Consider the following 56751-nt stretch of genomic DNA (forward strand, 5'->3'; position numbering starts at 1 on the left):
GGTTTCTGACCTGCGAAGATGCGGGAGACCCTTGTTCAGAACAAGGGTCTCCCGCGATTACAGCCCGATACCCCGGAGCACCTCGGTGACCTCCGGCGGCCGTCCGTAGAGCTGGACCCGGTCGATCACACAGAGCACTGCGCCCTCCGGCGGCATCATCGGTGTGCGAGCCGGATGCGCCTTCGGTCGCGTCGGCTGCTCGGCGACTTCGCGCCGCATGCGGATCAGGTCCACCAGCTTCAGTTTCGGGCAGCCGGGGACGATCCGGCTGGCCCGGATGCCGACCCGTTCCTCGCCCGGGCAGGCGAAGTACGCACCGAACGGTGGTCCGCTGTCTTCCTCCCTGGTCGGCAGGTGGAGGACCATTTCGCCGTGCTGGCAGTGGACCGTCCCGTCCGAGTGGACGGTCAGGCCGGGCCAGTCCTCGTGGTCGATCTCGGCGACGATCCGTACCTGTTGCCCGATCGCCTCGGCCAGGGTCTCCGCCATCCGCTGCTGCTGGGTGGGAATGTCGGTGTCCCCACGGCGGACGGAGGGGAGAAGGTCGCGGGTGACCCAGTCCCTGAACGGCTTGGATGCCCGATTGTTGGACCTCATCAGCAGGCTGTACAAGCCGGCCTCGTTGACCAGGTTCAGGAAGGGATTTCCGCCCTTGTACAGCTTCCCACCTGGGGAAACGCCGTATGCCTGACTTTTAGTCAGGCATACGGATCGCATATCGACAGTGCGAGTGTCCTTGGGATCCACCGTCTTGCTCGCGCGGCTTGCGCTGCCTCGATCGAGAATCGTGCACACGTCTGCCGTGACGAACCACGGTTGTCCGTCGATCATCACGACTCGGATCGGTTGGCCCGTGACCGGGAAGCTCGACTGGACCAGGACCATCTGCTGCTGTTCGTCGTCCACGGGGGACGCCCCTTCTTCTTCCGGGTGGTGGCTGGAGTGCCCGGAACAACGAGGTCGAACGGGTGAGGTGATGGTGCTGGATTGACGGATGGATGCACGAGTGGTGCCGACTCGGCGCGCACTCGTGCGTGTACGCCGGGCGGCGTGCGCCGTGGGGCGGATGGGGTCAGAGGGTGACCGCGAAGGCGGGAGGGGCGCGGTCGGCGAGCTCCTGCGTTTGAGTCGGAAGGTGCGGCGGCGGGCCGTAGGGTTTCTGACCTGCGAAAACGTTGTAACCCTAGCTTTCAGCGAGGGTCTCGAAGGTCATGCTGTGGCGCTGCCCCGTAGATGCGGCCTCGGGTGACCCAGTGCCTGAACGGCTGGGCGTCGGGCTTGCTCGACCTCAAGGCATACAAGCCCGCCTCGCTGATCACTCCGAGCAGTGGGTTTCCGCGCGTATGGTTTCCCACCTGCGGAAACGTCCTAACCATCGCTTTGGGTGATGGTTACCGGCCACATGCCGACAGCGCGGTGCCGGTGGGTTTCCGACCTCTTGACGGCGTTGGGCGGATTGCGCCGGTCCAGGATTCGGCACCCGGCGCGCACTTGTGCGTGTGCGTCGGGTGGTGTGCGCGGCGGGGTGGCTGGGGTCAGATGGTGACGGCGAAGGCGGACAGGACGCGGTCGGCGAGTTCCTTGTCGCCGTCGATGGTGACCGGGCCGGGGCGGCCGCGGCCGCAGGCGAGCCGGAGGTAGGTCTCCCAGTCCATGGTGAGCTGGACGTCGGGGGCCAGGCTGATCGACTCGTCGACGGTGCCGCGGCCGGTCGAGTCGACGCGGACGGTGCGCAGGAACTCCACGCGGCCGGTGACGTCCAGGACCATGGCCGTTCCGGCCGGGGCGCCGGCCTGGTGGGCGACGGCCTTGGGCAGCAGTCCCAGCAGGACGTCCCGGGCGATCAGGGCGGCCGGGGAGTCGAGGTTGCCGGGGGTGTCCAGGGCCCGGCGCAGGTCCTGCTCGTGCACCCAGACGTCGAAGGCCCGCAGGCGCAGCAGCTCGTGGTAGTGCACGTCGCGGCTGTTCGGGCCGGCCGGCCAGCGCACCGGCTCCAGGGGCATCTGCTTGGCGTTCCGCAGTGCCCGGGAGCGGCGGATGATGGTGTACTCCAGCTCGCTGGTCATCTCCAGAGCGGTGTGGCAGCGGCGCTTGTCGACCGGCAGTTCGATGTAGCGGGCGAAGTCGGTGGTGACGTGGCGAAGGTCACGCGGCAGGGAGTGGATCGGGCGGGGGTCGCCGAGGAGTTCGGACTCGACCGCGATGATGTGCGAGACGACGTCCCGGACCGACCAGCCGGGGCATTCGGTGGCCCGGTTCCAGGAGCCCTCGGGGAGGGGGGCGACCAGCTCCGATATGGACTCGATGCTCTGGGCCCACGCCTCCGTGTAAGCCTGCACGGTCTGGTTGTCCGTCACGGGAATCTCCGGCCCTCCGTCAGCTTCCTTGCCCTCTGCGCCCGGCCTCCCCGGTCGGCCGGGATGGTCCGGCTTCCAGGCGCACACGCTAACCGCACGTTACGCTGCCGGGAGACAGCTGGGCAGCGCTTTCGGGTGACGATCGTAGGTCTCTTGCCGTGGACGGTGGTACTGTGCGCGCTTCATTGATCCAACTCGGGGTCTCCGACGCCGAGCCGCCCGCCGAACGGCGGGCCCGGGCCGCCGCGCTGGTCCGGGCGCAGCAGGGCGCGGACCTGGTGGTCCTGCCGGAGCTGTGGCCGCTCGGCGGCTTCGCCTACGACCTGTGGTCGGACGGCGCCGAGACGCTGGACGGGCCCACGTCGGACGCGATGGCGGCGGCCGCGCGGGCGGCCGGGGTCTGGCTGCACGCCGGTTCGATCGTCGAGCGCGACCCGGACGGGCCGATCTACAACACCTCGCTGCTGTTCGCCCCGGACGGCGAGCTGGTGCACACCTACCGCAAGATCCACCGCTTCGGTTTCGACAGCGGCGAGGCGGTGGTGATGGGCGCCGGTCAGGAGATCGTCACCGCGGCCACCGACTTCGCCACCCTGGGCCTGGCCACCTGCTACGACCTGCGCTTCCCGGAGCTGTTCCGGGCGCTGCTGGACGCCGGCGCGCAGCTGCTGGTGGTTCCGGCGGCCTGGCCGGCCCGGCGGCGCGAGCACTGGACGCTGCTGGCGCGGGCGCGGGCGGTGGAGGAGCAGGCGTTCGTGCTGGCCTGCAACACGGCCGGGACGCACGCCGGGGTCGAGCAGGCCGGGCACAGCATCGTGGTGGACCCGTGGGGCCGGGTGCTGGCCGAGGCCGGCACGGAGGAGCAGGTGCTGACCGTCGAGTTCGATCCGGCCGAGGTGGGCAAGGCCCGCGAGGAGTTCCCGGTGCTGCGGGACCGCCTGCTGGGGATCCCCGCGCCGGTCCAGCGCTGACCCGGGCCGGCGTTGACCCGGGCCCGCCTCGCCCCGCCCAGGCCCGGCCCGGGCGGGGGAGTCCGGGGGTGTCGGGGCCTCCGGGGGGTTGGTTTGTACCTTCTCGGGGCGGGTTTGAGAAGATGAGCACTCGTCGTGTTCCCCGCCGCTCGTTGGCCGGTCCGCCGAGGGGCGGCCTGATCGGCCCGCCCCAGGAGGTTGCGCGCATGCCCGGCAACGGCGCAGGCGACACCCGTTCCGTCATCCAGCGCAACAGCCTGCGCGAGCAGATCGCCGGTGCGCTGCGCGAGGAGATGATGGCCGGCCGGTTGGCGGCCGGCCGCAACTTCACCGTCAAGGAGATCGCCGAGCTGTACGGCGTCTCGGCGACCCCGGCCCGCGAGGCGCTGGTCGACCTCGGTGCTCAGGGGCTGCTGCGGGCCGAGCACCACCGCGGGTTCACCGTGCCCGAGCTGGGCTGGGACGACTTCCTGGAGATCTTCGAGTCCCGGGTGCTGGTCACCGACAGCTACTACCGCCAGTTCTCCGCTCGCAGGGCGCTGCCGGACCTCGCCAGGCTGCCCTCGCTGCGCCGCCGGGCCGACGCGGCGGTCCGGGCCGCCCGGGCCGGGAACCTGGACGTGATGGTGGGCTGCGACCGCCGGTTCTGGCAGGAGGTCGCCGCGCTGATCGGCAACCGCCGGATCGGCGACTACCTGGACTGGCTGCGGGTGCAGTCGTGGATGTTCGCCGCGCCCTACCTGCGGGACCTGCCCGTCCTGGCCGAGGTCTGCTGGGACCGCCACCTCGACCTGGTCGACGCCATCGGCGCGCGGGACCTGGTCGGCGCGCACCGGATCATCTGCGAGTACAACCTGTACACCGCCCGGCTGTTGGCCGGGTTGGCCGGGCGGCCGCTGGAGTCGGTGACGGTGCTGGGGCTGCTCACCGAACCCCGGGACGGCGGACCCCGGGACGGCGAGTCCGATGGTGGCGGGCCCGACGGCGGTGGCCCCGTTCCGCCGGCCCCGTCCGCCGACGCCCCGTCCGCCGACGCCCCGTCGGTGGCGGCCGAACCGGCCTCCGGCCAGGCGTTCGACCAGGTCGGGAGGGGCCGGCGCCGGCCGGGCGAGGAGGTCGGCCGGGAGCTCGGCCGCGAACTCGGGCTGGGCCTCGGCCTGGTGCCGCAACCTCGCTCGGTGTCGTACGGCCGGTTCGGCCGGCGGCTGCCCGAACCGCCCCCGGACGCACCGCAGGGACGGCCCGACCCGCGCCCGGCCCCGGGCCGGTAGGGTGGGCGGTCGTCGAACCGGGCGTCCCGCACAACGGCCGTCCGGGTACCGACCCCGCCCCCGTCGTCGTCCCGCTCTGCGGGCGACCCCGTCGCCCGGAGAGGAACTGCCGGCCATGGCCTGCGACCTCTGGCTCGTCCCGCTCGTGGACGTGCTGAGCCACAGCCCCGACAATCCCTTCAGGGACGATCTCGCCCTCTACAACGCGGTGTTGGCCTCCCGCGGGCTGCCCGAGGTGCCGGTCTACCAGTACGTACCGGGGCTGAGCGGGGCGGTCGAGCCGATAGCCGCCTTCGACTACGACTCGCTGCACTTCCTGCGCCGTGCCTACCTGCTGGGCCTCACCGGGCTGGACATCACGCCGGTGGACTCGCTCGGCGGCGACTACGAGCAGCTGCTGGAGATGTTCGAGAGCAGCGCCGAACAGTCGCACCTGGTCTGGCACTTCGACCACGCGGGCGCCTACGTGCCGATAGAGTTCCCGGCTCCGCTGGTGGACGACGCACTGCTCGCCTCCGGCGGTCCGCTCGGCTCCAGCCACGGGCTGCTGCGCGAACTGCAGGCCGTCGCCCCGGCGCTGGGCCTCGACCCGCTCAACCCGCCGGACCCGACCCGGCCGCTCGGCCCGACCGGCCTGGAGCAGCCGTTCGGGCCGCCGCTGGACGACCTGCACCCCTTCGCCCGTGAGCGGCACGCCTGGGCGGGCCTGTACGCGGCGGCGACCCGCAGCCTCGCCCAGGGCTCGATGGTGGTCTTCGCCTGAGGCGCCGGGCGGCCTTCCGCCCGAGGCACCGCCCGCTGCGCCCGCCCGGCCGCCGCACCCTCCCGCCGTACCGGCCCGCCCGTCACGGCAGGCGGCCCGCCTTCGCGCCCGCTACCGCAGCGGCCCCTCCGGCGGCCGCTGGCGCGGCATGGTGGGCCGGGTGCCCGGCGGCGGCAGCACCCGCACCTGGGCGCCCACCCCGCTCTCGCTGCGCCCGCCCCAGGTGCCCGGGGCCTGGGTGGGCAGCTGCGTCATGGACGCGCGGAACTCCAGCATCCACTCCGAGGTCTCGGTGCGGACCATGTCCGAGACGTCCTCGCAGAACCGGCGCAGCACGCCGAGGCAGCGCTCGGCGGCTTCGCCCGCGGTGCCCTCGGTCGGGCCGAGCACCTCGCGCACGCACTCCGACGCCCAGTCGAACTGGAAGGCCTCCAGCCGGCGTTGCAGCGCCTGCGCGGTGCTGACGTCACGCATCCAGCCGGAGGTGAGGCCGAACACCCGGTCGGTGCCGTAGCAGGCGGCGGCGAGCGCCAGGCCGACGTAGCCCCAGCTGGTGCCGTGCGAGACCACGCCGGTCAGGTCGACCAGCGGCGCGGTCACCCCGCCCACCGCGAAGCCGGCCGTGCCGAACCGCAGCAGGCGCGCCCAGCGGCGCTTCCAGATCCGGTCCTTGCGGTACCACTCGATCGCCTCGACCGCCCGCTCCTCGGACCAGCGGTACAGCTCCTCCAGGCGCTCGGCCGGCTCGCCCCAGTCCCCGAGGGGGAACTGTCGAGTGCTCAGATCGGTCCGTCGGCGGGTGGACTCCTGGCGGGCGATGGTCGCGGCGGGCGGGTCCTCCTCGCCGATCTCCTTGCCCCAGGCACTCTCCTCGGGCTGCATTTCCGGCTGGCTCACCTGTGGGGCTCCCTGTGGCGGGCGGACTGCTGGGTCTGGCGGTCCATCGACTGACTCAACGTCTGCCGTTGGTTGTCCAACAGCACTTCTTACCGCCAAATGGCTGACCATGGGGTCGCTTCCCCGGTGATCGTTACCGGATTCGGCCACCGGAACCCGAGGTGGAAGGGATGCGGGGGTCGGCGAGATTTCACCCGTCCGAGGGAGGGTCCGGTGACCCGCCGTCCTGACTCGGGCACCCGGTGCGCACCGAGCCGGTCCGAGTTGGAGGTTTCTCTGACATCCTCGGCGTACGGACCGCCCCGACTGGAGGATCGGACGGGACCGGAGAGCGGCCGGAACTGGCCACCGACTACCCTTGCCAAGCGTGAAGGTCCTCGTCATCGGCGGCGGCGCCCGCGAACACGCCCTGTGCCGCTCTCTGTCCCAAGATCCCGCCGTCTCCGAGCTCCACTGTGCCCCGGGCAACGCCGGGATCGCACAGGTGGCGACGGTCCACCCGGTCGACCAGCTGAACGGCGCGCAGGTCGCCGACCTGGCCGTGCGGCTCGGCGCCGCCCTGGTCGTGGTCGGCCCGGAGGCCCCGCTGGTCGCGGGCGTCTCCGACGCCGTGCGCGCGGCCGGCATCCCGGTGTTCGGCCCGTCCGCCGAAGCCGCCCGCCTGGAAGGCTCCAAGGCCTTCGCCAAGGACGTGATGGCCGGGGCCGGCGTGCCCACCGCCCGCTCCTACGTCTGCACCACCCCGGCCGAGGCCGCCGAGGCGCTGGACGCCTTCGGCGCGCCGTACGTGGTCAAGGACGACGGCCTGGCCGCCGGCAAGGGCGTGGTGGTCACCTCCGACCGCGCGGCCGCGCTGGCGCACGCCGCCTCGTGCGAGCGCGTGGTCATCGAGGAGTACCTGGACGGCCCCGAGGTGTCGCTGTTCGCGATCACCGACGGCACCACCGTCGTCCCGCTCCAGCCCGCGCAGGACTTCAAGCGCGCGCTGGACGGCGACGAGGGCCCCAACACCGGTGGCATGGGCGCCTACTCGCCGCTGCCGTGGGCGCCCGCCGGGCTGGTCGAGGAGGTCCAGCAGAGCGTCCTGCAGCCGACCGTCGACGAGCTGCGCCGCCGGGGCACCGAGTTCTCCGGCCTGCTGTACGCGGGCCTCGCGCTCACCTCGCGCGGTACCCGGGTGATCGAGTTCAACGCCCGCTTCGGCGACCCGGAGACCCAGGTCGTGCTGGCCCGGCTGCGCACCCCGCTGGCCGCCGTCCTGCTGGCCGCCGCCACCGGCACCCTGGACCAGCTGGAGCCGCTGCGCTGGGACGAGGGCGCGGCCGTCACGGTGGTCGTCGCCTCCGAGGGCTACCCGGCCGCGCCGCGCACCGGTGACCCGATCGAGGGCCTGGCCGAGGCCGAGGCCGACGGCACCGCGTTCGTCCTGCACGCCGGTACCAGGGCCGACGAGGACGGCCGGGTGCTGAGCGCCGGCGGCCGCGTCCTGTCGGTCACCGCGACCGGCGCCGACCTGGCGGAGGCGCGCGACCGCGCGTACGCCGCCGTGGACCGGATCGCGCTCAAGGGCGGCCAGCACCGCACCGACATCGCCCTGAAGGCGGCCACCGCGTAGGGCCTGCCCCGCCTCCGCCCGCAGGGCGCCGCGCACCGTGGGATTTCCCCCCATGGACGCAGCGCCCTGCGGCGTTTCCGGGGCGGGAGTGGCTCCGGGGGCCGGCGCACCGTTCGGCGGCCGGATTCCAGCCCATCGGGTGATAGCACCCGCATCCGGCTGACGTAGCCGGGCGCCCGGCCTTATGGTGCGCTGGATCGCAGTGCGACGTGGCCGTGCGCCGGGGTCGCCGCCGGGTAGCGGTGTTCCCACGGGGGGATGCTGGACGGCGTCCGGCCGGGCGGGTGCCCGGGTGCTTCGCACCGGACCGGTCGTGACCGTCCGGAATCCGGGCGGTGTCACCGGGACGAGTGGAAACCGGGGCGATCCGGAACACCCACCCGGGCCGGTGCGTCGAACATGGCAGAAGCGCCACACAGCATGCACTACCGGGGATCGGACGCCTCCGCTTCCCGGTCGGAACTGATCGTTTCGAGTCGGCTCAGGGCCCGTCGCCGGGCGCCCGAGGGCTCCGAAGGGGGTGCCGCACCGTATGGCCGCAGTCGACACCGCGCGCGCTCATGCCCAGGCGGTCCTGCGGGTCCGTGGTCTCGCCCTGGCCGCCGCCGCCATGCCCGCCGCCGTCGCGGTGGTCCTGCTCGCGGGCCGGTTCACCGGGCGGATCGGCGCACCCGGCTCCTCCGACGCCGCCGGGTGGGACGCCGCCCGCTGGGTGGTCTGCGCGGTGGCCGCGCTGACCCTCCTGGTGGCCGGGCTGACCGCCCGCGCCTACCACCGGGCCGTCCCGCCCCGGACCCCGGCCGTCCCGCTGAAACGCGCCGAGGCGCCCGAGCTGTACCGGCTGATCGACGAACTCGCCGACCGGCTGGACGTGCCCGCGCCCTCCACCGTGGCCCTCACCCCGGACTGCGACAGCTGGCTGGAGGACGTGCCGCCGGTGCGGCGGGCCCGCCCGTTCCGGACGCACCCCGAGCCGCCGGGCCCGGTCCTGGTGATCGGCTCGCCGTTCCTGTGGTGGATGCGGGCCGGCGAACTGCGCGCCCTGCTCGCCCCCGTGGTGGCCGGCACCGCCGCCTCCGCCGACCCGGAGATCGCCGCCGCCCGCCGCTTCCTGCGCAGCCTGGACGCCGGCCTGGACTCCGGCCAGGGTGCCGCCCCCGGCCTCGGCGGCGCCACCCTGGCGGGCCCGCCCCGGCCGCCCCGCCGCGGGCCGGCCGCGCTCGCCGAGCGGATCACCCGCGGGATCATCCGACGGCTGCTCGGCGCCTGCCGGGGCCACGCCGCCGAATTGGAGCGCTCCGTCGCGAGCTGGGCCTCCGAGCAGGCCAGGACGGTCGACTACGGCCTGCGGATCGCCGCCCAGGAGCAGGTCGGCCTGGCCTACGCGGGCTGGGACCGGCTGCTCACCCGGGTCGCGCTGCCCGCCTGGCGGCTCGGCCGCCACCCCGCCCACCTCAACGCCGGCGTCGTCTCCGCCCTCACCGAGCTGTCCCGGCGCGACCGCCTGGCCGACGGCTACGGCACCCGGCTCGGCGACCGCCCCGCCTGCGACCTGCTGGAGGAGCCCGGCACCGTCGACCGGGCGGTCTCCCGGCTCGCCGCCGAGCTGTTCTTCGGCAGCCCGGCCGCCGGAGGCTGGCACGAACTGGAGTGGACGGACTACCCGGCCGACGTGGTGGACGCCGGCTGGCGGGCCCGCGCCGCCGCCCTGCAGACCGCCCTGGACCGGCTCGCCCCCCAGGCCCGCCCCGGCTCCCCGACGCTCACCCGGCTGCTGGTCCGGCTCGCCGAGGGCGAGGGGGAGCAGCTGGCCGCCGCGCTGGCCGCCCAGCTGGCCCGCACCACCGCCCCGGCCCCGCTGCTCGAAACCGCCCGCAGCGGCCGTGACCTGCTGGTCGACCACGTCACCGCGATGGTCTGCTGCGCCGCCGTCGACACCGCGGGCGGCGCGCCCGGCCTGGACTGGCTGGACGGTCCGGTGCTGCTGCTGGGCGGGATCCGCCGCACCGACCTGGCCGGGCCGGTCGCCCAGGCCGTCGAGCAGGGCCAGGACGGCCCGCTGCGGGCCTGGCTGGACGCCGCCGACGTCCGGCTGGAGAAACCCGTCCGGTTGTGAGCCGGACAGGCGGCGCTCGGTGCTCCGGCGCGCGCCCCCAAACCGACCGGCGGGCGGCCGTCTCCGCAGGCCGGAGGCCCGGCCGGGGGAGGGCGTGAGATTCCCGGCACCAATTGCGACCGCAGGGTGACGGAGCGCCAGCACTCTGTGGTGTATTAGACCGCACGCACATCCGGGGGGCACGTGCCAACCGGGCGGAAGTGCACCTGGGAGGGGCGCGTGGGCACGGAACTCAACCGCCGCTGGGAGTCCGGAACGCACGCTTACAGCGTCTCCGACCCCTTCGGTCAGGGCCCGCTGCCCTGGCTGCGCAGCCCGGACCAGTACCTGGCCGGTGCCGAGGGCGCCGTCCCCTGGTACGTCTCGGTGGACGCGCCCGGCCAGCGGCCGCTGGCGGCCGGCGCCCGGCCCAAGCCGCCGGTCGGCACCCCGCAGAGCGCCAACGACGTGGACCAGCAGATCAAGGGCTTCGCCTCGGCCGGGGTGATCCGCCCCGGCGGTTCGGTGGACTTCCGGGTCACCGTCAACCCGCCCCGCGAGTTCACCGTGGACGTCTGGCGGATCGGCCACTACGGCGGCGACGGCGCCCGCCACATGACGTCCAGCCCGCTGATCGCCGGGCTGGCCCAGCCCGCCCCGCTGGTGGTCGAGCGGACGGTCTCCTGCCACCACTGGTGGCACTCCTGGCGGTTGCAGATCCCGGTGCACTGGAAGCCCGGCGCGTACGTCGCCGTGCTGACCACCGCGGACATGCTGCACCGCAGCCACATCCCGTTCACCGTCCGGGACTTCGAGGACCGGGAGCACGCCGCCGAACTGCTCCTGGTGGTCCCGGACGTGACCTGGCAGGCCTACAACCTGTTCCCCGAGGACGGCCGCAGCGGCGCCAGCCTCTACCACGCCTGGGACGGCCGGGGCGGCCTGGTCGGCGAGCCGGAGGCGGCCGTCACGGTCTCCTTCGACCGCCCGCACGCCACCGCCGGGCTGCCGCTGCACGTCGGCCACGCGTACGACTTCATCCGCTGGGCCGAGCGCTACGGCTACGACCTCTCCTACGCCACCGCCACCGACCTGCACGCGGGCCTGGTCGACCCGGGGCGGCACCGGGCGCTGATCTTCCCGGGCCACGACGAGTACTGGTCCGAGCCGATGCGCCGGGCCGTCGAGCAGGCCAGGGACGACGGCACCTCGCTGGTGTTCCTGTCCGCCAACACCATGTACTGGCGGGTCGAGCTGACCGCCGCCGCCTCCGGCGAACCCAACCGGCTGCTCAACTGCCGCAAGCGGCAGAAGGTCCAGCCGGGCAACCCGGCCGCCGGGGTGCCCGGTTCGGCCAGCGCGCTGTGGCGGGACGCCGGCGAGCCCGAGCAGCAGGTGCTCGGCCTGCAGTACTCGGGCCGGGTCGCCGCGCCCGTCCCGCTGATCGCCCGGCACACCGCGCACTGGCTCTGGGACGGCACCGGCCTGCAGGAGGGCGACGAACTGCCCGGCCTGGTCGCCGGCGAGGCCGACCGCTACTACCCCAAGGTGGCGCTGCCCGAGCACACCGAGCGGGTGCTGCTCGCGCACTCGCCGTACCAGGACCTCGCCGGCCGCACCCGCTACCAGGAGACCTCGCTGTACCGGGCGCCCAGCGGCGCGTACGTGTTCGCGGCCGGCACCTTCGCCTGGTCGCCCGCGCTGGGCCGCCCCGGCCTCACCGACGAGCGGATCCAGCGGGCCACCGCCAACCTGCTCGACCGCCTCGGCAAGAACGAGGCCTCCTTCGGCCGGGCCCCGCTCGCCCGGAACGGGGCCGCCCTCGGCCAGAAACGGGGCCTCGGGGGTTCGTGAAAGACTGCGGGGGCAGTGACCTCCCCTTTCGCGCGCCCCACGCCCGCGAACGACCCCTGAGGACTGAGACACCTTGAGCGGATTTGTCACCAAGCCCGAGCCGGTCCAGGTGCCCGGCCTGGTCCACCTGCACACCGGCAAGGTGCGCGACCTCTACCGGACCGAGTCGGGCGAGCTGGTCATGGTCGCCAGCGACCGGATGTCCGCCCACGACTGGGTGCTGCCGAACGAGATCCCCGACAAGGGTCGCGTCCTCACCCAGCTGTCCCTGTGGTGGTTCGAGCGGATCGCCGACATCGTCCCCAACCACGTGATCTCCACCGAGGTCCCGTCCGGCGCCCCCGCCGACTGGAAGGGCCGCACGCTGATCTGCCGCAGCCTGGACATGGTCCCGGTCGAGGCGGTCGCCCGCGGCTACCTGGCCGGCTCCGGCCTGGCCGAGTACCAGGAGAACCGCACGGTCTGCGGCATCGCCCTGCCGGAGGGCCTGGAGAACAGCTCCGAGCTGCCCGCCCCGATCTACACCCCGGCGCTCAAGGCCGAGGTCGGCGAGCACGACGAGAACGTCTCCTACGAGGAGACCGCCCGCCGGATCGGCGCCGACCTGGCCGCCCAGCTGCGCCGCACCACCCTGGACGTCTACGGCCGGGCCCGGGACATCGCCCGCGACCGCGGCATCATCCTGGCCGACACCAAGTTCGAGTTCGGCCTGCTGGACGGCGAGCTGCTGATCGGCGACGAGGTGCTCACCCCGGACTCCTCCCGGTACTGGCCGGCCGACGAGTGGCAGCCCGGCCGCTCGCAGCCGTCCTTCGACAAGCAGCTGATCCGCGACTGGCTGGTCTCCCCGGCCTCCGGCTGGGACCGCTACAGCGAGCAGCCGCCGCCGGAGCTGCCGGCCGAGGTGGTCGAGCAGACCCGCGCCAAGTACATCGAGGTGTACGAGCGGCTGACCGGCACCGCCTGGGCCTGACGCCCGACCGCCCGCGAGCCGTGCCCGTGTTCGGACCTAGATCCAGCCGTGCTCGCGGGCGATCCGCACCGCCGCGTGCCGGTTCTCGGCGCCCAGCTTCCCGGCCGCCGAGGACAGGTAGTTGCGGACGGTGCCGGGGGACAGCGCCGCCCGTTCGGCGATCTCGGTGATCGAGGTGCCGTCGGCGGCCAGTTCCAGGACGTCCGTCTCGCGCGGGGTGAGCGGGGTCTCGCCCGCGCTGATCGCGTCCGCGGCCAGCTCCGGGTCCACGTACCGGCCGCCGGCCCGGACGGTCCGGATGATGCCGGCCAGGTCGGCCGCCGAGACGGTCTTCGGCAGGAAGCCGCGCACCCCGACCTCCAGCGCCCGCTTGAGGTAGCCGGGGCGGCCGTGGCCGGTGACGATCATGCAGCGGCAGTCCGGCAGCAGCCGGCGCAGTTCGGTGGCCACCTCGATGCCGTCCTTGCCGGGCATCTGGAGGTCCAGCACCGCGACGTCCGGGCGGTGGGCCTGCGCCATCGCCAGCGCCTCCGGGCCGGAGCCGGCCTCGGCGACCACGGTGATGTCCTCCTCCAGGGAGAGCAGCGCGGCCAGCGCGCCCCGGATCAGGTGCTCGTCGTCGGCGAGCAGGACGCGCACGGGTGCGGGGTCGGTCATCGGGCGGTCCTCCGTCGGTGGGTGCGGGTCAGAGCGGGACGGCGGCGAGCATCCGGAAGGTGCCCCGGGCGGTCTCGGGGATGGTCAGCTCGCCGTCGTGGGCGGCCAGCCGTTCGCGCAGGCCGCGCAGTCCGGTGCCGCCGCCCAGCGAGGGGAGCGGGACGGCGGGCACCCCGTCATTCTCCAGCTCCAGGACGGCGCGGCCGTCCTGGAGGTTCAGCCGGATCAGGCAGTGGGCGGCCTCGCTGTGCCGCAGCACGTTGGTGGTGGCCTCGCGGATCACCCAGCCGAGCACCGACTGGACCGGCGGCGGCAGCTGGTCGGCGTTCTCGCCGAGGTCGATCTCGCAGACGACGTCGGCGCTGCGCAGCACCGCGCGGGCGCCGATCGCCTCGGCGTGCAGGTCGGCGGTGCGGTAGCCGCGGATGACGTCCCGGACCTCGCGCTGCGACTCCTGGGCGATCCGCTGCACCTCGGCCATCTGGTCGGCGGCCTCCGGGCGCCCGCGGCGGGCGAACTGGACGGCGAGTTCGCTCTTGAGCGCGATGGTGGTGAGGTTGCGGCCCATCACGTCGTGCAGGTCGCGGGAGAACCGCAGCCGCTCCTCGGCGACGGCCAGCCGGGACTGGGCCTCGCGGGCGGTCTCCAGTTCCCAGATGATCGCGGTCACCCAGGCGAAGCTGCGGCAGGTGCCGACGAGGAAGGTCAGGCTGATCGACGCCCCGACCGCGAGTCCGGCCGTGGTGGCGGGGCTCATCCCGGCCAGCAGCATCGCCGGGGAGACCAGCAGGATCAGTCCGAGTCCGGCGGCGAAGGCCCGGCGCAGGGGCAGCCCCACGCTGATCGGGCCGATGGCGGCGCACAGCAGGGCGATGGCGACCGACGCGGTGAACGGTGGCCCTCCGGGCCGCCCGGGTTCGGCGGAGGACGGGCCCAGCAGCAGGACGGCCCAGGAACCGGCGACCGAGAGCGCGCTGTTGACGATCAGCCAGCGCAGGTGCTCGGTGGGGCGGTGCAGGTAGTGGTCGAGCGAGGTGCGGAACGCCCGGAGGCAGAGCAGGGTGGAGGCGAGCGAGACGACCAGGGTGACCCGGACGGCGCCGATCGACCGGTCGAGGTTCTCGACGGAGGAGGCGCTGAACACCAGGTTCACCGGAACGATGCACCAGGCCACCATGTAGAGCGACCAGCGGAAGTACAGCTCGGCGCGTTGGGGCTTGCCGAAGCCCTTCCATCTGCGGACCGGCCCCTGGACGGCCATCGAATCGCTCCCCGTTTCGATCAAGATCGTGTCGCTACCTTCATATCAGAGGCGGAACGGGGGCCTGACCTTCGCACTTCCGGAGCGGGTGCCCGCCGGGGCGTCAGCGGCGCGACTCCCAGCGGAAGTAGCGCACCGCGCCCCAGACCGCCAGGCCGAGCCAGACGGCGCCGGTCACCAGGTGCGGGGCGGCGGTGGACCAGGTGCCGGCGAAGCCGGTGGCGGCGGCCGAGCCGTCGGTGCCGGTCCAGCCGATCCGGATCAGCTGGAACGCCGGGGTGGTGGGCAGCAGGCGGCAGAAGTCGGCCAGCCCGGGGGGCATGATCTCCAGCGGGATGAGCAGGCCGGAGCCGAACTGGGAGACCAGCAGCACCGGGAGGGTGGTGATGCCGGCGGTCTCGACGGTCTTGGTGAAGGCGCTGGAGACGGCGGCCAGTGCGATGAAGACGGCGATGCTCAGGACCAGCCCGACGGCCAGCAGCAGCGGGTTCACCGGCGTGCTGAGTTTGAGGAGGGCGGCCGCGCCGACGCCGACCACGGCGCACATCATCAGGGCGAGGCTCACCGAGGGCACCGCCGTGCCGGCCAGGATCTCGATGTCCCGGGCCTCGCCGGTGCGCAGCCGCTTGAGCACCAGCTCGTTGCGGCGGGCGACGTACGCGGCGGTCAGGTTGTAGTAGACGACGAAGGCGAGGACGCCGCCGATGGTGCCGGTGATCAGCAGCGTGTCGACGTCCAGTCCGGGGTGGGACTCGGCCTGCTGCTTGAGCATGTTGTGCCGGCCGGCGATCAGCAGCAGCGGCAGCAGCAGCGCGGTGAACAGGGCGGCCCGGTTGCGCAGCAGCAGGGTGGCCTCGGCGCGGCCGAGGGCGAGCAGCCGGCGGGCGGTGGTGCTCTGCGGGCCGGCGGCGGTCTTGGCGGCGGTGGCAGTGGTCATCGGGCGGATCCGATCAGGCGGCGGCGGGCGGGGCGGGCGGTGGGGGCGGCGGGCGACTGGGGCGGGGCCTGGTGGGCGGCCTCGGAGGCGATGGCGAGGAAGGCCTCCTCCAGCGAGGCGCTGCGGGCGTCCAGGGAGCCGAGCGTGATCCCGTGCTGCTGGGCCCAGCCGAGCAGTTCGAAGAGGGTGTGCTGGAGGCCGCCGGTCTGCACGGTGACCTTGCGGCCGTCGACGGCGATCTCGGCCCCGGCGAGGACCGGCAGCGCCGTCCCGGTGAACTCGGGGAGTTCGAAGCTGATCCGGGAGGGCCGGCCGGCGATCACCTCGGCGACGGTGCCGGTGGTGACGATCCGGCCGCCGTGCATGATGGCCAGCCGGTCGGCGAGCTCCTCGGCCTCCTCCAGGTAGTGCGTGGTGAGCAGCACGGTGGTGCCCTGGGCGCGCAGTTCGCGGACCAGCCGCCAGACGGCGGCGCGCGCCTCGGGGTCGAGGCCGGTGCTGGGCTCGTCCAGGAAGAGCACCTCGGGGCGGCCGAGCAGGGCCATCGCGAGGTCGAGCCGGCGCCGCTCGCCGCCGGACAGCTGCTTGACCCGGACGTCGCGGCGGTGGCCGAGGCCGACCAGCTCCAGGGCCTCGTCGACCGGGCGGGCGCCGCTGGTCATGCCGGCCCAGCTGCGGCCGGTCTCGGCGATGGTGAGGTCGCCGGGGAAGCCGCCCTCCTGGAGCATGATGCCGATCCGCGGGCGGAGGGCGGCGCGCTCCCGGTGGGGGTCGTGGCCGAGCACCCGGACGGTGCCGCCGGTGGGGGCGGCCAGGCCCTCGATGAGCTCCATGGTGGAGGTCTTGCCCGCCCCGTTGGTGCCGAGCAGGGCGAACAGCTCACCGCGGCCCACGGTCAGGTCGACGCCGCGGACGGCGTGGTAGCCGGTGGTGCCGGTGCCGTAGTGGCGGTGCAGGTCGGTGACCTCGATCACGCTGTCGCCGGGGCGGAGGGGCTGGCTCGTTTCCATGGCTCAAGCCTTCCGCCTCCCCGGCCGGGCGGGCAGTGCGCGCCGTCATGAGACGGCGGTGGAGATCCACGGGTCGGCGATGACAAATGTCATGGGCCGGGATCGGCGTGGCGCGGGAATGCCGAAAGGCCCCCTCGATCGAGGGGGCCTTTCGTTCTGGAGCGGACGACGAGATTCGAACTCGCGACCCTCACCTTGGCAAGGTGATGCTCTACCAACTGAGCCACGTCCGCAGGTCTAACTATGGAGTTGTGCTGTGCTCGCGCACTGCGAGCGGACGACGAGATTCGAACTCGCGACCCTCACCTTGGCAAGGTGATGCTCTACCAACTGAGCCACGTCCGCACGGTGCCTGGTGGGGCACCCGCCGCCTCTTCGGATCTCTCCGTTGCGGCGACGAGGATTACTCTACAGCATCGTTCGGGGTGGTCGCCCCACCCTTTCGGTCCAGGCGGGCGGGGCGACCGGGGTGCCCGGGGCGGTCAGTTCGCCTCGGCGAACTGCTCGTACACGTGCTTGGGGATGCGTCCGCGGGCCGGCAGCTCCATGCCGCGCGACAGGGCCCAGGCGCGCACCGCGGCCGGGTCCGGGGTGAGCGCGGTGCGGCGGAAGGACTTTCCGGTGCGGCTCTGGCGGCGGCCGGCCGCGACGAACGGAGCGAGGGCCTCCCGCAGCTTTTCCGCGTTGTCCACGGACAGGTCGATCTCGTACGACTTCCCGTCGACGCCGAAGTGGACGGTTTCCGCCGCGGCGCCGCCGTCCAGGTCGTCGGAGAGCGTGACAACTACACGCTGAGCCATGGGTGTCAATCCTCTCGGGCAATTCGGCCGCCGGTCCGCGGGGTGCGTCCGGGGGCCTGATGTGCACCCACTCGCGCAAGCGCATACGGGCAGGCCTGGTGGCCCGCCGGATACGCAGCACTTGCCGCGACAGGTGGCCCTATTCTGCACCCGAAGGGGGTCGAAATCGAAGAGTCCGGCATTCTTTTCCGGATATTCACGTGTCTTCGCCGGAGTGCCGGATACCGGAGTGCGGGACGGGTCGATCTGTCCCGGAGTGCCGTATTCGGGTGTTCTTCGGGTGTTCTCGTTCCGGGGGCCGAATCCGTGGAAACCGCGCGGCCCGGCCGGGGGTTCACGGGCTTGGATCCCTTGTCGCGTAAGGGTCTCGGGTCTACGCGCGTCGCCTGCCCCGGCCAGCAATCCCGCCCGAAACCCCCGGTAGTCTGGAGTTCCCCCGCCTCACCGAAGACACCACCGGGAGTGCCAGTGGCACGCGTCGTAGTCGACGTCATGCTCAAGCCGGAGATCCTCGACCCCCAGGGCCAGGCGGTGCAGCGTGCACTGCCCCGTCTCGGATTCACCGGGATCGCCGACGTCCGCCAGGGCAAGCGTTTCGAGCTGGAAGTGGAGGGCCCGGTCGACGACGCCGCGCTCGCCCGTATCCGCGAAGCCGCCGAGACCTTTCTCGCCAACACCGTGATCGAGGACTTCACCGTCCGCGTCGAGGAGGCGGCGAAGTGACCACCCGCGTCGGCGTCGTCACTTTCCCCGGCTCCCTCGACGACCGTGACGCCCAGCGTGCGGTCCGCCTGGCCGGCGCCGAGCCGGTCGCGCTCTGGCACCGTGACAAGGATCTCCACCAGGTCGACGCCGTCGTCCTGCCGGGCGGATTCAGTTACGGCGACTATCTGCGCTGCGGCGCGATCTCCCGCTTCTCGCCCGTGATGGACACCGTCATCGAGCAGGCGAAGCTGGGAATGCCGGTCCTCGGTATCTGCAACGGCTTCCAGGTGCTCTGCGAATCGCACCTGCTGCCCGGCGCGCTCACCCGCAACGACTCGCTGCACTTCGTCTGCCGCGACCAGAAGCTGCGCATCGAGAACACCGGTACCGCCTGGACCCGGGATTACTCGGCGGGCCAGGAAATCGTCGTTCCGCTGAAGAACGGCGAGGGCCGGTTCGTCGCCGAGGAGCGCGTCCTGGACCAACTGGAGGCGGAGGGCCGGGTGGTGGCCCGTTACGTGGACGTCAACCCGAACGGTTCGTACCGCGACATCGCCGGCATCACCAACGCCGCCGGCAATGTCGTCGGCCTGATGCCGCACCCGGAGCACGCCGTGGAGCCGCTCACCGGTCCGACCGTCGAGGGCCTGGGCTTCTTCACTTCCGTCCTGAAGCAGCTGGTGAACGCCTGATGAGCCTCGACACCGTCAAGAACGCCGAGCAGACCCCGGACGTCGCCCAGCCCTGGGCCGAACTCGGGCTCAAGGAGGACGAGTACGCGCGCATCCGCGAGATTCTCGGCCGCCGCCCGACCGGCGCCGAACTCGCGATGTACTCGGTCATGTGGTCGGAGCACTGTTCGTACAAGAGCAGCAAGGTCCACCTGAAGCAGTTCGGCGACAAGAAGCCCGACTCGGACGCGATGCTCGTCGGCATCGGCGAGAACGCCGGTGTGGTCGACGTCGGCCAGGGCTACGCCGTGACCTTCAAGGTCGAGTCGCACAACCACCCGTCGTACATCGAGCCCTACCAGGGCGCGGCCACCGGCATCGGCGGCATCGTGCGCGACATCCTGGCGATGGGCGCCCGCCCGGTCGCCGTGATGGACCCGCTGCGGTTCGGCGCGGCCGACCACCCGGACACCCGGCGCGTGCTGCCCGGGATCGTCGCGGGCATCGGCGGCTACGGCAACTGCCTGGGCCTGCCGAACATCGGCGGCGAGGTCGTCTTCGACTCCTGCTACCAGGGCAACCCGCTGGTCAACGCGCTGTGCGTGGGCGTCATGAAGCACGAGGACATCCACCTCGCGCAGGCCTCCGGCGCCGGCAACAAGGTCATCCTGTACGGAGCCCGCACCGGCGGCGACGGCATCGGCGGCGTCTCCGTGCTCGCCTCCGAGACCTTCGACGACACCAAGCCGACCAAGCGTCCGGCCGTCCAGGTCGGCGACCCGTTCCAGGAGAAGCTCCTGATCGAGTGCACCCTGGAGATCTTCCGGGAGAAGCTCGTCAAGGGCATCCAGGACCTGGGCGGCGCGGGCCTGTCCTGCGCGACCTCGGAGCTGGCGAGCGCCGGCTCCGGCGGCATGCGGGTCGAGCTGGACACCGTGCCGCTGCGCGACAACACGCTCTCGCCCGAGGAGATCCTCATGAGCGAGTCGCAGGAGCGCATGTGCGCCATCGTCGAGCCCGGCAAGGTCGACCGCTTCCTGGAGATCTGCGAGAAGTGGGACGTCATCGCCACCGTCATCGGTGAGGTGACCGACGGCGAGCGCCTGGAGATCTTCTGGCACGGCGAACTCGTCGTCGACGTGCCGCCGCGCACCGTCGCCCACGAGGGCCCGACCTACCAGCGCCCGTACGCCCGCCCGAGCTGGCAGGACGCGCTGCAGGCCGACGCCCCCACCGGCGAGCGGCTGGCCCGCCCGACCACCGGCGAGGGCCTCAAGGCCGACCTGCTGAAGGTCGCCGGCTCCCCGAACCAGGCCTCCAAGTCCTGGATCACCGACCAGTACGACCGCTACGTGCTCGGCAACACCGTGCTCTCGGTCGGCGAGGACTCGGGCATGATCCGGATCGACGAGGAGACCAACCTCGGCGTCTCGGTCGCCACCGACGGCAACGGCCGCTACACCAAGCTGGACCCGTACACCGGCGCCCAGCTGGCCCTCGCCGAGGCCTACCGCAACGTCGCGGCCGGCGGCGCCAAGCCGCTCGCGATCTCCGACTGCCTCAACTTCGGCTCCCCCGAGGACCCGGACGTGATGTGGCAGTTCGCCGAGGCCACCCGCGGCCTGGCCGACGCCTGCCTGGTGCTCGGCACCCCGGTCACCGGCGGCAACGTCTCGCTGTACAACCAGACCGGCGAGGTCGCCATCCACCCGACCCCGGTGGTCGCGGTGCTCGGCGTCATCGACGACGTCACCCGGCGCACCCCGGTCGCCTTCGCCGAGGAGGGGCAGCTGCTCTACCTGCTCGGCGACACCGCGGACGAGCTCGGCGGCTCGGCCTGGTCGCAGGTGGTCCACGACCACCTCGGCGGTCTGCCGCCCAAGGTCGACCTGGAGCGCGAGCGGCTGCTCGGCGACATCCTGATCGCCGCCTCGCGCGACGGCATGATCGACGCCGCGCACGACCTCTCCGACGGCGGCCTCGGCCAGGCGCTCGTGGAGAGCTGCCTCAAGGGCGGCCACGGCGCGCGGATCATCGTGCCCGAGGGCGCGGACCCGTTCGTGTTCCTGTTCTCCGAGTCGGCCGGCCGCGCCGTCGTGGCGGTGCCGCGCAGCGAGGAGCTCCGGTTCAACGACATGTGCACCGCGCGCGGCCTGCCGGCCACCCGCATCGGTGTCGTGGACGGCGAATCCCTGGACGTCCAGGGCCAGTTCAGCGTCTCGCTGGCCGAGCTGAAGGACGCCCACACCGGCGTCATCGAGGCTCTGCTCGCCTGACCCGCGTGGTTCGAGGGGCGGACGGTCCGACGGGGCCGTCCGCCCCTCGGCGTATGTTGGGGCCATGCCCCCCAAGCCCCGTACCTACCAGCCGCAGAAGGTGCGCGCCGCGCTCGCGGCGCAGACCGGCGCGCTGCGCGACGCCGTCCGGCAGCTGTGCGAACGTCCGGACGCCGAGCAGTGGTTGGCCCGGCCGACCAGGCTGGGGGAGTGGACGGTCCGCGAGCTGATCGCGCACCTCGCCGTCCAGCTCGACTTCGTCCCCGAGCACCTCGACGATCCGCTGGAAGGGCGGGCGCCGTTGGACCTGCCGGGGTGGGTGGCCGCGGTCGGCACGGTCGCGCCGCTGCTCGACGAGCAGGCCCGGGCGAGGGCCGCGGGCGACTTCGGCGGGGACGCGGCCTCGGTGGCGCGGGCCTTCGCCCGGGCGGCCGCCGCGCTGACCGGTCTGCTGGACCGGCCCGAAGCCGCCGACCCGGTACGGCGGTTCGAGATCCGGCTGGGCTCGATGACACTCGCCGACATGCTGGTGACCAGGCTGGTGGAGACCGTCGTGCACGCCGACGACCTGGCCGCCGCGCTCGGCCTCGACGGCTTCCCGCACGACCGCCAGGCCGTCGCCGCCGTCACCCGGCTGCTGGCCGACGCCTTCGCCGACCGCGCGCCGGGCGGCGCGGTCGAGCTGCGGATCCCGCCGTACGCCGTCGTGCAGGCCGTCGAGGGCCCCCGGCACACCCGGGGCACCCCGCCGAACGTGGTCGAGACCGACCCGCTGACCTGGATCCGGCTGGCCGCCGGCCGGGCCGACTGGGCGGCCGCGGTGGACGCGGCGGCGGTCTCCGCCTCCGGCGAGCGCAGCGACCTGCGGGAGTACCTGCCGGTGCTCGGGTAACCGCGCTTCGGGGCGTCCTACGGCACCGACGGCCCGCTGAGGTAGGTGCCGTTCTCCGAGTACGGCCAGGCGTTGGGCTCGCAGCCCTTGAGTCCGTAGATCTGCTGCATCATCGCGGGCGCCGGCTTGCCGGGGCCGGGGCAGGTCTCGTGCCCGTGGCCTATCCGGTGGCCGACCTCGTGGTTGATGATCAGCGCCCGGTACTCGTCGAGCGGGCCGCTGAACTGCGGTGAACCGGTGTTCCAGCGCTTGGAGTTGACGAGCACCTGGTTGCCGACGTTGCAGTTCACCTCGCCGTGGGTGTCCAGGCCGGAGGCGCCGCAGATCCGGTCCACGGTGGCCGGCGAGGCGATCTTCACGGTGAAGTCGTACCCGCCGCCGGCGACCAGCTGGAAGCCGTTCTTGCGGTCGTTGGTCCAGCCGCGCTTGTCGCCGAGGAAGCCGTGGATCTGGGTGGCTGCGGCGCCGGCGTCGATGCCTATGCCGTCCTCGACCTCCACCCGGTAGCGGCGCACGGTGCCGCGTCCGACCGGCTGGGCGGTGGCGGCGGCGATGCTGAAGGTGCCCGCGCCCTTGGCCGGGCCGGGATCGGGCGTGGCGGGCGTGGTGGGGGTGGGCGTCGAGGGCGGAGCGGGGGGCTCGCTCGGGGTGTCGGTCGGCGTCGGGGTCGGCGTCGGGCCGGCGGGCGAGGGAGCCTGGTCGGTCGGCGGGGCGATCCGCGCCTGGGCGGTCGGCCCGCCGTCGGGCGCGTCCAAGGAGCGGGTCAGCACGACCGCCGTACCGCCCAGCACCGCCACCGCCGTGACCAGCGCCGCGAGCATGCCGGGCCCGAGCCTGCGCGGCGGCCGGCGGCGTCGGCGGCCGCGGGCGCTGCCGCTCCTGGCGGCGGATCTGGCTGCGGGCATGATCGACACCCTGGCATGGCGAACGGGTGAATGTCCACATACCGGGTATGCAGGCGCCCGGCGGCGGCCGCCGATCCCGGGACGGCGGTTGACCCTGGCGCCCCGGATGGCAGACTGCCTGCATGGCGATTCACCGGAATCTTCTCGACGGCCCCGACCCGACCCTTCTCCCGGAGGACGAGCAGCCCTACCGCATGCTGGCGGAGGAATCGGCCTCACCCACCCAGGTGGCCGCCGACTTCCCGACCTTCTGCCTCGCCTGGGCGATGCTCGCCGACGACGCCTACGCGGCCGGCCGCTACGTCGAGTCCTACGCCTACGCCCGCACCGGCTACCACCGCGGCCTGGACGCGCTGCGCCGCAACGGCTGGAAGGGCCACGGTCCCGTGCCGTGGGAGCACCGCGGCAACCGCGGCTTCCTGCGCTGCCTGGCCGGGCTCGCCCGGGCGGCCGGCGCGATCAAGGAGACCGAGGAGGAGGCCCGCTGCTGGCAGTTCCTGAAGGACAGCAGCGCGGAGGCGTACGCGGAGCTGAAGCAGTAGACCCGCACGGCTGCTGAGGCAGCAGACCCACCCACAGGTGCGCCCCCCGGTGAAGTCCACCGGGGGGCGCATCCGCGTTCACACCGTGGCCGGGCTCGGCCCGGCCGCCGGGCTCACTTCAGGCGGTTGCCGGCCGAGCGCAGCTGCTGCGCGGCCTCCAGCACACGGGCGGCCATGCCCGCCTCGGCGAGCTTGCCCCAGGTGCGCGGGTCGTAGGTGTTCTTCTTGCCGACCTCGCCGTCGACCTTCAGCACACCGTCGTAGTTGCGGAACATGTGGTCCACGACGGGGCGGGTGAAGGCGTACTGGGTGTCGGTGTCCAGGTTCATCTTCACGACGCCGTTCTCCAGCGCGGTGGCGATCTCCGCCGCGGTCGAGCCGGAACCGCCGTGGAAGACGAAGTCGAACGGGTCGGTCTTGCCGTACTGCTTGCCGATCGCGTCCTGCAGCTCGCGCAGCAGCTCCGGCTTCAGCACGACGTTGCCCGGCTTGTAGACGCCGTGCACGTTGCCGAACGAGGCGGCCAGCAGGTAGCGGCCCTTCTCGCCCAGGCCCAGCGCCTCGGCGGTGCGCACGGCGTCGTTGACGGTGGTGTACAGCTCGTCGTTGATCTCGTGGGTGACGCCGTCCTCCTCGCCGCCGGTCGGGGTGATCTCGACCTCAAGGATGATCTTGGCGGCGGCGGCCTGGGCCAGCAGCTCCTGGGCGATCGCCAGGTTGTCGGCGAGGGTCTCGGCCGAGCCGTCCCACATGTGCGACTGGAACAGCGGGTTCTGGCCCTTGGCCACGCGCTCGGCGGAGACCGCCAGCAGCGGGCGGACGTAGCCGTCCAGCTTGTCCTTCGGGCAGTGGTCGGTGTGCAGCGCGACGGTGATGTCGTACTTGGCGGCGACGATGTGCGCGAACTCGGCCAGCGCCACGGCGCCGGTCACCATGTCCTTGTTGTGCTGGCCGCCCAGGAACTCCGCGCCACCGGTCGAGATCTGGATGATGCCGTCGCTCTCGGCCTCGGCGAAACCACGCAGTGCGGCGTGCAGGGTCTGCGACGAGGTGACGTTGATGGCCGGGTAGGCGAACTTGCCCGCCTTGGCCCGGTCCAGCATCTCGTTGTAGACCTCGGGAGTTGCGATGGGCATGCGATCCGCTCCTGTCGGGTTGCGGCGTACGGACGGTGCTGTCCGACGCTGTGTACGCCTTCGGTACGACTCCGTGCCGGCCGCCGACGCGCGGCGCTGCGGTGTGGCTCTCCGGCACCAAGGTTCGAGCGACCTCCGCGGTACGGCAATGAGGGTGGTGTGCCGCCGCGGACCGGACGCCCGTGCCATCCTCCCAGACTCGTGCCCGCAGGTCAGCAGGAGCCCGCCAGTCGGACCGTCCGCCGCCGGCGTCAGCGGACGCCCCGCTGCTGCGACCTTCGGCGGACACCGGATACACCTGCTGGGCGAAGCCTTCGTACAGAACGGCCCGCTATCCTGCGGCCGTGGACTACAACCAGCTGGCCGTCAACATCCTCGACGCCAAATCCCTGATCTCGTCCCTCGGCGCCATCGGGCTGATCGCGATCATCTTCGCGGAGACCGGCCTGCTGGTCGGCTTCTTCTTCCCGGGTGACTCACTGCTGATCATCGCCGGCGTCGCGGCGTCGAACGCCGCCTCGTCGGTGCTCGGCGACGGCGCCAAGCTGCCGATCGCCGTCCTGCTCGTCGGCGCCCCGGTGGCCGCGGTCGCGGGGGCCCAGCTCGGGCACCTGATCGGGGTCAAGGTCGGGCCGAAGATGTTCGACAAGCCCGATTCGAAGATCTTCCGCCGCGAGTACGTGGTGAAGGCGGAGGAGTACTTCAACAAGTTCGGGCCCGGCAAGGCCGTGGTGCTGGCCCGCTTCATGCCGATCGTCCGGACCTTCCTCAACCCGGTCGCGGGCACCCTGGAGATGCCCGCCCGGACGTTCTTCCTGTGGAACGTCATCGGCGGCGTGCTCTGGACCGAGTCCATGCTGCTGATCGGCTACTTCTTCGGCGACGCGCTCGCCCCGGTGATCGACAAGTACCTGATCCCGGCGGTGCTGCTGATCGTCCTGCTCTCGATCTCGCCGATCCTGATCGAGGTCCTGCGCGAGCGCAAGAAGCGGAAGGCCGGCGGCGCCGTGGAGAGCGCCGAGGCCGACCCCGTGCAGACCGGCGGCCGCCACCGGCGCGGCTGAGCACCGGGGCCTCGCGCACGACACGCGAAGGGGCCGGGTCCCGTCTCACGTTTCACGTGAAACAGGACCCGGCCCCTCGTGCTGTCAGGTCCGGCCGGGCTCAGAGGCCCAGGTCGTCCAGGTCGTAGGCGGTCACGTACGGCAGGCCCTGCGCCTCGACCGCGGCCGCGCCGCCGCGCTCCACGATCACCGCGACGCCGACCACCTCGGCGCCCGCCTCGCGCAGCGCCTCGACGGCGGTCAGCACCGAGCCACCGGTGGTGGAGGTGTCCTCGACCGCCAGCACCCGGCGGCCCTTGACCTCCGGGCCCTCGATCCGGCGCTGCAGGCCGTGCGCCTTGCCCGCCTTGCGGACCACGAAGGCGTCCAGCTCACGCCCGCGCGCGGCGGCGGCGTGCAGCATCGCGGCGGCCACCGGGTCGGCGCCCAGGGTCAGACCGCCGACGGCGTCGTACTCCAGGTGCGAGGTCGCGTCCAGCATCACCCGGCCGACCAGCGGGGCGGCCTGGCCGTCCAGCGTGATCCGGCGCAGGTCGACGTAGTAGTCGGCCTCCTTGCCGGAGGAGAGGGTGACCTTGCCGTGTACGACGGCCTTGTCCTTGATCTGTGCCAGCAGGGCGTCGCGGTCGTTGCTCATGAGCGTCCAGTCTAGGCCCTCTCCCGCCGGTCAGCGCCGACGCAAGGCCCTGACCAGCACCACGGCGCCACCCAGCAGCGCGACCCCGCCGCCGATCATCCACGGCACCGCGCTGCGGCCGCCCGAACCCGGCACCACGATCCCGCCGGCCTCGCCGCCCCAGCGGGACGCCGCCCGGGCCCGGGCGCTGCGGGCCGGCAGCGCCGGGGCGTAGCGCCCGCGCGGCGGCGCGTGGTCCACCTCCTCGGCCGAGCGGCCGACGATGCTGCGGCGCACCGGGCCGCCGCCCGCCGGCTCCTCGTCGTACTCGAAGAGCGGCTCGGCGGGGAGCTCCTCGGCGACGCCCTCCTCGGGCCCGTCCTCGTCGCCGCCGCCGGTGGGCAGGCCGAAGCGCTCGGCGTCGGCGTCGGAGAAGGCGATCAGGTCGGACAGGTCGTCGTCGAGGTCGTCACCGGGCTGGTCCTGGTGCTCCTCGATGAACACCACGCTGGCGTCGGTCCCGGTGCCGTCCTCGGTCCCGTCCTCGGCCTCGCCGCAGGTCTCCGTGTCGCTCTCGCCGTCGTTCTCGCCGTCGCTCTCGCTCTCCGGCTCGGGCTCGGCGTCCGGGGAGGCGAGCGCGGTGGCGAACCGGTCCAGCAGGCGGCGGCCGGCGGCGTCGAGGGTCTCCCCGTCGAACTCGGTGAGCCGGCCGGTGGCGCTCAGGTCGCCGGTGAAGCGGACCACGGCGGTACCGTCCTCGGCGCCGTCCGCGACGCTGACCCGGACGGTGGCGGTCGCCTCGCCGCTGCCGCGGGCCTCCTGGCCCTCGGCGAACACGGTCAGCACGCCCTCGCGCCCCTCGATCAGGGACAGCACGCCCTTGTACGTGATGGTGGAGCCGCCGATCCGCAGCTTCAGCCGGCCGCCGATCTCCTCCGCCGGTCCTCCGCCGACCGCGGCCGGCTCGGTGCTCAGCCCCGGCACGCTACGGGCCAGCAGAGCCGGATCCTGCAAGGCCTGCCGCACCAACTCGGCGGGCATCGGGACGACAACCTCATGCTCCATGTCAGGGAGCCTACCGACCCGACCCCGTCCGGTCCCCACCCACCGCCACCCGACTTCCCCGGACCACCGGTGTCCGGCCCCGCGCCCCCGGCTCAGCGGGGGCCGAGCAGGGTGAGGGCGGCCGGGGGGTGGGCGGGGCGGAGGGCGGCGAGGCGGGTGGCGGAGCCGCGGAGGCCGTCGGGGGTGAGGGCGCGGGGCGGTGGGGCGTCGGGGGCGAGGGTGAGCGGGGGCCGGGCGGCGGCCGCGAGGAGGAAGATCTGGGCGGCGCCCGGCTGGTCGGGGCGGCAGCTCGCGGTGGCGCTGCCCTGGACGGCGTACGGGACGGTCTGCAGCCCTGCCGTCCGCAGGCCGGACTCGATCGGCCAGAGGCCGTCCGGGTCGCCGCCGGCCCGGACGGCGACGCGGCCGCCGGGGGAGAGCAGCCGGGTGGCGAGGCCGTAGAACTCCTGGGAGTGGAAGGTGACCGGTCCGCCGTCGGCGGGCGCGGGCAGGTCGGCGAGCACCACGTCGTACGGTCCGCCGGCCGTGGCGGCGCCGCGCAGCCAGGCCATCGGGTCGGCGGCGGTGGCGTGGACGCGGGGGTCGTCGAGGGAGTGGTCGGTGAGGGCGGCGAGCCCGGGGTCGGTGCGGGCGAGCCGGGGGAGCGCGGGGTCGGCGTCGACGAGCCGGACGGAGCGGACGCCGCGGTGCCGGAGCACCTCGCGCAGGGCGAGGCCGTCGCCGCCGCCGAGGAGCAGGACCCGGGCGTCCGGGCCGGCGGCCATCGCCGGGTGGACCAAGGCCTCGTTGCCGCGGTACTCGTCCGGTCCGCAGACGGTGAGGCGGCCGTTCAGGTAGAGCCGGAGCGGTCCTTCGGTGGGGCCGGTGAGCACGATCTCCTGGGAGCGGCTGCGGGCGGCGAAGCGGACCTGCGCACCGTAGAGGGCGTGCCGGGCGGCGCGTTCGATGGCACCGGAGCCGGCGGCGGCCGCGGCGAGCAGGGCGAGGACGAGCGCGCAGCCGCCCCAGAGCAGGAGCCGTATCCGGGGGGCGGGTTCCTCGCGGAAGAGCCAGAGCACGACGGCGGCTCCGGCGACGGCGTTGACGGCGCCGGTGACGAGGGCGCCGTCGCCGGGCCCGAGGCCGGGGAGGATGAGGAAGGGGAAGGCGAGGCCGCCGATCAGCGCGCCCACGTAGTCGGCGGCGAAGAGGTCGGCGGCGGCGCGGCCGGCGTCCTCGCGCCGGATCCGCTGGATGAGGGTCATCAGGAGTGGGATCTCGGCGCCGATGAGGATGCCGATGAGGCAGGTGAGTCCGACCATGGCGGCCTGGTAGCGGCCGATCCAGGCCCAGCAGGAGTAGAGCGCGAGGACGGAGAGGCCGCCGGTGAGCGCGAGGGCGCATTCGACCAGGGCGAAGGCGGTGGCGGGCTGCCGGGTGAGGCGTTTGGCGAGGAGCGAGCCGAGGCCCATCGCGAACACCATGACGGAGAGCACGACGGAGGTTTGGGTGACCGAGTCCCCGAGCAGGTAGTCGCCGAGCGCCACGAGTTCGAGTTCGTACACGAGTCCGCAGGCCGCACAGACGAACGCGGCCAGCAGGACGGTGAGGCGGGCCAGTCGGGGGCGGGAGCGCAGCCGGGACCGACGGCGGGCGGGCAGGGGGGCGAGGCTCCGCCCGGGCCGGGGTGGGGCGCCGTCGTCGAGGTCCACTCGCGAGCGGGCGGGTGGACCGGCCGGATGGTTGATCACGAACAAACGCTAGGGGACGTTCGGGACGGATAGCTGCGCCCATTCGACGGACAGTGCGGGACGCCGGATTGACGAATCGTTCCTGCGTACGATTCATGGGCCATGGCGGGATCGGCGACCCTGTTCGGACGGTTGGCGGTCATGCCCCGGACACCACCAGCGAGGAGCGGGTGCAGACCAGTCGGCCCTCCTGCGGGTAGGCGTGCCAGGTTCGCCAGAGCAGCCGGTCGGCGCCGCCCTGGGTGACCAGCGCGGTGAAGGCGCTCGGGTCGCCCGGGAACACTCCGGCCAGGCCGCGCGGGTGACCCTCGACCAGGGCCAGCAGCTCCTGCGCGCGGGCCGCGAAGTCGTGCGGGGGCAGCGCCTCGATCCGGGCCGCGAACTCGTACTCCCAGCCGCCGACCTGCTTGGCCACCCGGGCCGGCAGCGGGGTGCGGCGGCCGGGCAGGCAGGCGACGGTCTCCAGGCACTCGCCGGGGCCGGCGGCGATCACCACCTGGTGCGAAGCGCCGAGCAGCCGCAGCTGGAGGGTGCCGGACGCGGCGGGGTGGCCGCCTCCGTCGAGTCTCAGGTCGCGGACCGCGAGAGCGGGCAGCGGGTCGCCGCCCAGGCACCAGGCCAGGTCACCGGCGCGGGTGTCCGTGTAGGAGGTCTGCAGTGTGGTGAGCATGCTCGGCTCCGCGTTTCAGCTCCGTGCGCGCCCGCCGAGCAGCACCGAGTAGGCCTAGGCGATGGCGAGGCTGTTCGTGGCTGTGCGGCCCTGGGCGCGGCCGACCGTGGAAGGAGGGATTCCGGCTGGAGATTCAGCAGCAGAGAAGCATGAATACGCCGGGTCCGCCGGTGATTTACCCAACTTTGTCAAGCATTCACCGTTTCGAGCACACCTGCTCCCCGGCTCTGATCGACCCGGTGTGCGACTCTGCACAGCGCGCGCCCCTACGGCCGGGTCGTGCGCCGTGCACGCTGGTAGTGCGCCGGGTGCACGCCTCGTGCGCCACCGCCCTGCACGCACCGGGCGGGCAGGGCGGTCGGAGCGTTCCGTCGAGGCCGGGGGAATTGCCTCACAGGCATCATTCAATCGTCAACCAGACGTCAACCAACCATGACTGTCAGGCGAGTTGAGAAGAACTGGGCCCACTCGCCGGGCCATCATTGCTCCGCTCACGGCCGGGGGTCGATCGGCGCGAGCACCCCGAGCCGGTCCTCGACCGCCTGGGCCGCCTCCAGGCAGAGGTCCTCCCGGAACGCCCGCCCGACGAGCTGCACCCCGGTCGGCAGTCCGTCGGCCAGGCCGGTGGGCACCGCCACCGCGGGCAGCCCCGCGAAGCTGGTCGCCTTGCACAGCCGCATCGCCGTGCGGACCAGCTCCCACCCGGCCGCGTCCCGGGACTCGATGCCCGGTTCGACCGGCGGTTCGGTGAACACCGGTCCGAGCAGCAGCGGGTACTCGTCCAGGAACTCGGCCCAGGAGCGGCGGATGCCCAGCCAGCTCCCCATCAGCTCCATGAGCTCGGCAGCCGTCGTGGGCGGGGTCCGGGCCATCGTCAGCTCGATGTAGCGGTCGCCGCCCGGGCCGAGCAGGCGGCGTACGGCGGGCCACTTGGGCGCGAACTCGGTCATGGTGATCCGGTCGCACACCTCCAGGGCCTCGTCGAGTCGCGGGACGTCCGCCACCTCGCGCACGTCGTACCCGGCGTCCCGCAGCGCCGCCGCCGCGCGTCCGACCGCGGCCCGGACCGTCGGGTGGACGCCGTGGCCGCCCGGATCGGCCACCACCGCGACCTTCACCGGCCCGGGCAGCGGCTCGCCGTAGCGCGGCACGGGCAGCGCCCGCGGGTCGCGCGGATCGGGGCCGGCCAACACCTCGTAGGCCAGCCGGAGGTCGGCGACGCTCCGGGCGAGCGGGCCGTCGGAGACCAGCCACTGGGAGGCCGGCCCCGGGTCCTGCGGCCCGAACGCGCGGTGGTCGGCGGGGAACCGGCCGCTGGACGGGACCAGCCCGGCGACCCCGCAGAACGCGGCCGGGACGCGGACGGACGCGCCGGAGTCGTTGCCGAGCCCGAGCGCGGCCAGGCCGGTCGCGACGGCCGCGCCGTCGCCGCCGCTGCTCCCGCCCGGGGTGCGGCCGCGGTCCCACGGGTTGGCGGTGTCGCCGTAGAGCTCGCTGCGGGTGTGCATCCCGGCCAGGATCATGGTGGGCATGTTGCTGTGCCCGATCGGTACGGCCCCGGCCGCGCGCAGCCGGGCGACCGGGGGAGCGTCGGCCCGCGCCACCAGGTCGCGGAAGCGCGGCACCCCGAAGGTGGTGGCCACGCCCTCGATGGCGGTGGTCTCCTTCACGGTGAACGGCACGCCCGCCAGCGGGCCGGGGTCCTCGCCCGCGGCCAGACGCCGGTCGAGTTCCAGGGCCTGCACCCGGGCGCGCTCCGCCAGGACCTGGGTGACGGCGTTGACCTGCGGGTTCACCGCGCCGATCCGCTCCAGGTGGCTGTCGAGCAGTTCGACGGCCGAGACCTCCTTGCCGCGTACCGCCGCCGCCTGCGCGGTGGCCGTCAGTCGCCACAGGGCGTCCTGCATGACGTACTCCCCTCCTCGTTCCGATGCGCTCGTATCGGTACCGTAGCCTGGGAACCGATACGAGTGCATCGAATAAACCGGAGGGGGAGCCCGTGCCCAGACAGGTGGACCACGACGGCCGGCGCCGGCGGATCGCCGAGGCCGTCTGCCGGCTCGCCGACGAACGCGGCCTGGAAGGGGTGACCCTGCGCGACGTGGCCGACCGCGCGCAGGTGTCGACCGGCGCCGTCCAGCGCTGCTTCCGCACCAAGGACGAGATGCTCCGCTTCGCCCTCGGCTACGTCGGCGAGCGGATCACCGCCCGGGTCCGGGCGTACCCCGCCGACGACCCGGCGCCCTCGCCCGCCGCGCTCCTGGCACACGCGGCCGGCGAGGTGGCGCTGCTCGGCGACGGACAGCGCTCCCAGGCGCGGGTCTGGCTGGCCTTCGTCGCGCAGGCCGCCGTCGACGAGCGGCTGGCGGGCCCGCTGAACGCCGACTACGCCGCCCTGGAGGGCCTGTTCGCCCGGCTGATCGCCGAGGCGTCGCCGGCGGCCGGGCCGGACGCCGCCCGGGAGGCGAAGACGCTGCTGGCCCTTGCCGACGGGCTCACCACGCACGTCCTCGTCGGCCGCCTCACCGCCCCCGAGGCCCGGGCGATCCTGAACGCCCACCTGTCCGGCCTCGGGCGGCGGCCGGGCGACGGCTCAGAGGCGCTGGAGCCGTGACACCGCTTCCTCCAGCACGGAGTCCTGCTTGCAGAAGGTGAAGCGGACCAGGCTGCGGCCGGCCTCGGTGTTGTCGTAGAAGACGGCGTTCGGGATGGCGACGACGCCGCAGCGCTCCGGCAGGGCGCGGCAGAACTCGATGCCGTCCTTCTCGCCGAGCGGGGTGATGTCGGTCGTGATGAAGTACGTGCCCTCGGGGGTGAACACCCGGAAGCCGGCCGCGGTGAGCCCGTCGACCAGCAGGTCGCGCTTGCGGAGCAGGTCGGCGCGGAAGCCGTCGAAGTAGCTGTCGGGCAGCCGCAGCGCCTCGGCGACGGCGTACTGGAAGGGGCCGGCGCTGACGTAGGTGAGGTACTGCTTGGCCGTGCGGACGGCCGTGACCAGGGCCGGGTCCGCGGTGACCCAGCCGACCTTCCAGCCGGTGAAGGAGAAGGTCTTGCCGGCGGAGGAGATGGAGACGGTGCGCTCGCGCATGCCGGGCAGGGCGGCGATCGGGTGGTGGGTGGCGCCGAAGACGAGGTGCTCGTAGACCTCGTCGGTGACGACCAGCAGGTCGTGCTCGACGGCGAGGGCGGCGATGGCGGCCAGCTCGTCGGCGGTGAGCACGGTGCCGGTCGGGTTGTGCGGGGTGTTGATCAGCAGCAGGCGGGTGCGCGGGGTGATCAGGGCGCGCAGTTCGTCCAGGTCGGGGCGGAAGTCCGGGGCGCGCAGGGTGAGCGGGCGGCGGGTGGCGCCGGCCATCGCGATGCAGGCGGCGTAGGAGTCGTAGAAGGGTTCGAGGGCGATCACCTCGTCACCGGGCTCCAGCAGTGCGAGCAGGGTGGCGGCGATGGCCTCGGTGGCGCCGGCGGTGACCAGCACCTCGGTGTCCGGGTCGTAGCCGAGGCCGTGGAAGCGCTGCTGGTGCTCGGCGATGGCCTGCCGCAGCTCGGGGATGCCGGGGCCGGGCGGGTACTGGTTGCCGCGCCCGCTCAGCACGGCGTCGGCAGCGGCCCGGGCCACCGAAGCCGGGCCGTCGGTGTCGGGGAAGCCCTGGCCGAGGTTGATCGAGCCGGTGGCCGTGGCCAGGGTCGACATCTCGGCGAAGATGGTCGTCCCCATGCCGGCCAGTCGGCGGTTCAGCAGCGGCCTGTTGCCCATCGGTGGCTCCTCACGCGTCGTCGTCGGCCCCATCCTGGGTCAGCCGGGGGCCGGGGACAAGGACGGCCCGACCACCTGGGGCCAAGTGGTCGGGCCGTGCGCTCGCGGGGCGGGCAGGGTCACGCCTCGTTGGTGCCCTCGGGGGTCTCGCCGTCCTCGCCCTCGATCTCGTTCTGCAGGCCGAGGCGCTCGACGATCCACTGCTCGAAGCCGACGGCGGCCTGGGTCCAGTTGGCGGTGGTGGTGACGAAGTAGTCCAGGTTGACGCCGGTGCCGACGATCATCTGGGCCTCGCCGATCAGGCGGACCACGCCGTCCTCGTGGGTGTGGGTGTAGACCTTGGGCCAGAGGGTCTCGCGGTTCCACTCGTCGATGAGGTCGAGGATCTCGCCCTTCTTCTCCAGCGGGTACGCGCGGTCGTAGAAGGCGCGCACCGCGAAGAGCTCCTTCTGCTCGCCGCGGAACATGTAGTAGACGCGGAAGCCCTCCCAGGGAGCGGTGAGGTCGCCCTCCTCGTCCACGACGTGCTTGAGCTGCATCTGGTCCAGCAGCTGGGTCACCAGGCCCTGGTCCGGGACGATGATCGGCGGCGGGCCGGCCGGCCGCCCCTGGTCGCCGGGCTGGCCGCCGCCCTGGGGCGCGCCGAACGACGGGATGGACGACGGGTCGATGCTCATGGGGTCCTCTTCCTCAGTGCACGTGGTGGCCGGCAATGAGAGGCCGCCCTTTCCACTTCCCATCCTGCCTCATCCGGGGCCTGCCTCACAGGGGCACCCGGCCACGCGTCGATCTTCGTCCGGGGCGCTCCGACGCCCGCCGTGAGCGGTGATGGTGACGGAGCGTGTCCGGTTGGAGGGTCGTCACGGCCGGGGCTCCGGCGGGGTGCGGCGGGGTGCGACCGTAGTCGAGTGTGCCGTCAACTGTGCTGTTCGGAAAGGGAGTTGCCCGGGCCGCCCGCGCTGTCGTGCGGGCGGCCCGGGCCGGTGCCGCTACTTCTCCAGCAGTCCGCGGCTGCGGACGGTGAGGCGGTCGCCCTCCTCGTCCCGCTCGACCAGGACGGTGTCCCCGTCGTGCACCTGGCCGGACAGGATGGCCCGGGCCAACTGGTCGCCGATCGCGGACTGGACCAGCCGGCGCAGCGGGCGGGCGCCGTACGCCGGGTCGTAACCGGTGAGGGCCAGCCAGTCGCGGGCGGCCTCGGAGACGTCCAGGGTGAGCCGCCGCTCGCGCAGCCGGTCGCCGAGGCGGGCCACCTGGAGGTCGACGATCCGGCTCAGCTCGGCGGTGCCCAGCGGGTCGAAGACCACGATGTCGTCCAGCCGGTTGAGGAACTCGGGCTTGAACGCGGCCCGGACGGAGTCCAGCACCAGGGCCTTCTTCCGGTCCTCCGGGATGGCCGGGTCGACCAGGAACTGACTGCCCAGGTTGGAGGTGAGGATCAGGATCGCGTTGCGGAAGTCCACCGTGCGGCCCTGGCCGTCGGTGAGCCGGCCGTCGTCCAGCACCTGGAGCAGGACGTCGAAGACCTCCGGGTGGGCCTTCTCCACCTCGTCCAGCAGCACCACGCTGTACGGGCGGCGGCGGACCGCCTCGGTGAGCTGGCCGCCCTCCTCGTAGCCGATGTACCCGGGCGGGGCGCCGACCAGGCGGGAGACGGAGTGCTTCTCGCCGTACTCGCTCATGTCGATCCGGACCATGGCCCGCTCGTCGTCGAAGAGGAAGTCGGCCAGGGCTTTGGCGAGTTCGGTCTTGCCGACGCCCGTCGGGCCGAGGAAGAGGAACGAGCCGGTCGGGCGGTCCGGGTCGGCGATGCCGGAGCGGGTGCGGCGCACCGCGTCCGAGACCGCCCGCACGGCCTCCGCCTGGCCGATCAGGCGCCGGCCCAACTCCTCCTCCATGCGGAGGAGTTTGGCGCTCTCGCCCTCCAGCAGTCGGCCGGCCGGGATGCCCGTCCAGGAGGCGACCACGTCGGCCACGTCGTCCGGGCCGACCTCCTCCTTCACCATCGAGGCGGAGGCGTCCTGGTCGGCCGCCCGCTCCTGGGCCTCGGTGAGCTCGGCCTCGGCGGCCGGGATCTCCGCGTACATCAGCTTCGACGCCCGCTCGAAGTCCCCGTCGCGCTGGGCCCGTTCGAGCGCGCCGTGCAGGTCGTCCAGCCGCTCCTTGAGCTCGCCGACCCGGTTGAGGCTCTTCTTCTCCTGCTCCCAGCGCGCGGTCAGGGCGCTCAACTGCTCGTTCTTGTCGGCGAGATCGCGCCGCAGCCGGGCCAGCCGGTCGATCGAGGCGGCGTCCGACTCCTTCTCCAGGGCCAGCTCCTCCATCCTCAACCGGTCGACGGAGCGCTGGAGTTCGTCGATCTCGACCGGGGAGGAGTCGATCTCCATCCGCAGCCGGGAGGCCGCCTCGTCGACCAGGTCGATCGCCTTGTCGGGCAGGAAGCGGGAGGTGATGTAGCGGTTGGACAGGGTGGCCGCGGCGACCAGCGCGGCGTCCGCGATCTGCACCTTGTGGTGCGCCTCGTAGCGGCCCTTGAGGCCGCGCAGGATGGCGATCGAGTCCTCCACGCTGGGCTCGCCGACCAGCACCTGCTGGAAGCGGCGCTCCAGGGCCGGGTCCTTCTCGATCCGCTCGCGGTACTCGTCCAGCGTGGTGGCGCCGACCATCCGCAGCTCGCCGCGGGCCAGCATCGGCTTGAGCATGTTGCCGGCGTCCATCGCGGAGTCGCCGCCGGCGCCCGCGCCGACCATGGTGTGCAGCTCGTCGATGAAGGTGACGACCTGGCCGTCGCTCTGCTTGATGTCGTTCAGGACGGCCTTCAGCCGCTCCTCGAACTCGCCGCGGTACTTGGCGCCCGCGACCATCGCGCTGAGGTCCAGCGAGACCAGCCGCTTGCCGCGCAGCGACTCCGGCACGTCGCCGGCGACGATGCGCTGGGCCAGGCCCTCGACCACCGCGGTCTTGCCCACGCCCGGCTCGCCGATCAGCACCGGGTTGTTCTTGGTCCGGCGGGAGAGCACCTGGACGACCCGGCGGATCTCCTGGTCCCGGCCGATCACCGGGTCGAGCTTGCCGTCCCGGGCGGCCTGGGTCAGGTCGGTGCCGTACTTCTCCAGCGCCTTGTAGGTGCCCTCCGGATCCGGAGACGTCACCCGGCCGCTGCCGCGCACGTCCTTGAACGCGGCGAGCAGGCCCTTCGCCGTCGCGCCCTGCTGCGTCAGCAGTTCGGCGACCGGCCCGCCCTCGGCGGCCAGGCCGACCATCAGGTGCTCGGTGGAGACGTACTGGTCGTCCAGGTCGTCGGCGCGCTTGCCGGCCTCGGTGAGCACCGCGAGGGTGTCCCGGGCGAGCTGCGGCGCGGCGACCGTCGAGCCCATCGCGCTGGGCAGGGCGGCCAGCTGGCGGCGGGCCTCGGCGTCGATCCGGGTGACGTCCGCCCCGACCGCCTCCAGCAGCGGCCGGGCGATGCCCTCGGGCTGCTCCAGCAGGGCGATCAGGATGTGCACCGGCTTGACGTCCGGGTTCCCGGCCGCGCCCGCCTGCCGGATCGCGGCGGACAGGGCGTCCTGCGTCTTGGTGGTGAACTTGCTGGCGTCCACTGCTGGGGGGTCCTCCCTCGTCGTCCTTCAATGCTGCTACGTAAAGCATGCACTAAGTTGAGTCTATTCCGCTCAAGTTTTTACGCCCGTTCTGCGCGTTCCGTGCGCTCCACCCGTTCCGCGCGGGGCGGCCGCTGGGCCCGGGGCACCTGGCGGGTCAGCCCCAGCAGCTCCCGGGCCGGCCCGCTCGGCCGCTGCCCGGCGGGCCACACCGCGCGCAGCGGCCGCCGCAGGTCCAGCCCCTCGGCCAGCGGCACGGCCACCAGCCGCCGGACGGCCAGCTCCTCCATCACCGCCAGCTCGCTCAGGCAGACCGGCCCGGCCCCGGTCATCGCCGCCGCCTTCAGCGCGGTGGACGAGGCCAGCTCCAGCCGGGGCCGCACCGCGCCCCCGTACGGCGCCAGCGCCATCTCCAGCACCTCCCGGGTGCCCGAGCCCGACTCGCGCAGCACCAGCGGGGTGGCGGCCAGCTCCGGCCCGGTCAGCGGCGCCCGGCGGCGCGCCCACGGGTGGCCGGGCGCCACCACGACCACCAGCCGGTCCGCCGCCACCACCGCGCCGGCCAGCCCGGGCGGGGTGGACGGGCCCTCGACGAAGCCGAGGTCGGCGTCCCCGGCCAGCACGTGCCCGGCGACCTCCGCCGAGTTCGCCGTCCGCAGCGTCACCGCCGTGCCCGGACTGGCCTCGGCCAGGGCCAGCAGCCAGCCCGGCATCAGGTACTCGGCGACGGTCAGGCTGGCCACCACCCGCAGCTTGGCGTCCCGCCGCTCGCGCAGTGCGTCGATCCCGGCGTCCAGCGCCTGCGCCGCCTCCACCACGTGCCCGGCCCACTCGACCACCAGCCGACCCGCCTCGGTCGGCCGGCTGCCCCGGGGCGAGCGCTCCAGCAGCGGGACGCCGATCTGCCGCTCCATGCCCTTGATCCGCGCGCTGGCGGTCGGCTGGCTCACGCCCAGTTCGGCCGCGGCCCGCCCGACGCTGCCCAGCCGGGCCACCGCGAGCAGCAGTTCCAGGGCGCCGAGCTCGGGGACGCGGGGGGAGAGGGCCATAGGTCCAGGCTATGTCCTCATAGAGCCCGCGGCGCTACCGGAGCCCGGCCCGGGGCGGCACGGTGGAACCATGTCCACCTTGGCCGATGCCCGCCCGCTCACCCGCCCCTCCCGTACCTCGCTGCGTGCCCGCCTCGACCTCGCCCAGCTCGGCCCCAACTGGTACGCCGCCGTCATGGGCACCGCCATCCTGGGCAACGGCGCGGCCGTCCTGCCGCTCCGGCTGCCCGGGCTGATCGGCTTCGGCGAGGTGATGTGGGCGCTCGGACTCGCCGCCCTGCTGGTGCTGGTCGCGGCCCGGCTGGTCCACCTCACCCGGCACCGCGAGGCCGCCCGCACCCAGCTGCTGGACAACCCGGCCACCGCCGTCTTCTACGGCTGCCCGCCGATGGCGCTGCTCTCGGTCGGCCTCGGCACCCTGCTGCTCGGCTCCCGGGTGATCGGCACCGGCCCCGCGGTCGCCGTCGACGCCGTGCTGTGGGGCGTCGGCACCCTGTACGCGCTGGCCGTCGCCGGCGGCATCCCATACCTGATGATCACCCGGCACCCGGTCTCCGCCCTGGAGGCCAACCCGACCTGGCTGCTGCCGGTGGTCGCCCCGCTGGTCGCCTCCGCCACCGGCCCGGCCCTCATCCCGCACCTGCCGGCCGGGCTGCCGCAGCAGGCCATGCTGTACGCCTGCTGGGCCCTCTTCGGTATCGGCCTGCTGGCCACCCTGGTGCTGCTGCCGGTGGTCTTCACCGGGCTGTTCCACAGCAAGCTGCCCACCCTGGTGCTCACCCCCTCGCTGTTCCTGGTGCTCGGCCCGCTCGGCCAGTCCGTCACCGCCGTCCACCAACTCGCCGACGCCGCCCGCCCGGTGCTGCCCGCGCTGGCCCCCGCCATGCTCCCCTTCGCCGAGCTGTACGGCGTCGCGGTGCTCGGCGTCGCGATGCTCTGGCTGGCCGTCGCGCTCACCGCCAACCTGCGCGCCCGCCGGGCCGGCATGCCGTTCGCGATGACCTGGTGGGCGTACACCTTCCCGATCGGCACCTGCGTCACCGGCGCCTCCGCGCTCGCCCGGCACACCGGGTTCGGCGGCTTCACCGCGATCGCCACCGGGCTCTACCTGCTGCTGGCCACCGCCTGGGTGCTCGCCGCCGGCGGGACCGCCGCCGGGCTCGCCCGGGGACGCCTGCTGGGGCGTGCCTGACCCCTCCCGCGGCCCGCCGCCGTTGCAGGAACCCGCACCCGCGGCCCGACCGCGCACGGCCGACCGACCGTACGGGCGGTCACCGCCCGGTCACCGCGCTGGCCTCGGCCTTTACCGGAACCCGGCCCGCCGCTCGACCCCTCCCGCCGCACTTCTCGTGCAGATAGCTGCAATTGCGCGAACCTGCACTCGGGCGACACTTGTTCACCGGCCGTCACGCTGTGAGGGTGGAGTCACGCCAGGCCGTCCGGGCACCGCAGCCCGATGGTGGCGACTTGCTCTTCGGAACTGACCACGGGTGCAACGTCCCGCACGCGTGAAACGGGGGGAGAGCGCCGGTCGGGGCGCCATGTGTGGTGATGGCCCCCCGGAACCGGAGCCGACGAGGCGTTGCTGCTCCGCCTCGACGGAAGCGCCTAGGCACGGGCGTGGCGACGGCGGCCCCCAGGACACCCCGGAGTGCGACGGCACCCGGGCCCCGGGGGCCGACGTCGAGCCCGGTACCGTGACCGCCGAGCCCCGCGCCCGACGGCGCGGGCGCGGCGACGAGGGAGAAGCATCCGGCAGGGAGTGTGCGACGTGACGGCGGAACCGGCGGTCGCGCCGCAGCACGGACAGCCACCGGGCGAGGAACCCGACGAGGCCGCCCGGCAGCTGTACCTGGCGATCCTCGCCCGGGGCGGCCGCATCCCGTTCACCGACACCCAGGACACCGGCCAGGCCGCGCTCCAGCAGCTCGTCGACCTCGGCCTGCTCATCGCCAACCCGATGGACCACTGCTACACCGCCGTCAGCCCACGCTCCGTCACCGACCGCCTGGGCGCCGAACTCCGCAGCGAGGCGACCAGGCTGCTGGTCCGCGCGGAGAACCTCCCGGGCGCCCTCGACGGCCTGACCCGCGCCTACGACGCGATGCCCCGGCCCTCCGGCCGGGCCGGCGGCGCCGTCCACGTCGAGGGCCACGTCCACATCCGCCAGCGGATCTCCCAGCTCGCCTCCGACTGCCGCTCCGAAGTCCTCGCCGCCCAACCCGGCCACCGCCCCGCCAGCAGCCTGCAAGTCGCCCTCCTCCAGGACGTCCACCTGCTCCAGCGCGGCTGCTCCCTGCGCACCATCTACCAGCCCGTCGCCCTCGCCGACCCGCCCGCCCTCGCCTACGTCGAAGAGGTCACCCAGCGCGGCTCCCTCATCCGTGTCCTCGACGAACCGTTCCAGCGGCTGCTCGTCTTCGACCGCACCGTCGCCGTGATCTCCGCCAACGACGACAACAGCACCGCCGCCTTCATCACCGACCCGGCCGCCATCACCTTCCTGGTCGGCGCCTTCGAACGCGACTGGGCCCGCGCCGAAACCGCCGAAACCTCCGCCGCCCTCGGCCCCACCCGCACCATCCCCGACCGGGTCGGCCGGCTCCTCGCCCGAGGCCTCACCCAGCGCGCCGTCGCCACCCGCCTCGGCCTCAGCGAACGCACCGTCGCCGCCCACATCTCCCGCCTCCGCGACCGCCACGGCGCCCAGACCCTCTTCCAACTCGGCTGGCTGATGAGAGGCGCCCGCGATGACCGCTGAACCCGGCCCCGCCGGGCGGGCCCCGGCCGACCGGCCCGTCCCGCGCCCGCTTCCACCTCGGCGGGCAGCTCCGGGGGGATCCCCGTGACCGACCCGTCGACCTCCCCCCTGCCCGACGCCGCCGCCCGGGCGCTGTACCTCGCGGTCGTCGGCAACGGCGGCATCCTCCGGGCGGCCGACCTGGCTCCGGGTGACGAACCGGTCCTGGGGCGGTTGCTCGACCTCGGACTGGTCGTCCCGCGGATCGAGGACGCGGCCTACGCCGCGGTGAACCCGCGTGTCGTCATCGGCCGGATCGGCTCCGAACTGCGGTCCGTGGGCGGCGAACTGCTGGCCAGGGCGGACGAAGTGCCCGAGCAGTTCGCCGAGTTGGCGCAGGCCTTCGACGTCACGCCGCGCCACCCCGAGTGCTCCGTCGACGTCACGTACGTGCACGGCTTCGAACAGATCCGCCTGCGCCTGGCCCAACTCGACGCCGAGTGCTCGCAGGAGATGCTGTCCGCCCAGCCCGGCGGTGCCCGGCCCGTCGAGGGGCTCCCGGACGCCCTCGACCGGATGCGGCGACTGGCCGAGCGCGGCGGCACCGTCCGGGGCATCTACGAGCCGGCGGCGGCCGCGGACCCGGCGACCGCCGCCTTCGCCGCCGCGTCCGCCGAGATCGGCTGCCGCTACCGGGTGCTGGGCGAGCCGTTCCGGCGGGTCCTGATCTACGACCGGAAGGTGGCCGTCATCCCCGCCGCGTCCGACCACAGCCGCGCGGCCTTCGTCGAGGACCCGGTGGTGGTCGACTTCATGGCCGACGCCTTCGAACGCGACTGGCAGCGCGCCACCCGGGTCCGCTGGTCCCGTGGCCCGGAAGCCCCCGAACCGGCCGACTCCCTGCCCGACCAGGTCGGCCGTTTCCTCGCCCAGGGCCTCACCCAGCGCGCCATCGCCACCCGCCTCGGCCTGAGCGAACGCACGGTGGCCGGCCACATCGCCCGGCTGCGCGAACTGCACGACGCCGAGACGCTCTTCCAACTCGGCTGGCAGCTCCGGTCGGCGGCCGACGCCGCCCGTCGGCGGGTGCCGTGATGCACGGGCGCGGCGCCGAGCGGCCCGACCAGGCCGCACACGACCTGTACCTGCGCATCCTCCGGCGCGGCGGCTGGATCGACCGGGCCGAGGCGGCCGACGCCGACCGGCCCGCCCTGGACCACCTGCTCGCGCTCGGGCTGCTGCTCGCCGGGCCCGAATCCGACGTCTGCACCGCCGTCGACCCGCGGACGGTCGGCGACCGGATCAGTGCCGAGCTCCGGGCCGAAGGCACCCGGCTGCTCGTCCAGGCGGCCCAACTCCCGCAGGCCCTCGACGACCTGACCAAGGCCTACGACACGGCCCCGCGCCCGACCGACCGCGCCGGTACGGTGCATCACGTCCAGGGCCTCGGCGCGGTCATCCGGCGGTTCACCGAGGTGGAGGCGGACTGCCGCCAGGAGATCCTCGTCGCCCAGCCCGGCCGGCCCCGCCACGCCCACCAGCTGGAGGAGGCCCTGGAACGGATCGGCCGGTTCTGCGGCCGGGGCGGCCGGATCCGGGTGATCTACGCCCCCGGCGCCGTCCGGGACCAGGCGACCGCCGATCACACCGCCCGCGGCACCGAACTGGGCGCCCGCTTCCGGGTCCTGGCCGAGCCGTTCCGCCACCTGCACATCTTCGACCGCCGGATCGCCGTGCTCCAGTCCGCCGACGACCTCCGGAGCGCGACCTTCATCGAGGACCCGGCGACCGTCGACCACTTCCTGGCCGTGTTCGAACGGGACTGGGCCCGCTCGGGCCGCCTCCTCTGGAGCGCCGACGAGTCGTCCGCTCCCGAGTCGACGGCCCACGAGCAGGTCGGTCGGCTCCTCGCCCAGGGCCTCACCCAGCGCGCCATCGCTGGCCGCCTCGGCCTCAGCGAGCGGACGGTGGCCGGCCACATCGCCCGGCTGCGCGAACTGCACGACGCGGAGACGCTGTTCCAGCTGGGCTGGCAGCTGCGGGGCGCCCGGACGGGGGAGCCCGATGGGTGAGCGCTGTTCAGCCGGTGGCGGCGCTGGTCGGCCAGTAGCCGGCCCGGCCGACGACGGGGGGCTGCTGCCGGGGGACGTTGAACTGCTCACCGGGGGCGGTCCAGAAGCCCTCGCGCAGGGACAGCGCCATGCCGGCCCAGTCGAGCGCGGTCTCCACGGTGTGGTTGAGGGCCTCCTGCGACCAGGTGTCGTCGAAGACCAGCGGCAGGACGGGGGCGACCTGCTCGATGGTGGCGATCAGCGGGTTGTGCGTGATGGCCTCGTCGACGAGGAGGACGATCGGCTTCCGCAGCGCCGACGCCCACCCCAGCTCCAGGCTCACCCCGGCCGACAGCGGCGCCCCGACGTAGGCGAACACGAGGTCCGCGGACTGCAGGGCCCGGAAGTCGGACGGCACCCGGGGCTCCGGCGCCTGCCCGGCGACGGTCCAGGCGTCACTGTGGTGCGCGCTGTACACGGCGGCACCGCTGCGGAGCAGGGTGGTACGGAGCGTCGTCAGCCGCGTCCGGCTGGCGAGCGTCACCACACTGTCCGCGGGCCCGGTCAGCCGCATCAGCGGCGCGGCCAGGAACACACGCGCACGCCGGCCCTCGGGGGTCTGTCCGGCGTGCTCTCGCAGGTAGGGCTCACTCATTGTCGACTCCGGGGATAGGTGCCAACCAGGCCGATCGCCCCGTTGGGTGGTGACTATCGGAATGCTGCTGTGCATTCGTTGTGGTCGAAACGAACTAGTCATGGACATGTTCTTTGTGGTGTCCCCGTCTTCCCCCTCCCGCGAGAGGGGTTGGGGAGTGCACTGATCGTCTCTGTCGACCGTCGTCACCGTCCACAGAGCCGTGGTGTCATCTCGATGCCTGGCAGAGAGATGACGCACTGGGGTAGCAGGCCCCCTGGCTTCCGGCATGGGCTTGCGGCATTATGTGGCAGGTTGTTCGAAACAATGGCTGGGTACCCGCGTCAAGTCTTAAACAAAGAGAGGGGGCACCATGTCTCGGATACGCCGGGTGGTGCGGTTTGTCCTGGTTCCAGTCGTTGTGGGTCTGGCGCTTTTCATCAGCAGCGGTTCGAGTCCCGCCGACGACACGATCTGGAACATCGGGGTTTCCCACGATGCGGCAGCGCTGAAGACCATGGCGCTGGCCAATGACACGATCTGGAACTGAGACCGCCGCGACGCTTGGTCAGTGATAGCTGTCGGAGTCGGTCGGAACGCTGTTCCTGGCCAATGCGTAACCGAGTTGGAAGAGTGACTCGACATTGTGCTCGTCGCGCATCTCGGCCAGGTGCCGCGCGAGCGTCCTTTCACTGATGCCGAGTCTGCGGGCGATCACCCGGTGGTTCACGCCTTCGAGCATGAGGTCGATGATCGTCTGCCGCATCCCGGAGACCACCTGCTGCGGAACGGCGCGCGCGCCGTCGAAGTCCAGCGCCCGGCTCCAGTTCCGCTCGAAGATCTCGCTGATCAGGTAGCTGATGACGGCCCGGTCGTGCACGAAGGCGGCCAGGTTGAGGTCCTCGGCGATGGGGATGACCGCGATTCGGCGATCGATGACGATCAATCGCGTGTAGGGCTCTTCCAGCGTCCGGAACCGTCCGCCGGCCTTGGTTATCGTGGCCACGTACTCCCTGGTGGGAGCGTGGTACCGGGTGCTCGGATGGTAGATCGTCCTGAGCGTGATGCCCAGGCGGAGGGCTTCGAGGTCGCGGGTGAGGATGCCGGTGAGCGCCTCCGACGGGCGCGGCCCGCCCGGTTGGGCGGCGAGGATCTCCTCCGAGGCGCTGGCGACGATCTGCTGCACCCGCTGGTTGATCAGCACCTTCCCCCGCACGTACTCGATCGCGCCGCCGGCCTGCTCCGGTGAGTGGTAGGCGGCCGTCAGGTCGTGGAGGTCGGTGGCGAGGGCCGACGCGCGGGTGAGCAGGTCGAGCGCCTGGCGCTGCCAGGTCACGGAGAGGCTCTCGGACAGCTGCTGGGGGTCGACCGCGACCAGGACACCGGGTTCGTCGGTGTCGGCGACCAGCAGGCCTATGGCCACCAACTCCTCCTGGGCCCCGCCCGCCTTGGCGAGGTCGGAGTCCTTCGGGAGCCGTCCGTTCTCGCGGATGACCGCCAGATACAACTCCCGCGCTTCTTTCGAGAGGACGGAGGGCCCAATCGCGGCGGTGCCGGGCTGTTCTCGTCCACTCATCTGCGGGCTCCTTGCCGTGGCCGTGTCTGCACTACCTGCCGGGCACCAATACCGGAATCGCAGTGCAGCATGCCAGATCGGGTGGCATCGGTGAGGGCGGCCAGATTTGTTCGACAGCACTCTCTCACCACGATCAAGCCGCCGGCACCCCCCGGGCGGAGGGGAGCCGGCGGCCGGAGGTGTTCAGCCAAGTCTCAGCGTTTGGGGCGCCAGACGACCAGGGCGCTGGACTGGGTGGGGGGCTGGTAGGGGACGAGGTCGCGGCGGTAGGAGGCGTGGACGGCGGCTTCGCGCTGCTGGAGGGCGCTGGTGGCGCCTTCGAGCGAGTCGACCAGTTCGCCGATGCGGGACTGGAGCGCGGTGACCTGGTTCTCCAGCTCGATGATCCGCTTGATGCCGGCCAGGTTGATGCCCTCGTCCTGGGAGAGCCGCTGGACCTCGCGCAGCTGCTGGATGTCGCGCGCGGAGTAGCGGCGGCCCCGGCCGGCGGTGCGGTCGGGGCTGACCAGACCGAGGCGGTCGTACTGGCGGAGGGTCTGCGGGTGCAGGCCGGAGAGCTCGGCGGCGACGGAGATGACGTACACCGGGGTGTCCTCGGTGAGGACGTACTGCGGCGGGGCGGCGGGCCGCCGGGTGCGGCGGCCGTCGCCGGGCAGGCCGGAGCCGATGCCGGGCAGGCCTTCGCCGATGCCGGGGCCGATGGGGCTGTCGGGGATCATCTGGTCGTCACGCTCCCTTCGCCGCCCGGAACAGGGCGGCTCGTGGGTCGTCGGAGGCGGTGGCCTCGCGGTACTGCTCCAGGGCGTTCAGCGCGTCCCCGGCGACGTGCCGCGGCACCACGACCTCGATGGTGACGAGGAGGTCGCCGCGGGTGCCGTCCTTGCGGGTGGCACCCTTGCCGCGGGCGCGCATGGTGAGGCCGTTGGCGCTGCCGGGGGGCAGCTTCAGCTTCACGGCCGGCCCGTTCAGCGTGGGCACCTCGATGGTGGCGCCGAGGGTGGCCTCGGGGAAGGTGACGGGGACGGTGACGGTGAGGTTGTCCCCCTTGCGCCCGAAGACGGGGTGCGGGCCGACGTGCACGGTGACGTAGAGGTCGCCGGGCTGTCCGCCGCGTTCGCCCTGGGCGCCCTTGCCCTTGAGCCGGATGCGCTGGGCGTCCTGGACGCCGGCCGGGATGCGGACCTGCATGGTGTGGGCGGAGCTGGCCCGGCCGCTGCCGTGGCAGTCGACGCACGGGTCGTCGACGATCATGCCGCGCCCGCGGCAGTCCTTGCACGGCTCGGAGAGCGCGAACGCGCCCTGGCCGCGGCTGACGGTGCCGGCGCCGACGCAGGTCGGGCAGACCCGCGGGGTGGTGCCGGACTTGGCACCGGTGCCGTTGCAGGTGCGGCAGGGGGCCTGGCTGGTCATCCGCAGCGGGACGGTCGCACCGTCGACGGCCTCGTCGAAGGCGAGGGTCACCTCGGTCTCGACGTCGGCGCCGCGCCGGGGCTGGGCCTGCCGGCCGCCGCCGCGGTTGAAGAGCCCGCCGAAGACGTCGCCGAGCCCGCCGCTGCCGGTGTTCTGGCTGCCGCTGAAGAGGTCGCCGAAGTCGAAGTTGTAGCTGCCGTTGCCCTGGCCGGGGCCGCCGGCCCGGAAGCCGCCGTTGGCGAAGAGGCTGCGGGCCTCGTCGTACTCCTTGCGGCGCTTCTCGTCGGACAGGACGTCGTAGGCCTCGGAGATGTCCTTGAAACGCTCTTCGGCCTTGGCGTCGCCCTTGTTGGCGTCCGGGTGGAACTCGCGCGCGAGCTTGCGGTAGGTCTTCTTGATCTCGGCGGCGGTGGCGTCCTTGGGCACGCCGAGGACCTTGTAGTAGTCCTTCTCCACGTAGTCCTTGCCACTCATGCGTCCACCTCGCTCCGCTCGGCAGCCGCCCCGCGCAACACGCGCCTTTCGGCGATTCGTCCTTCAACGATTCGCTCGCTGCGCTTGCTCATAGCTGCCGCCACCTCCCGATGTCCATCGTCGCTGCGCTGTCAACAGCCGCTTCACCTGGCGCTGTTGACAGCGCGCTGCGGAGCCGGCCGCCGTACTGGCCGGCGTACGACTCCGCAGCGCACTGGTTGTCAGCTGTCACAGGTTGTCAGCTGTCCGAACCACCGTCGGACTTGTCCGCGTCCCCGGACTTCGCCTCGCCGTCGGGCGCGGCCGTGGTCTGGGTGCCCGGCTGGGGCTCCGCGACGGCGACCATGGCGGGGCGGATGATCCGCTCGCCGATGCGGTAGCCGGGCTGGAGGATCTGCACACAGGTGTCCTCGGTGACGTCCGAGGAGTAGCTGTGCATCAGCGCCTCGTGCATGGTCGGGTCGAAGGGCTCGCCCTCCTTGCCGAACTGCTGGAGGCCCAGCTTGGCGACGACCGTCTCCAGGGACTCGGCGACGGACTTGAAGCCGCCGGTGACCTCGCCGTGCTCGCGGGCGCGGCCGATGTCGTCGAGCACCGGGATCAGGGACTCCAGGATGTTGGAGACCGCGATCTCGCGGACCGTCAGCCGGTCGCGCTCGACCCGCTTGCGGTAGTTCTGGTACTCGGCCTGCAGGCGCTGCAGGTCGGCGGTGCGCTCGGCCGACTCCCGCTTGGCAGCGGCGAGTTCGTCGGAGCCCGCACCGGAGCCGGAGTCGGCGGCGCCGGCTGCGGCGGCCTCCTCAGCGGCCTTGATCACAGCCTCGTCGGCGGCGGAGTCGTCGCCGGGCTTGCCGCCCTGCGGCTTGTCCGTCATGCCGCACCGCCCTTGGGCTTCTCGTCGTCCACGATCTCGGCGTCGACGACGTCGTCGTCCTTGGCCTGGGTGGACTCGCCGGCCGGGGCGGCGGCGTCGGCGTTGGCGTACAGCGCCTGGCCGAGCTTCTGCGCGGTGGTGGAGACCTTCTCCGAGGCTTCGCGGATCTTCGCGATGTCCTCGCCCTTCAGGGCCTCCTTGAGCTCGCCGATGGCGGTCTCGACCTCGGTCTTGACGTCGGCGGGGAGCTTGTCGGTGTTGTCCGCGATGAACTTCTCGGTCGAGTAGACGAGCTGCTCGGCGGAGTTGCGGGTCTCGACGGACTCGCGGCGCTTGTGGTCCTCCTCCGCGTACTGCTCGGCCTCGCGCATCATGCGCTCGATGTCGTCCTTCGGCAGCGCGGAGCCGCCGGTGACGGTCATCTTCTGCTCCTTGCCGGTGCCGAGGTCCTTCGCGCCGACGTGCATGATGCCGTTGGCGTCGATGTCGAAGGTGACCTCGATCTGCGGCAGGCCGCGCGGCGCCGGCGGCAGGCCGGTCAGCTCGAACATGCCCAGCTTCTTGTTGTACGCCGCGATCTCGCGCTCGCCCTGGTAGACCTGGATCTGCACCGACGGCTGGTTGTCCTCGGCCGTGGTGAAGATCTCGGAGCGCTTGGTCGGGATCGTGGTGTTGCGCTCGATCAGCTTGGTCATGATGCCGCCCTTGGTCTCGATGCCGAGGGACAGCGGGGTGACGTCGAGCAGCAGGACGTCCTTGACCTCGCCCTTGAGGACACCGGCCTGGAGCGCGGCGCCGATGGCGACGACCTCGTCCGGGTTGACGCCCTTGTTGGCGTCCTTGCCGCCGGTCAGCTCGCGGACGAGCTCGGCGACGGCGGGCATGCGGGTCGAGCCGCCGACCAGGACGACGTGGTCGATCTCGGAGAGCGAGATGCCGGCGTCCTTGATCACGTTGTGGAACGGGACCTTGCAGCGCTCCAGCAGGTCGGAGGTGAGCTGCTGGAACTGGGCGCGGGTGAGCTTCTCGTCCAGGTGCAGCGGGCCCTCGGCGGAGGCCGTGATGTAGGGCAGGTTGATCGAGGTCTCGGAGGACGAGGACAGCTCGATCTTGGCCTTCTCGGCGGCCTCGCGCAGACGCTGCAGGGCCATCTTGTCCTTGGACAGGTCGACGCCGTGGCCGGCCTGGAAGACCTTGACCAGGTGGTCGACGACCTTCTGGTCCCAGTCGTCACCACCGAGGTGGTTGTCACCGTTGGTGGCCTTCACCTCGACGACCCCGTCGCCGATCTCCAGCAGGGAGACGTCGAAGGTGCCGCCGCCGAGGTCGAAGACCAGAATGGTCTGGTCGTCCTTGTCGAGGCCGTAGGCCAGGGCGGCCGCGGTCGGCTCGTTGACGATGCGCAGGACGTTGAGGCCCGCGATCTCACCGGCCTCCTTGGTGGCCTGGCGCTCGGAGTCGGAGAAGTACGCCGGAACGGTGATGACGGCGTCGGTGACGGTCTCACCCAGGTAGGCCTCGGCGTCCCGCTTCAGCTTCTGCAGCACGAAGGCGCTGATCTGCTGCGGGTTGAAGTCCTTGCCGTCCAGGTTGATCTTCCACCCGGTGCCCATGTGGCGCTTGACCGAGCGAATGGTGCGGTCGACGTTGGTGACCGCCTGACGCTTGGCCACCTCGCCGACCAGGACCTCGCCGTTCTTCGCGAAAGCGACGACGGACGGCGTGGTCCGCGCGCCCTCGGCGTTCGTGATGACGGTGGGCTCGCCACCCTCAAGAACGCTGACGACCGAGTTCGTCGTACCGAGGTCGATGCCGACCGCGCGTGCCATCGTAAATACCTCCACGGAAGAGTTGAGCTTTACAGGCTCAAGGATGCATGACCGGGTGGGTGCCGTCAACAGGGATGAGTCGCGGCCGCTCAACTTTGCTGAGCGGTCCCCTTCTCGCGGCCGTGGGGCGTGTGGCGCCACGTGACTGCCGCCATAGCTTGGGAACCTTCTGGAGTACTGGTGGTGGGCGGTAATGTCCGGGCCGTCGGCCCGGCAAGTTACCGACGAGTACAATCCCTTCCACGCAAGACCGTTCAAAGACCGCTCAACAGCAAGCCGCAGGAGACGGAGAGCCGATGCAGCTAGCAGCGATCGTCATCTCGCTGGTCACGTTCGTGATCGGCACCGCGCTCGCCGCCCGTGCGGCGCTGTACATCTACAAAGTGGTACGGACCGGCCAGCCGGACCCCACCCGCTTCGGTCAGCCCGCCCAGCGGGTGAAGACCGTCGCGGTCGAGTTCGTCGGACACACCCGGATGAACCGCTGGGGGATCGTGGGCATCGCCCACTGGTTCGTCGCGGTCGGCTTCTTCAGCCTGGTGCTGACCATCGTCAACGCCTTCGGCCAGCTCTTCGACGCCGAGTTCGCGCTGCCGATCATCGGCCACTGGATGCTCTGGCAGCTCTTCGTCGAGCTCGTCGGCACCCTCACCACGCTGGGCATCGCGACGCTGATCGTGATCCGGCTGCTCAGCCTGCCGTCCCGGTCCGGCCGCAAGTCCCGCTTCGCCGGCTCGATCGCCTGGCAGGCCTTCTACGTCGAGTACACGATCCTCGGCATCGGCCTCTGCATCCTGATGCTGCGCGCCCTGGAGGGCGCCCTCAACGGCGTCGACTCGTACGGGCCCGAGCACCTGGTCTCGTACCCGCTGGTCTCCGCCTTCAGCGGCCTGTCGCACGGCACGCTGGAGAACCTGATCTACCTGTTCGCGATGCTGAAGATCTGCATCTCGTTCGCGTGGGCGACCACCATCGGCATCAACCCCTCGATGGGCGTGGCCTGGCACCGCTTCCTCGGCTTCTTCAACATCTACTTCAAGCGCGAGGAGGACGGCGGCACCGCGCTCGGCGCCCTGCGTCCGATGACCAGCGGCGGTCAGCCGATCGACTTCGAGGACCCGGCCGACGACGCCGTGTTCGGCGTCTCCCAGGTCGAGCACTTCTCCTGGAAGGGCATCCTCGACTTCTCCACCTGCACCGAGTGCGGCCGCTGCCAGTCGCAGTGCCCGGCCTGGAACACCGGCAAGCCGCTCTCGCCGAAGCTGCTGATCATGAGCCTGCGCGAGCACGCCTTCGGCAAGGCGCCCTACCTGCTGGCCGGTGGCGGCAAGGACATGGAGGGCGAGGAGAAGGCCACCGCCGAGCAGCTCAAGGACGTCCCGGCGGCCGCCCTGGCCGAGGCCGAGCGCCCGCTGATCGGCACCGCCGAGGAGAACGGCGTCATCGACCCGGACGTCCTGTGGTCCTGCACCACGTGCGGCGCCTGCGTCGAGCAGTGCCCGGTGGACATCGAGCACATCGACCACATCGTCGACATGCGCCGCTACCAGGTGATGATCGAGTCCTCGTTCCCGACCGAGGCCGGGACGATGCTCAAGAACCTGGAGAACAAGGGCAACCCGTGGGGCATGGCCACCAAGGCCCGCCTGGACTGGGTCAAGGAGCTCAAGAAGGAGACCGGCATCGAGGTGCCGGTGATCGGCGAGGACATCGACCCCGCCGAGGTCGAGTACCTCTACTGGGTCGGCTGCGCCGGCGCCCTGGAGGACCGCGCCAAGAAGACCACCAAGGCCTTCGCCGAGCTGCTGCACACCGCGGGCGTGAAGTTCGCCATCCTCGGCAAGGAGGAGTCCTGCACCGGTGACTCCGCCCGCCGGCTGGGCAACGAGTTCCTCTTCCAGATGCTCGGCGCGCAGAACGTCGAGACGCTGAACGCGGCCCTGGAGGACGCGCCGGTCAAGCGGATCGTCGCCACCTGCCCGCACTGCTTCAACACCATCGCCAACGAGTACCCGCAGCTGGGCGGCCACTTCGAGGTCATCCACCACACCCAGCTGCTGCAGCACCTGATCGACGAGGGCAAGCTCGTCCCGGTCAACCCGGTCGAGGGCCTGATCACCTACCACGACCCCTGCTACCTGGGCCGCCACAACAAGGTCTACAGCCCGCCGCGCGAGATCATGGACAAGGTCCCCGGTCTGCGCCAGCAGGAGATGCACCGGCACAAGGAGCGCGGCTTCTGCTGCGGCGCCGGCGGTGCCCGGATGTGGATGGAGGAGCGCATCGGCAAGCGGATCAACACCGAGCGCGTGGACGAGGCGCTGTCTCTCAACCCGGACATCGTCTCCACCGCCTGCCCGTTCTGCCTGGTGATGCTGTCCGACTCGGTCAACGGCAAGAAGAACGAGGGCGCCGCCAAGGAGCACCTGAAGGTGGTCGACGTCGCCCAGCTGCTGCTCGACTCGGTGAAGGCGACCCCGCCGGCCGCCGCCGAGGAGCCTGCGACGGTGGACGCGTAGCGTCCTCTGTTCGACAGTTCTGCTACAACTGCCCGGCCCGGTGGTCGCCGCGAGAGCGCCCGCCGGGCCGGGCTTTCGGGGTGCCGGGACGGGCCGGACCGGGGGCGGATCCGGGGCGGGACTCGTAGGGGAGTGGTGCCAATCGCACGGCCGCCTGAGTGTCCGCCCGTTGGGAGGAAATACAGTAGGCGGCAGACCGGCCTCGCGCCGGTCGACCCGTTCCGGACGGCCGGACGGGTCCAGACCACCGACGGAGGTATCGGCCCGCCGGGCCGGGCCGCAGAGCACAAGGGGAACAGCGCAGACCATGACCGAGGCGATCATGCTGGTCGGTGGTAAGGGCACGCGACTGCGTCCGCTGACCACCCACACCCCCAAGCCCATGCTGCCGGTGGCGGGCGTCCCCTTCATCGCCCACCAGCTGGCCCGCGCGGCCGCCGCCGGCGTCACCCGCGTCGTGCTGGCCACCTCGTACCTGGCCGAGGTCTTCGAGGACCACTTCCAGGACGGCACCCCGTACGGCATCGAGCTGGTCTACCTGACCGAACGCGAGCCGCTGGGCACCGGCGGCGCGATCCGCAACGCGGCGTCCGGGCTGACCTGCGGCCCCGACGAACCCGTGCTGGTCTTCAACGGCGACATCCTCTCCGGCGTCGACATCGCCGGCCTGCGCGACGGCCACGTGGCCGCCGGGGCCGACGTCACCCTGCACCTCACCCGGGTCGAGGACCCGCGCGCCTTCGGCCTCGTCCCGACCGACGAGAGCGGGCGGGTGCTGGAGTTCCTGGAGAAGCCGGAGACGCCCGAGCAGATCGTCACCGACCAGATCAACGCGGGCTGCTACGTCTTCACCCGGTCCGTCATCGACCGCATCCCGGCCGGCCGCGAGGTGTCCGTCGAACGCGAGACCTTCCCCGAGCTGCTGGCCACCGGCGCGCTGCTGCGCGGCGTCGTCGACACCTCGTACTGGCTCGACCTCGGCACCCCGGCCGCGTTCGTCCGCGGCTCGGCCGACCTGGTGCTCGGCAAGGTCGACTCCCCGGCCGTCCCCGGCCCGACCGGCGACGCCCTGCTGCTGCCCGGCGCCACCGTCCACCCCGGCGCGGTGCTCAGCGGCGGCACCGTGGTCTCCGCGAACGCGGTGGTCGAGGCCGGCGCGATCGTCGAGGGCAGCGTGATCCTGCCGGGCGCGGTGGTCGGCCCGGAGACCCTGGTCAAGGACTCCATCGTGGGCGCCTTCGCCACCGTCGGCGCCCGCTCGGCGCTGGACGGCGCGGTGATCGGCGACGGCGCGATCGTCGAGTCCGACAACGAGCTGCCGAACGGCATCCGGATCGCCTGCGGCACCCTGCTGCCGGTCGGCGCGGTCCGCACCTCGGCCGGCCCGGGCGGCTGCCCGGCCGGCACCACCGCGGCCGCCGCGGTGCACGGGCCCTCGGTCAGCGCGCAGCGGTAGGACCCCGGGCCGGGCCGGCAGTGGCGTCGCCGGTGGCGTCGGTGGCGTCCTCGGCGGCGGGATTTCGGCCTCGTTCGTCTCAGGCTCGCTGCAAACCGGCCCCGGCTCCGTCCAGGCCCCACGCGGATTGGGCCGGACGGGTACCGTCAGAGCGTGGCTGGTAATCGATACGACAGCGGGCAGGGCGCCGACCCCCACGGCAGGTGGGCGCCCCCTCCGCCGCCGGCGGGGCCCGGGGGGCACGGGCAGACGGACGGGCCGGAGTACTTCACGACCTCGCACCGGAGCGTGGCCGACGGCCCCGACGGCACGCCCGGAGGCCCCGGCGCCCCGGGCCCGCAGGGCGGCTACGACCCGTACGCCGCCGACCGGCCCGGCGGCACCCGGGCCTTCCCGACCGGTGACCCGTACGCGCAGGAGCCGCCCCACCAGGGGTACTACGACCAGGGCCAGTACCCCGGGCACCCCGGACCGGCCGGGCACCCCGGCTACCCCGGGTACTCCGGGTACCCGCAGGAGGGGTACGGCGCCGAGGGCTACGACCAGGGCTACGACCAGGGCGGACACCCGCAGGGCGACGGCTACGGCCAGGACGGCTACGGGCCGCAGCAGCAGCCGCCGTACGGCCAGGACAACGTCACCGTCTACCGGGCCGGCGGCCAGTCCGCCCCGCACGTCGCCGGGCCCCGCCCGCACTGGCGCGAACTGCTCATCGGCATCTTCCGCGCCCCCACCGCGACCTTCGACCGCGCCCGCGACCACCAGGTCTGGCTGCCCGCCCTCACCGTCTCGATGCTGTACGGCGCGCTCGCGGTGCTCGGCATCGGCCTGACCCACGACGACATCGTCGACTCGACCTTCACCGTCGCGCTGACCGGCATCGCCGCCGCCGCGATCGGCTTCGCCGTGGCCGGAGCGGTCTTCGGCGGCGTCACCTACGCGCTGGCCCGCCAACTCGGCGGGGACGGCCCGTGGAAGTCGACGGTCGGCCTGGCCGCGCTGATCGGCTGGCTGACGGACACGCCCCGGCTGCTGCTCGACCTGGTGCTGCCCTCGGGCAGCGCGGTCGTCCAGGTCGCCGGCTGGGCCACCTGGGCGTTCTGCGCGTACCTGCTGACCAGCATGGTCCGGCGGGTGCACGACCTGCCCTGGGGCAAGGCGGCCGCCGCCTCGGCGGTGCAACTGCTCGCGCTGCTGGTGCTGATCAAGCTGCCGACCCTGGGCTGACGGCCGGAGGGCACAATGGTGGACGGATCCCGGTCGGGCCGGGGCCGTCCACTTCCTCTTCACCCCATTACTCCCTCACCCATTACTCCCTCACCCGTTCCACGTCACACGTCACCGGAGCCAGGAATGACCCTCCCCACCACGCACGTCAGCTTCCCGGCCGGGGCGGTGACCGGCGAGTCGACGGTGATCGCGGTGCACCCGCTGGGGGACGGCCGGCACGCCGTCGTGACCGGGGCCACCCCGTTCCACCCGCTCGACCACACCTGGCCCGACCAGCCCGCGGACCTCGGCACCCTCACCGTCGACGGCACCGAGCTGGCCGTCGTCGACTGCCTCACCGGCGCCGTCGGCCCGGACGGCGGAACGCCGCTGGCCGGCGCCGACATCCCGGTCCGGCGCGGCGACGAGGAGTGGTCCTGGCTGGTCCTGCACGTCGTCGACACCGACCCCGGCGACCTCGTCGGCCGCACCGCCGTCCTCGCCGTCGACGCCGACCGCCGGGCCGCCCTCAGCGCCTCGCACAGCGGCTGCCACCTGCTCGCCCTCGCCCTCAACGAGGCCCTCGCGCCGCGCTGGCGCAAGGACCCGGGCCGCTCCGACGCCCTCGGCCACCCCGACTTCGACAGCCTCGCGATGGCCACCTCGGTGATGGACACCGAAGCCAGCACCGACACCTACCGGCTCGGCAAGTCGCTGAAGAAGAAGGGCTTCACGGCGGACGCCACCGACGAGCTCCCCGCCCTCGCCGACGCCCTGCCCGCCCTCACCGAGGCCGTCAACACCCGGCTCGCCGCCTGGGTCGCCGCCGACGCCCCGGTCCGCATCGAGGTCCCCGGCCCCGAGCTCACCGCCCGCCGCCAGTGGCACTGCGAGCTGCCCGAGGGCGGCGCGCAGATCTTCTGCGGCGGCACCCACCTGCACCACCTCGGCGAACTCGCCGAACTCCGCACCGAACTGCGGCTCTCCGAGGACGGCACCGAACTGGTCGCCGTCACCCGCCCCAAGCGGGCCTGAGCCCCCGGGAAACGCGACGGGCGGCCGCCCCTCGTCCGTCATCGGCGAGGGTCGGCCGCCCGTACTGCGTGCGCTCCGCCCGGATCAGACGTCGGTGCGGTGGAAGTTCAGGAACGAACGGGACGGCGTCGGGCCGCGCTGGCCCTGGTAGCGCGAGCCGTACCGCTCCGAGCCGTACGGGTGCTCCGACGGCGAGGAGAGCCGGAACAGGCAGAGCTGCCCGATCTTCATCCCCGGGTACAGCTTGATCGGCAGCGTCGCGACGTTCGACAGCTCCAGCGTCACGTGACCGTTGAAACCGGGGTCGATGAAGCCGGCCGTCGAGTGCGTCAGCAGGCCCAGCCGGCCCAGGCTCGACTTGCCCTCCAGCCGGGACGCCACGTCGTCGGGCAGCGAGATGACCTCGTACGTCGAGGCCAGCACGAACTCGCCCGGGTGCAGGATGAACGCGTCGTCGCCCTCGGGCTCCACCAGCCGGGTCAGGTCCGGCTGCTCCTCGGAGGGGTCGATGTGCGGGTAGCGGTGGTTCTCGAACACGCGGAAGAAGCGGTCGAGGCGCACGTCGATGCTCGACGGCTGGATCATCGCCGGGTCGAACGGGTCGACGACGACCCGGCCCAGGTCGATTTCGGTCCGGATGTCCTTGTCAGAGAGCAGCACGCTTCGAGGTTACGTGCACGACAGGGCCCCGGACGAATCCGCCCGGGGCCCGTTCCGTCCTCGCGTCGACCGTCAGGCCAGGAACTCCGCGGCCTCCAGCCGCAGCGCCCGGTCCAGTTGCGGCGCCGACAGCTCCCGCACGTCGGCCAGCA

The 56751-nt window shown here is 72.8% G+C and carries 49 protein-coding genes, 2 tRNA genes and 1 pseudogene (1 of these 52 running past the window's edge); 23 read left to right on the top strand and 29 right to left on the bottom strand.

The genetic code is table 11. The features are described 5' to 3' along the window. Window positions 1-57: 57 nt before the first annotated feature. Both ACFVTF_RS01465 and ACFVTF_RS01470 read right to left on the bottom strand, forming a co-directional pair. Window positions 58-906, bottom strand: a complete 849-nt coding sequence (locus ACFVTF_RS01465) for a Bro-N domain-containing protein (protein ID WP_387807645.1) — start codon at window positions 904-906, stop codon at window positions 58-60. A 629-nt stretch (window positions 907-1535) separates the two neighbouring features. Beyond that, window positions 1536-2357: a maleylpyruvate isomerase family mycothiol-dependent enzyme gene (locus tag ACFVTF_RS01470; protein WP_350876647.1), complete on the bottom strand. Its 822-nt coding sequence runs from the start codon at window positions 2355-2357 to the stop codon at window positions 1536-1538. Window positions 2358-2530: 173 nt separating this feature from the next. On the opposite strand from ACFVTF_RS01470, the gene ACFVTF_RS01475 reads away from it, so the two are divergent. The 3 genes from ACFVTF_RS01475 (at window position 2531) to ACFVTF_RS01485 (ending at window position 5362) form a co-directional block, all read left to right on the top strand. Then, a complete protein-coding gene (locus tag ACFVTF_RS01475; RefSeq protein ID WP_063348508.1) occupies window positions 2531-3328 on the top strand; it encodes a carbon-nitrogen family hydrolase in 798 nt (265 codons plus the stop codon). Window positions 3329-3534: 206 nt separating this feature from the next. Further along, window positions 3535-4599, top strand: a complete 1065-nt coding sequence (locus ACFVTF_RS01480) for a GntR family transcriptional regulator (protein ID WP_387807648.1) — start codon at window positions 3535-3537, stop codon at window positions 4597-4599. A gap of 115 nt (window positions 4600-4714) precedes the next feature. Then, entirely contained in the window at window positions 4715-5362 is a 648-nt protein-coding gene (locus tag ACFVTF_RS01485; RefSeq protein WP_350876643.1) for a hypothetical protein, read from the top strand. A gap of 111 nt (window positions 5363-5473) precedes the next feature. On the opposite strand, the gene ACFVTF_RS01490 is transcribed toward ACFVTF_RS01485, so the two are convergent. Next, complete coding sequence (locus ACFVTF_RS01490; protein WP_371517907.1) at window positions 5474-6259, bottom strand: SLATT domain-containing protein; 786 nt, start codon at window positions 6257-6259, stop codon at window positions 5474-5476. A gap of 367 nt (window positions 6260-6626) precedes the next feature. Between ACFVTF_RS01490 and purD the strand changes: the two genes are divergently transcribed. The 4 genes from purD (at window position 6627) to ACFVTF_RS01510 (ending at window position 12796) form a co-directional block, all read left to right on the top strand. Beyond that, complete coding sequence (gene purD, locus ACFVTF_RS01495) at window positions 6627-7874, top strand: phosphoribosylamine--glycine ligase (RefSeq protein WP_371517908.1); 1248 nt, start codon at window positions 6627-6629, stop codon at window positions 7872-7874. A 532-nt stretch (window positions 7875-8406) separates the two neighbouring features. Continuing rightward, window positions 8407-9990: a hypothetical protein gene (locus tag ACFVTF_RS01500; RefSeq protein WP_387807652.1), complete on the top strand. Its 1584-nt coding sequence runs from the start codon at window positions 8407-8409 to the stop codon at window positions 9988-9990. Window positions 9991-10209: 219 nt separating this feature from the next. Beyond that, window positions 10210-11823, top strand: coding sequence for a N,N-dimethylformamidase beta subunit family domain-containing protein (locus tag ACFVTF_RS01505; RefSeq protein ID WP_371517910.1), 1614 nt, complete (start codon window positions 10210-10212; stop codon window positions 11821-11823). Window positions 11824-11896: 73 nt separating this feature from the next. Continuing rightward, complete coding sequence (locus tag ACFVTF_RS01510) at window positions 11897-12796, top strand: phosphoribosylaminoimidazolesuccinocarboxamide synthase (protein WP_371517911.1); 900 nt, start codon at window positions 11897-11899, stop codon at window positions 12794-12796. A gap of 36 nt (window positions 12797-12832) precedes the next feature. Here ACFVTF_RS01510 and ACFVTF_RS01515 read toward each other — a convergent pair whose 3' ends face one another. The 7 genes from ACFVTF_RS01515 to ACFVTF_RS01545 form a co-directional block, all read right to left on the bottom strand. Beyond that, complete coding sequence (locus ACFVTF_RS01515) at window positions 12833-13453, bottom strand: response regulator transcription factor (protein ID WP_350876631.1); 621 nt, start codon at window positions 13451-13453, stop codon at window positions 12833-12835. A gap of 28 nt (window positions 13454-13481) precedes the next feature. Further along, the gene (locus ACFVTF_RS01520) at window positions 13482-14714 is read right to left on the bottom strand and encodes a sensor histidine kinase (protein WP_387807657.1); all 1233 of its coding nucleotides are present in this window, start codon (window positions 14712-14714) and stop codon (window positions 13482-13484) included. A 103-nt stretch (window positions 14715-14817) separates the two neighbouring features. Next, entirely contained in the window at window positions 14818-15651 is an 834-nt protein-coding gene (locus ACFVTF_RS01525) for an ABC transporter permease (RefSeq protein WP_387807660.1), read from the bottom strand. After that, window positions 15648-16661 carry an ABC transporter ATP-binding protein gene (locus tag ACFVTF_RS01530; RefSeq protein WP_387807663.1) on the bottom strand — a complete coding sequence of 338 codons (1014 nt, stop codon included), beginning with the start codon at window positions 16659-16661 and terminating at the stop codon, window positions 15648-15650. Before ACFVTF_RS01530 ends, ACFVTF_RS01525 begins: the two co-directional genes overlap by 4 nt. Before the next feature lie 157 nt (window positions 16662-16818). After that, window positions 16819-16894: transfer RNA gene (locus tag ACFVTF_RS01535), tRNA-Gly, on the bottom strand. A 39-nt stretch (window positions 16895-16933) separates the two neighbouring features. After that, a tRNA-Gly gene (locus ACFVTF_RS01540) sits at window positions 16934-17006 on the bottom strand. A gap of 137 nt (window positions 17007-17143) precedes the next feature. Further along, complete coding sequence (locus ACFVTF_RS01545) at window positions 17144-17461, bottom strand: Lsr2 family protein (protein ID WP_063348519.1); 318 nt, start codon at window positions 17459-17461, stop codon at window positions 17144-17146. 468 nt (window positions 17462-17929) lie between these two features. On the opposite strand from ACFVTF_RS01545, the gene purS reads away from it, so the two are divergent. The 4 genes from purS to ACFVTF_RS01565 all read left to right on the top strand — a co-directional run bounded on the left by purS (window position 17930) and on the right by ACFVTF_RS01565 (window position 22005). Continuing rightward, entirely contained in the window at window positions 17930-18184 is a 255-nt protein-coding gene (gene purS, locus ACFVTF_RS01550; RefSeq protein ID WP_045692676.1) for a phosphoribosylformylglycinamidine synthase subunit PurS, read from the top strand. Continuing rightward, window positions 18181-18858, top strand: coding sequence for a phosphoribosylformylglycinamidine synthase subunit PurQ (purQ, locus tag ACFVTF_RS01555; protein ID WP_063348520.1), 678 nt, complete (start codon window positions 18181-18183; stop codon window positions 18856-18858). The genes purS and purQ overlap by 4 nt, the downstream gene beginning before the upstream one ends. Next, on the top strand, window positions 18858-21113 hold the full coding sequence (gene purL, locus ACFVTF_RS01560) for a phosphoribosylformylglycinamidine synthase subunit PurL (RefSeq protein WP_387807668.1): 2256 nt from the start codon (window positions 18858-18860) through the stop codon (window positions 21111-21113). Before purQ ends, purL begins: the two co-directional genes overlap by 1 nt. Before the next feature lie 64 nt (window positions 21114-21177). Further along, complete coding sequence (locus tag ACFVTF_RS01565) at window positions 21178-22005, top strand: sterol carrier family protein (RefSeq protein ID WP_387807670.1); 828 nt, start codon at window positions 21178-21180, stop codon at window positions 22003-22005. A 17-nt stretch (window positions 22006-22022) separates the two neighbouring features. On the opposite strand, the gene ACFVTF_RS01570 is transcribed toward ACFVTF_RS01565, so the two are convergent. Beyond that, complete coding sequence (locus ACFVTF_RS01570; protein WP_387807673.1) at window positions 22023-22910, bottom strand: DUF3152 domain-containing protein; 888 nt, start codon at window positions 22908-22910, stop codon at window positions 22023-22025. 122 nt (window positions 22911-23032) lie between these two features. Here ACFVTF_RS01570 and ACFVTF_RS01575 point away from each other — a divergent pair, with 122 nt between their 5' ends. Next, complete coding sequence (locus tag ACFVTF_RS01575) at window positions 23033-23452, top strand: DUF3151 domain-containing protein (RefSeq protein WP_350876615.1); 420 nt, start codon at window positions 23033-23035, stop codon at window positions 23450-23452. Window positions 23453-23565: 113 nt separating this feature from the next. Here ACFVTF_RS01575 and fbaA read toward each other — a convergent pair whose 3' ends face one another. Then, entirely contained in the window at window positions 23566-24588 is a 1023-nt protein-coding gene (gene fbaA / locus ACFVTF_RS01580; RefSeq protein WP_063348525.1) for a class II fructose-bisphosphate aldolase, read from the bottom strand. Window positions 24589-24932: 344 nt separating this feature from the next. Between fbaA and ACFVTF_RS01585 the strand changes: the two genes are divergently transcribed. Further along, the gene (locus ACFVTF_RS01585) at window positions 24933-25652 is read left to right on the top strand and encodes a DedA family protein (protein ID WP_371517919.1); all 720 of its coding nucleotides are present in this window, start codon (window positions 24933-24935) and stop codon (window positions 25650-25652) included. Between the two features lie 100 nt (window positions 25653-25752). Here ACFVTF_RS01585 and pyrE read toward each other — a convergent pair whose 3' ends face one another. The 5 genes from pyrE to ACFVTF_RS01610 form a co-directional block, all read right to left on the bottom strand. Beyond that, the gene (gene pyrE / locus ACFVTF_RS01590) at window positions 25753-26289 is read right to left on the bottom strand and encodes an orotate phosphoribosyltransferase (protein WP_063348526.1); all 537 of its coding nucleotides are present in this window, start codon (window positions 26287-26289) and stop codon (window positions 25753-25755) included. A 30-nt stretch (window positions 26290-26319) separates the two neighbouring features. Next, on the bottom strand, window positions 26320-27333 hold the full coding sequence (locus tag ACFVTF_RS01595; RefSeq protein ID WP_387807678.1) for an SRPBCC family protein: 1014 nt from the start codon (window positions 27331-27333) through the stop codon (window positions 26320-26322). Between the two features lie 92 nt (window positions 27334-27425). Next, the gene (locus tag ACFVTF_RS01600) at window positions 27426-29063 is read right to left on the bottom strand and encodes a polyamine aminopropyltransferase (protein WP_387807681.1); all 1638 of its coding nucleotides are present in this window, start codon (window positions 29061-29063) and stop codon (window positions 27426-27428) included. Between the two features lie 139 nt (window positions 29064-29202). Beyond that, window positions 29203-29733: a DUF2617 family protein gene (locus ACFVTF_RS01605; protein WP_350876608.1), complete on the bottom strand. Its 531-nt coding sequence runs from the start codon at window positions 29731-29733 to the stop codon at window positions 29203-29205. 491 nt (window positions 29734-30224) lie between these two features. Next, complete coding sequence (locus ACFVTF_RS01610) at window positions 30225-31640, bottom strand: amidase (protein WP_387807684.1); 1416 nt, start codon at window positions 31638-31640, stop codon at window positions 30225-30227. Window positions 31641-31732: 92 nt separating this feature from the next. Between ACFVTF_RS01610 and ACFVTF_RS01615 the strand changes: the two genes are divergently transcribed. Further along, entirely contained in the window at window positions 31733-32347 is a 615-nt protein-coding gene (locus ACFVTF_RS01615; RefSeq protein ID WP_387807687.1) for a TetR/AcrR family transcriptional regulator, read from the top strand. Here the strand turns inward: ACFVTF_RS01615 and ACFVTF_RS01620 are convergent. The 4 genes from ACFVTF_RS01620 to ACFVTF_RS01635 all read right to left on the bottom strand — a co-directional run bounded on the left by ACFVTF_RS01620 (window position 32327) and on the right by ACFVTF_RS01635 (window position 38132). Beyond that, on the bottom strand, window positions 32327-33487 hold the full coding sequence (locus ACFVTF_RS01620) for a pyridoxal phosphate-dependent aminotransferase (RefSeq protein WP_387807690.1): 1161 nt from the start codon (window positions 33485-33487) through the stop codon (window positions 32327-32329). The two genes, ACFVTF_RS01615 and ACFVTF_RS01620, sit on opposite strands and share 21 nt — an antisense overlap. Window positions 33488-33606: 119 nt before the next feature. After that, window positions 33607-34164: a YbjN domain-containing protein gene (locus ACFVTF_RS01625; protein ID WP_063348532.1), complete on the bottom strand. Its 558-nt coding sequence runs from the start codon at window positions 34162-34164 to the stop codon at window positions 33607-33609. A gap of 312 nt (window positions 34165-34476) precedes the next feature. Continuing rightward, window positions 34477-37083, bottom strand: coding sequence for an ATP-dependent chaperone ClpB (clpB, locus tag ACFVTF_RS01630; protein ID WP_387807693.1), 2607 nt, complete (start codon window positions 37081-37083; stop codon window positions 34477-34479). Between the two features lie 80 nt (window positions 37084-37163). Further along, the gene (locus ACFVTF_RS01635) at window positions 37164-38132 is read right to left on the bottom strand and encodes a LysR family transcriptional regulator (protein ID WP_387807695.1); all 969 of its coding nucleotides are present in this window, start codon (window positions 38130-38132) and stop codon (window positions 37164-37166) included. Window positions 38133-38202: 70 nt separating this feature from the next. Between ACFVTF_RS01635 and ACFVTF_RS01640 the strand changes: the two genes are divergently transcribed. From ACFVTF_RS01640 to ACFVTF_RS01655, 4 genes are all read left to right on the top strand, one after another. Beyond that, window positions 38203-39324 (top strand): TDT family transporter, encoded by a 1122-nt coding sequence (locus ACFVTF_RS01640; protein WP_387807698.1) that lies wholly within the window; start codon window positions 38203-38205, stop codon window positions 39322-39324. 579 nt (window positions 39325-39903) lie between these two features. Beyond that, window positions 39904-40893 carry a LuxR C-terminal-related transcriptional regulator gene (locus ACFVTF_RS01645; RefSeq protein WP_387807701.1) on the top strand — a complete coding sequence of 330 codons (990 nt, stop codon included), beginning with the start codon at window positions 39904-39906 and terminating at the stop codon, window positions 40891-40893. A gap of 84 nt (window positions 40894-40977) precedes the next feature. Then, entirely contained in the window at window positions 40978-41967 is a 990-nt protein-coding gene (locus ACFVTF_RS01650; RefSeq protein WP_387807704.1) for a LuxR C-terminal-related transcriptional regulator, read from the top strand. Then, a complete protein-coding gene (locus ACFVTF_RS01655; protein WP_387807706.1) occupies window positions 41967-42944 on the top strand; it encodes a LuxR C-terminal-related transcriptional regulator in 978 nt (325 codons plus the stop codon). The genes ACFVTF_RS01650 and ACFVTF_RS01655 overlap by 1 nt, the downstream gene beginning before the upstream one ends. Window positions 42945-42951: 7 nt before the next feature. Here ACFVTF_RS01655 and ACFVTF_RS01660 read toward each other — a convergent pair whose 3' ends face one another. Then, window positions 42952-43578, bottom strand: a complete 627-nt coding sequence (locus tag ACFVTF_RS01660) for a hypothetical protein (protein WP_063348539.1) — start codon at window positions 43576-43578, stop codon at window positions 42952-42954. Between the two features lie 352 nt (window positions 43579-43930). Between ACFVTF_RS01660 and ACFVTF_RS01665 the strand changes: the two genes are divergently transcribed. Then, window positions 43931-44107 (top strand): hypothetical protein, encoded by a 177-nt coding sequence (locus tag ACFVTF_RS01665; protein ID WP_387807708.1) that lies wholly within the window; start codon window positions 43931-43933, stop codon window positions 44105-44107. An 18-nt stretch (window positions 44108-44125) separates the two neighbouring features. Here the strand turns inward: ACFVTF_RS01665 and ACFVTF_RS01670 are convergent, their stop codons facing one another. The 5 genes from ACFVTF_RS01670 to dnaK all read right to left on the bottom strand — a co-directional run bounded on the left by ACFVTF_RS01670 (window position 44126) and on the right by dnaK (window position 49720). Continuing rightward, complete coding sequence (locus tag ACFVTF_RS01670; RefSeq protein ID WP_387807710.1) at window positions 44126-45133, bottom strand: hypothetical protein; 1008 nt, start codon at window positions 45131-45133, stop codon at window positions 44126-44128. Window positions 45134-45327: 194 nt separating this feature from the next. Continuing rightward, the gene (locus ACFVTF_RS01675; protein WP_371517936.1) at window positions 45328-45852 is read right to left on the bottom strand and encodes a heat shock protein transcriptional repressor HspR; all 525 of its coding nucleotides are present in this window, start codon (window positions 45850-45852) and stop codon (window positions 45328-45330) included. Between the two features lie 7 nt (window positions 45853-45859). Next, on the bottom strand, window positions 45860-47017 hold the full coding sequence (dnaJ, locus tag ACFVTF_RS01680; RefSeq protein WP_387807713.1) for a molecular chaperone DnaJ: 1158 nt from the start codon (window positions 47015-47017) through the stop codon (window positions 45860-45862). A 238-nt stretch (window positions 47018-47255) separates the two neighbouring features. Next, window positions 47256-47891, bottom strand: coding sequence for a nucleotide exchange factor GrpE (grpE, locus tag ACFVTF_RS01685; RefSeq protein WP_350876575.1), 636 nt, complete (start codon window positions 47889-47891; stop codon window positions 47256-47258). Beyond that, window positions 47888-49720, bottom strand: a complete 1833-nt coding sequence (gene dnaK, locus ACFVTF_RS01690; RefSeq protein ID WP_371517938.1) for a molecular chaperone DnaK — start codon at window positions 49718-49720, stop codon at window positions 47888-47890. The genes grpE and dnaK overlap by 4 nt, the downstream gene beginning before the upstream one ends. A gap of 296 nt (window positions 49721-50016) precedes the next feature. Here dnaK and ACFVTF_RS01695 point away from each other — a divergent pair, with 296 nt between their 5' ends. From ACFVTF_RS01695 to ACFVTF_RS01710, 4 genes and pseudogenes are all read left to right on the top strand, one after another. Continuing rightward, on the top strand, window positions 50017-52239 hold the full coding sequence (locus tag ACFVTF_RS01695; RefSeq protein ID WP_387807718.1) for a (Fe-S)-binding protein: 2223 nt from the start codon (window positions 50017-50019) through the stop codon (window positions 52237-52239). A gap of 307 nt (window positions 52240-52546) precedes the next feature. After that, window positions 52547-53620: pseudogene (locus ACFVTF_RS01700) on the top strand (sugar phosphate nucleotidyltransferase); the annotation flags it as partial. Between the two features lie 228 nt (window positions 53621-53848). Further along, window positions 53849-54922 (top strand): Yip1 family protein, encoded by a 1074-nt coding sequence (locus ACFVTF_RS01705; protein WP_387807721.1) that lies wholly within the window; start codon window positions 53849-53851, stop codon window positions 54920-54922. A 126-nt stretch (window positions 54923-55048) separates the two neighbouring features. Continuing rightward, complete coding sequence (locus ACFVTF_RS01710) at window positions 55049-55939, top strand: metal-dependent hydrolase (RefSeq protein ID WP_363368345.1); 891 nt, start codon at window positions 55049-55051, stop codon at window positions 55937-55939. 84 nt (window positions 55940-56023) lie between these two features. On the opposite strand, the gene dcd is transcribed toward ACFVTF_RS01710, so the two are convergent. Both dcd and ACFVTF_RS01720 read right to left on the bottom strand, forming a co-directional pair. After that, the gene (gene dcd, locus ACFVTF_RS01715; RefSeq protein ID WP_363579803.1) at window positions 56024-56599 is read right to left on the bottom strand and encodes a dCTP deaminase; all 576 of its coding nucleotides are present in this window, start codon (window positions 56597-56599) and stop codon (window positions 56024-56026) included. Window positions 56600-56671: 72 nt separating this feature from the next. Further along, window positions 56672-56751, bottom strand: partial view of a hypothetical protein gene (locus tag ACFVTF_RS01720; RefSeq protein ID WP_079135746.1) — the end only. Its footprint extends 142 nt past the window's final position; the window shows 80 of its 222 coding nt (coding positions 143-222); its start codon lies off the right edge, out of view — the gene reads right to left on this strand; its stop codon occupies window positions 56672-56674.

Origin of the sequence: Kitasatospora sp. NPDC057940 (assembly GCF_042887425.1) — a bacterium.
GTDB lineage: Bacteria > Actinomycetota > Actinomycetes > Streptomycetales > Streptomycetaceae > Kitasatospora.

What these genes read in the sequence shown, in the direction of transcription:
- ACFVTF_RS01570 (WP_387807673.1), bottom strand. Translation starts at nt 22,910, where the DNA reads ATGCCCGCAGCCAGATCCGCCGCCAGGAGCGGCAGCGCCCGCGGCCGC.
- ACFVTF_RS01695 (WP_387807718.1), top strand. Translation starts at nt 50,017, where the DNA reads ATGCAGCTAGCAGCGATCGTCATCTCGCTGGTCACGTTCGTGATCGGC.
- ACFVTF_RS01665 (WP_387807708.1), top strand. Translation starts at nt 43,931, where the DNA reads ATGTCTCGGATACGCCGGGTGGTGCGGTTTGTCCTGGTTCCAGTCGTT.
- ACFVTF_RS01660 (WP_063348539.1), bottom strand. Translation starts at nt 43,578, where the DNA reads ATGAGTGAGCCCTACCTGCGAGAGCACGCCGGACAGACCCCCGAGGGC.
- ACFVTF_RS01610 (WP_387807684.1), bottom strand. Translation starts at nt 31,640, where the DNA reads ATGCAGGACGCCCTGTGGCGACTGACGGCCACCGCGCAGGCGGCGGCG.
- ACFVTF_RS01525 (WP_387807660.1), bottom strand. Translation starts at nt 15,651, where the DNA reads ATGACCACTGCCACCGCCGCCAAGACCGCCGCCGGCCCGCAGAGCACC.
- ACFVTF_RS01565 (WP_387807670.1), top strand. Translation starts at nt 21,178, where the DNA reads ATGCCCCCCAAGCCCCGTACCTACCAGCCGCAGAAGGTGCGCGCCGCG.
- ACFVTF_RS01675 (WP_371517936.1), bottom strand. Translation starts at nt 45,852, where the DNA reads ATGATCCCCGACAGCCCCATCGGCCCCGGCATCGGCGAAGGCCTGCCC.
- dnaK (WP_371517938.1), bottom strand. Translation starts at nt 49,720, where the DNA reads ATGGCACGCGCGGTCGGCATCGACCTCGGTACGACGAACTCGGTCGTC.
- ACFVTF_RS01625 (WP_063348532.1), bottom strand. Translation starts at nt 34,164, where the DNA reads ATGAGCATCGACCCGTCGTCCATCCCGTCGTTCGGCGCGCCCCAGGGC.
- ACFVTF_RS01655 (WP_387807706.1), top strand. Translation starts at nt 41,967, where the DNA reads ATGCACGGGCGCGGCGCCGAGCGGCCCGACCAGGCCGCACACGACCTG.
- grpE (WP_350876575.1), bottom strand. Translation starts at nt 47,891, where the DNA reads ATGACGGACAAGCCGCAGGGCGGCAAGCCCGGCGACGACTCCGCCGCC.
- ACFVTF_RS01485 (WP_350876643.1), top strand. Translation starts at nt 4,715, where the DNA reads ATGGCCTGCGACCTCTGGCTCGTCCCGCTCGTGGACGTGCTGAGCCAC.
- ACFVTF_RS01670 (WP_387807710.1), bottom strand. Translation starts at nt 45,133, where the DNA reads ATGAGTGGACGAGAACAGCCCGGCACCGCCGCGATTGGGCCCTCCGTC.
- ACFVTF_RS01640 (WP_387807698.1), top strand. Translation starts at nt 38,203, where the DNA reads ATGTCCACCTTGGCCGATGCCCGCCCGCTCACCCGCCCCTCCCGTACC.
- ACFVTF_RS01605 (WP_350876608.1), bottom strand. Translation starts at nt 29,733, where the DNA reads ATGCTCACCACACTGCAGACCTCCTACACGGACACCCGCGCCGGTGAC.
- ACFVTF_RS01545 (WP_063348519.1), bottom strand. Translation starts at nt 17,461, where the DNA reads ATGGCTCAGCGTGTAGTTGTCACGCTCTCCGACGACCTGGACGGCGGC.
- ACFVTF_RS01575 (WP_350876615.1), top strand. Translation starts at nt 23,033, where the DNA reads ATGGCGATTCACCGGAATCTTCTCGACGGCCCCGACCCGACCCTTCTC.
- ACFVTF_RS01515 (WP_350876631.1), bottom strand. Translation starts at nt 13,453, where the DNA reads ATGACCGACCCCGCACCCGTGCGCGTCCTGCTCGCCGACGACGAGCAC.
- pyrE (WP_063348526.1), bottom strand. Translation starts at nt 26,289, where the DNA reads ATGAGCAACGACCGCGACGCCCTGCTGGCACAGATCAAGGACAAGGCC.
- ACFVTF_RS01710 (WP_363368345.1), top strand. Translation starts at nt 55,049, where the DNA reads ATGACCCTCCCCACCACGCACGTCAGCTTCCCGGCCGGGGCGGTGACC.
- ACFVTF_RS01480 (WP_387807648.1), top strand. Translation starts at nt 3,535, where the DNA reads ATGCCCGGCAACGGCGCAGGCGACACCCGTTCCGTCATCCAGCGCAAC.
- ACFVTF_RS01620 (WP_387807690.1), bottom strand. Translation starts at nt 33,487, where the DNA reads ATGGGCAACAGGCCGCTGCTGAACCGCCGACTGGCCGGCATGGGGACG.
- dnaJ (WP_387807713.1), bottom strand. Translation starts at nt 47,017, where the DNA reads ATGAGTGGCAAGGACTACGTGGAGAAGGACTACTACAAGGTCCTCGGC.
- ACFVTF_RS01595 (WP_387807678.1), bottom strand. Translation starts at nt 27,333, where the DNA reads ATGGAGCATGAGGTTGTCGTCCCGATGCCCGCCGAGTTGGTGCGGCAG.
- fbaA (WP_063348525.1), bottom strand. Translation starts at nt 24,588, where the DNA reads ATGCCCATCGCAACTCCCGAGGTCTACAACGAGATGCTGGACCGGGCC.
- ACFVTF_RS01530 (WP_387807663.1), bottom strand. Translation starts at nt 16,661, where the DNA reads ATGGAAACGAGCCAGCCCCTCCGCCCCGGCGACAGCGTGATCGAGGTC.
- ACFVTF_RS01500 (WP_387807652.1), top strand. Translation starts at nt 8,407, where the DNA reads ATGGCCGCAGTCGACACCGCGCGCGCTCATGCCCAGGCGGTCCTGCGG.
- purL (WP_387807668.1), top strand. Translation starts at nt 18,858, where the DNA reads ATGAGCCTCGACACCGTCAAGAACGCCGAGCAGACCCCGGACGTCGCC.
- ACFVTF_RS01635 (WP_387807695.1), bottom strand. Translation starts at nt 38,132, where the DNA reads ATGGCCCTCTCCCCCCGCGTCCCCGAGCTCGGCGCCCTGGAACTGCTG.
- ACFVTF_RS01520 (WP_387807657.1), bottom strand. Translation starts at nt 14,714, where the DNA reads ATGGCCGTCCAGGGGCCGGTCCGCAGATGGAAGGGCTTCGGCAAGCCC.